This is a genomic window from Streptomyces sp. NPDC057486 (genome assembly GCF_042802415.1).
Taxonomy (GTDB): Bacteria; Actinomycetota; Actinomycetes; order Streptomycetales; family Streptomycetaceae; genus Streptomyces; species Streptomyces yanii.
The window spans coordinates 1-42,711 of record NZ_JBHVEE010000082.1 but is presented as its reverse complement, the minus strand read 5'-3'; the positions used below and the strand labels follow the sequence as shown (position 1 = coordinate 42,711).

At 69.9% G+C, this 42,711-nt stretch carries 37 protein-coding genes and 1 pseudogene; 8 read left to right on the top strand and 30 right to left on the bottom strand.

From position 1 onward, the window contains the following. Nucleotides 1–30: 30 nt before the first annotated feature. The 9 genes from aroQ to ACFU6I_RS31040 all read right to left on the bottom strand — a co-directional run bounded on the left by aroQ (nucleotide 31) and on the right by ACFU6I_RS31040 (nucleotide 10,111). Complete coding sequence (aroQ, locus tag ACFU6I_RS31080) at nucleotides 31–471, bottom strand: type II 3-dehydroquinate dehydratase (RefSeq protein WP_266987952.1); 441 nt, start codon at nucleotides 469–471, stop codon at nucleotides 31–33. Next, on the bottom strand, nucleotides 468–2,114 hold the full coding sequence (gene aroB, locus ACFU6I_RS31075) for a 3-dehydroquinate synthase (protein WP_345513197.1): 1,647 nt from the start codon (nucleotides 2,112–2,114) through the stop codon (nucleotides 468–470). The genes aroQ and aroB overlap by 4 nt, the downstream gene beginning before the upstream one ends. Then, the gene (aroC, locus tag ACFU6I_RS31070) at nucleotides 2,111–3,295 is read right to left on the bottom strand and encodes a chorismate synthase (RefSeq protein ID WP_384372649.1); all 1,185 of its coding nucleotides are present in this window, start codon (nucleotides 3,293–3,295) and stop codon (nucleotides 2,111–2,113) included. The genes aroB and aroC overlap by 4 nt, the downstream gene beginning before the upstream one ends. 147 nt (nucleotides 3,296–3,442) lie before the next feature. After that, nucleotides 3,443–4,270, bottom strand: a complete 828-nt coding sequence (locus ACFU6I_RS31065) for a shikimate dehydrogenase (protein WP_384372647.1) — start codon at nucleotides 4,268–4,270, stop codon at nucleotides 3,443–3,445. After that, nucleotides 4,267–6,054, bottom strand: coding sequence for an endolytic transglycosylase MltG (gene mltG, locus ACFU6I_RS31060; protein ID WP_384372645.1), 1,788 nt, complete (start codon nucleotides 6,052–6,054; stop codon nucleotides 4,267–4,269). Before mltG ends, ACFU6I_RS31065 begins: the two co-directional genes overlap by 4 nt. A 95-nt stretch (nucleotides 6,055–6,149) precedes the next feature. Then, nucleotides 6,150–6,635 (bottom strand): Holliday junction resolvase RuvX, encoded by a 486-nt coding sequence (gene ruvX / locus ACFU6I_RS31055; RefSeq protein ID WP_064744960.1) that lies wholly within the window; start codon nucleotides 6,633–6,635, stop codon nucleotides 6,150–6,152. Then, nucleotides 6,632–9,301, bottom strand: a complete 2,670-nt coding sequence (gene alaS, locus ACFU6I_RS31050) for an alanine--tRNA ligase (protein ID WP_384372643.1) — start codon at nucleotides 9,299–9,301, stop codon at nucleotides 6,632–6,634. Before alaS ends, ruvX begins: the two co-directional genes overlap by 4 nt. Then, nucleotides 9,301–9,654 (bottom strand): DUF6167 family protein, encoded by a 354-nt coding sequence (locus tag ACFU6I_RS31045; protein WP_384372641.1) that lies wholly within the window; start codon nucleotides 9,652–9,654, stop codon nucleotides 9,301–9,303. Before ACFU6I_RS31045 ends, alaS begins: the two co-directional genes overlap by 1 nt. A 7-nt stretch (nucleotides 9,655–9,661) precedes the next feature. Continuing rightward, nucleotides 9,662–10,111 (bottom strand): DUF948 domain-containing protein, encoded by a 450-nt coding sequence (locus ACFU6I_RS31040; protein ID WP_037695363.1) that lies wholly within the window; start codon nucleotides 10,109–10,111, stop codon nucleotides 9,662–9,664. Nucleotides 10,112–10,275: 164 nt separating this feature from the next. Here ACFU6I_RS31040 and ACFU6I_RS31035 point away from each other — a divergent pair, with 164 nt between their 5' ends. Then, nucleotides 10,276–12,483: an ATP-binding protein gene (locus ACFU6I_RS31035; RefSeq protein WP_384372639.1), complete on the top strand. Its 2,208-nt coding sequence runs from the start codon at nucleotides 10,276–10,278 to the stop codon at nucleotides 12,481–12,483. Nucleotides 12,484–12,500: 17 nt separating this feature from the next. Here the strand turns inward: ACFU6I_RS31035 and rpsD are convergent, their stop codons facing one another. After that, nucleotides 12,501–13,115, bottom strand: a complete 615-nt coding sequence (gene rpsD, locus ACFU6I_RS31030; protein ID WP_030918857.1) for a 30S ribosomal protein S4 — start codon at nucleotides 13,113–13,115, stop codon at nucleotides 12,501–12,503. Between the two features lie 188 nt (nucleotides 13,116–13,303). Here rpsD and ACFU6I_RS31025 point away from each other — a divergent pair, with 188 nt between their 5' ends. After that, nucleotides 13,304–14,005: a DUF2470 domain-containing protein gene (locus ACFU6I_RS31025; protein WP_384372637.1), complete on the top strand. Its 702-nt coding sequence runs from the start codon at nucleotides 13,304–13,306 to the stop codon at nucleotides 14,003–14,005. 7 nt (nucleotides 14,006–14,012) lie between these two features. Here ACFU6I_RS31025 and ACFU6I_RS31020 read toward each other — a convergent pair whose 3' ends face one another. Together ACFU6I_RS31020 and ACFU6I_RS31015 are read right to left on the bottom strand one after the other, a co-directional pair. Beyond that, nucleotides 14,013–15,386: a replication-associated recombination protein A gene (locus ACFU6I_RS31020; RefSeq protein ID WP_376340934.1), complete on the bottom strand. Its 1,374-nt coding sequence runs from the start codon at nucleotides 15,384–15,386 to the stop codon at nucleotides 14,013–14,015. A gap of 67 nt (nucleotides 15,387–15,453) precedes the next feature. Next, nucleotides 15,454–16,089, bottom strand: coding sequence for a vitamin K epoxide reductase family protein (locus ACFU6I_RS31015; protein WP_345513187.1), 636 nt, complete (start codon nucleotides 16,087–16,089; stop codon nucleotides 15,454–15,456). 134 nt (nucleotides 16,090–16,223) lie between these two features. Between ACFU6I_RS31015 and ACFU6I_RS31010 the strand changes: the two are divergent. After that, nucleotides 16,224–16,736, top strand: a pseudogene (locus ACFU6I_RS31010) (ATP-binding cassette domain-containing protein); the annotation flags it as partial. 55 nt (nucleotides 16,737–16,791) lie between these two features. On the opposite strand, the gene hisS reads toward ACFU6I_RS31010, so the two are convergent. Beyond that, nucleotides 16,792–18,054, bottom strand: a complete 1,263-nt coding sequence (gene hisS, locus ACFU6I_RS31005) for a histidine--tRNA ligase (RefSeq protein ID WP_384372635.1) — start codon at nucleotides 18,052–18,054, stop codon at nucleotides 16,792–16,794. A gap of 13 nt (nucleotides 18,055–18,067) precedes the next feature. Next, a complete protein-coding gene (locus ACFU6I_RS31000; RefSeq protein WP_266987922.1) occupies nucleotides 18,068–18,754 on the bottom strand; it encodes an MBL fold metallo-hydrolase in 687 nt (228 codons plus the stop codon). Nucleotides 18,755–18,912: 158 nt separating this feature from the next. Here ACFU6I_RS31000 and ACFU6I_RS30995 point away from each other — a divergent pair, with 158 nt between their 5' ends. After that, on the top strand, nucleotides 18,913–19,701 hold the full coding sequence (locus ACFU6I_RS30995) for a peptidylprolyl isomerase (RefSeq protein ID WP_384372633.1): 789 nt from the start codon (nucleotides 18,913–18,915) through the stop codon (nucleotides 19,699–19,701). Between the two features lie 202 nt (nucleotides 19,702–19,903). Next, a complete protein-coding gene (locus tag ACFU6I_RS30990) occupies nucleotides 19,904–21,133 on the top strand; it encodes a DUF349 domain-containing protein (RefSeq protein ID WP_384372631.1) in 1,230 nt (409 codons plus the stop codon). Nucleotides 21,134–21,360: 227 nt separating this feature from the next. On the opposite strand, the gene ACFU6I_RS30985 is transcribed toward ACFU6I_RS30990, so the two are convergent. The 15 genes from ACFU6I_RS30985 to pgsA form a co-directional block, all read right to left on the bottom strand. Continuing rightward, nucleotides 21,361–23,934 (bottom strand): RelA/SpoT family protein, encoded by a 2,574-nt coding sequence (locus ACFU6I_RS30985; RefSeq protein ID WP_384372629.1) that lies wholly within the window; start codon nucleotides 23,932–23,934, stop codon nucleotides 21,361–21,363. 294 nt (nucleotides 23,935–24,228) lie between these two features. Beyond that, entirely contained in the window at nucleotides 24,229–24,780 is a 552-nt protein-coding gene (locus ACFU6I_RS30980; RefSeq protein ID WP_266987914.1) for an adenine phosphoribosyltransferase, read from the bottom strand. After that, nucleotides 24,780–25,883, bottom strand: a complete 1,104-nt coding sequence (gene secF, locus ACFU6I_RS30975) for a protein translocase subunit SecF (protein WP_384372627.1) — start codon at nucleotides 25,881–25,883, stop codon at nucleotides 24,780–24,782. Before secF ends, ACFU6I_RS30980 begins: the two co-directional genes overlap by 1 nt. Before the next feature lies 1 nt (nucleotide 25,884). Continuing rightward, nucleotides 25,885–27,621: a protein translocase subunit SecD gene (gene secD, locus ACFU6I_RS30970; protein WP_384372625.1), complete on the bottom strand. Its 1,737-nt coding sequence runs from the start codon at nucleotides 27,619–27,621 to the stop codon at nucleotides 25,885–25,887. 146 nt (nucleotides 27,622–27,767) lie between these two features. After that, a complete protein-coding gene (yajC, locus tag ACFU6I_RS30965; protein ID WP_384372623.1) occupies nucleotides 27,768–28,265 on the bottom strand; it encodes a preprotein translocase subunit YajC in 498 nt (165 codons plus the stop codon). Nucleotides 28,266–28,429: 164 nt separating this feature from the next. Then, nucleotides 28,430–29,503 carry a Holliday junction branch migration DNA helicase RuvB gene (gene ruvB, locus ACFU6I_RS30960; RefSeq protein WP_384372621.1) on the bottom strand — a complete coding sequence of 358 codons (1,074 nt, stop codon included), beginning with the start codon at nucleotides 29,501–29,503 and terminating at the stop codon, nucleotides 28,430–28,432. 82 nt (nucleotides 29,504–29,585) lie between these two features. After that, complete coding sequence (gene ruvA / locus ACFU6I_RS30955; protein ID WP_345513177.1) at nucleotides 29,586–30,212, bottom strand: Holliday junction branch migration protein RuvA; 627 nt, start codon at nucleotides 30,210–30,212, stop codon at nucleotides 29,586–29,588. Next, a complete protein-coding gene (ruvC, locus tag ACFU6I_RS30950; protein WP_376340909.1) occupies nucleotides 30,209–30,778 on the bottom strand; it encodes a crossover junction endodeoxyribonuclease RuvC in 570 nt (189 codons plus the stop codon). The genes ruvA and ruvC overlap by 4 nt, the downstream gene beginning before the upstream one ends. 193 nt (nucleotides 30,779–30,971) lie before the next feature. After that, nucleotides 30,972–31,724 carry a YebC/PmpR family DNA-binding transcriptional regulator gene (locus ACFU6I_RS30945; protein WP_384372618.1) on the bottom strand — a complete coding sequence of 251 codons (753 nt, stop codon included), beginning with the start codon at nucleotides 31,722–31,724 and terminating at the stop codon, nucleotides 30,972–30,974. A 62-nt stretch (nucleotides 31,725–31,786) separates the two neighbouring features. Beyond that, nucleotides 31,787–32,380, bottom strand: a complete 594-nt coding sequence (gene pdxT / locus ACFU6I_RS30940) for a pyridoxal 5'-phosphate synthase glutaminase subunit PdxT (protein WP_384372616.1) — start codon at nucleotides 32,378–32,380, stop codon at nucleotides 31,787–31,789. A 6-nt stretch (nucleotides 32,381–32,386) separates the two neighbouring features. Then, on the bottom strand, nucleotides 32,387–33,307 hold the full coding sequence (pdxS, locus tag ACFU6I_RS30935; protein WP_266987900.1) for a pyridoxal 5'-phosphate synthase lyase subunit PdxS: 921 nt from the start codon (nucleotides 33,305–33,307) through the stop codon (nucleotides 32,387–32,389). 179 nt (nucleotides 33,308–33,486) lie between these two features. Beyond that, nucleotides 33,487–34,032 (bottom strand): hypothetical protein, encoded by a 546-nt coding sequence (locus tag ACFU6I_RS30930; protein ID WP_384372614.1) that lies wholly within the window; start codon nucleotides 34,030–34,032, stop codon nucleotides 33,487–33,489. A 242-nt stretch (nucleotides 34,033–34,274) separates the two neighbouring features. After that, nucleotides 34,275–35,435 carry a glycosyltransferase family 4 protein gene (locus ACFU6I_RS30925; RefSeq protein ID WP_384372612.1) on the bottom strand — a complete coding sequence of 387 codons (1,161 nt, stop codon included), beginning with the start codon at nucleotides 35,433–35,435 and terminating at the stop codon, nucleotides 34,275–34,277. Continuing rightward, nucleotides 35,432–36,367 carry a phosphatidylinositol mannoside acyltransferase gene (locus tag ACFU6I_RS30920; protein WP_384372610.1) on the bottom strand — a complete coding sequence of 312 codons (936 nt, stop codon included), beginning with the start codon at nucleotides 36,365–36,367 and terminating at the stop codon, nucleotides 35,432–35,434. Before ACFU6I_RS30920 ends, ACFU6I_RS30925 begins: the two co-directional genes overlap by 4 nt. Next, nucleotides 36,364–37,032, bottom strand: coding sequence for a phosphatidylinositol phosphate synthase (gene pgsA / locus ACFU6I_RS30915; RefSeq protein WP_266987891.1), 669 nt, complete (start codon nucleotides 37,030–37,032; stop codon nucleotides 36,364–36,366). Before pgsA ends, ACFU6I_RS30920 begins: the two co-directional genes overlap by 4 nt. A gap of 267 nt (nucleotides 37,033–37,299) precedes the next feature. Here pgsA and ACFU6I_RS30910 point away from each other — a divergent pair, with 267 nt between their 5' ends. After that, complete coding sequence (locus ACFU6I_RS30910) at nucleotides 37,300–39,525, top strand: elongation factor G-like protein EF-G2 (RefSeq protein WP_384372608.1); 2,226 nt, start codon at nucleotides 37,300–37,302, stop codon at nucleotides 39,523–39,525. A 147-nt stretch (nucleotides 39,526–39,672) separates the two neighbouring features. Further along, nucleotides 39,673–41,343 carry a hypothetical protein gene (locus tag ACFU6I_RS30905; protein WP_384372606.1) on the top strand — a complete coding sequence of 557 codons (1,671 nt, stop codon included), beginning with the start codon at nucleotides 39,673–39,675 and terminating at the stop codon, nucleotides 41,341–41,343. Between the two features lie 57 nt (nucleotides 41,344–41,400). Here the strand turns inward: ACFU6I_RS30905 and ACFU6I_RS30900 are convergent, their stop codons facing one another. Further along, nucleotides 41,401–41,961, bottom strand: a complete 561-nt coding sequence (locus ACFU6I_RS30900) for an HIT domain-containing protein (RefSeq protein WP_345513167.1) — start codon at nucleotides 41,959–41,961, stop codon at nucleotides 41,401–41,403. Nucleotides 41,962–42,028: 67 nt separating this feature from the next. Between ACFU6I_RS30900 and ACFU6I_RS30895 the strand changes: the two genes are divergently transcribed. Then, nucleotides 42,029–42,709: a potassium channel family protein gene (locus ACFU6I_RS30895; protein WP_384372604.1), complete on the top strand. Its 681-nt coding sequence runs from the start codon at nucleotides 42,029–42,031 to the stop codon at nucleotides 42,707–42,709. The last annotated feature ends 2 nt before the right edge of the window (nucleotides 42,710–42,711 follow it).

Sequence of the window (42,711 nt, the reverse complement as noted above, 5' to 3'; positions counted from 1 at the left end):
GGCCGGTGTTCCGGCCGACGGGGCCCCGTGTCAGTCCGTCAGTTCGTCGGCGAGGGCGCGCAGGGCGAGCCGGTAGGAGCCGATGCCGAATCCGGCCACGGTCCCCGTGGCGACCGGTGCGACGACGGAGGTGTGGCGGAATTCCTCCCGTGCGTAAGGGTTCGAGATGTGCACCTCGATGAGCGGGGCGGTGCGCTGAGCGGCCGCGTCCCGCATTCCGTACGAGTAATGGGTGAAAGCCCCCGGGTTGAGAACGACCGGAATTGACCCGTCCGCGGCCTCGTGCAGCCAGCGGATCAACTCGCCCTCGTCGTTGGTCTCCCGGACGTCGACGTCGAAGCCGAGCTCCTTGCCGAGCGTCCGGCAGGTTTCGACGAGTCCGGCGTACGACGTCGCGCCGTACACATCGGGCTCACGGGAGCCGAGCCGGCCGAGGTTCGGCCCGTTGAGCACGAAGACCCGGCGGGTCACGCCGACACCTCCCCGTACGCGGCGAGCAGCACCGCCGGGTCGGGTCCCTCCAGGACGGTGGGCTTGCCCAGGCCGTCGAGGACGATGAAGCGCAGCAGGTCGCCGCGGGACTTCTTGTCGATCTTCATGTTCTCCAGCAGCTTGGGCCACTGGTCGCCGCGGTAGGTGAGCGGCAGTCCGACGGACTCCAGGACGGTGCGGTGCCGGTCGGCGGTGGCGTCGTCGAGGCGCCCGGCCAGTCGGCCCAGCTCGGCGGCGAAGACCATCCCGATGGAGACGGCCGCGCCGTGGCGCCACTTGTAGCGCTCGTTCTTCTCGATGGCGTGGCCGAGGGTGTGACCGTAGTTGAGGATCTCGCGCAGCCCGGACTCCTTGAGGTCGCTGGAGACGACCTCGGCCTTGACCCGGATGGAACGCTCGATCAGCTCGGCGGTGTGCGGTCCGGCGGGCGTACGGGCGCCTTCCGGGTCCGACTCGATCAGGTCGAGGATCGCGGGGTCGGCGATGAAACCGGCCTTGATGACCTCGGCCATGCCGCTGACGTAGTCGTGCACGGGCAGCGAGTCGAGGGCGGCGAGGTCGCAGAGCACCCCGGCCGGCGGGTGGAAGGCGCCGACGAGGTTCTTGCCCTCGGCGGTGTTGATCCCGGTCTTGCCGCCGACGGCCGCGTCGACCATGGCGAGCACGGTCGTCGGTACGGCGATCCAGCGCACCCCGCGCAGCCACGTCGCCGCGACGAACCCGGCCACATCGGTGGTGGCTCCGCCGCCGACGCCGACGATGACATCGGTGCGGGTGAAGCCGGTCTGGCCGAGCGCCTTCCAGCAGTACGCCGCGACCTCGACGGTCTTGGCCTCCTCGGCGTTCGGCAGCTGGATCGCAATGGCCTCGTAGCCCTGCTCGGCGAGGTCCTGACGGACCGCCTCACCGGTCTCGGCGAGCGCCTCGGGGTGCAGGACCGCGACCCGCCGGGCGCGGTCGCCGATCAGCGAGGGCAGCTCACCGAGCAACTGCCGACCGACCAGCACCTCGTACGGGTCGGTGCCCGCGCTCCCGGCGATCTGGATGCGTGTGGGTCCCTGGTCCGTCATGCGTGTGTTCTCCCGGCCGGGCGCCGCGGGGTCGCCCGCGCTCTCCGGCAGTTCCAGTGCGTCGAGGACCGCCTGGGCGACCTCTTCGGGTGTGCGCTCGTCGGTGGCGACGGTCGCCCTGGCCACCTCGGTGTAGAGATGGCGGCGGGCGTCCATCAGCTCGCGCCACTGCCGGCGCGGGTTGACGGCGAGCAACGGGCGCGCGGTGTTCAGCCCGACCCGCTTGACGGCCTCTTCGACGTCCATCGACAGGTAGACGACCGCGTGGTCGGCGAGCAGGGTGCGGGTCGTCTCGTCGAGCACGGCTCCGCCGCCGAGCGAGAGGACGCCGGTGTGCTCGGCGACGGCGGTGCGTACCGCCTGCCGTTCCAACTCGCGGAAGTGCTCCTCGCCCTCGTCGTAGAAGATCTCCGAGATCGGCTTGCCCGCCGTGGCCACGACATCCGCGTCGGTGTCCCGGTAGGTGGTGCCGAGCCGGTCGGCGAGCAGCTCACCGACCGTGGACTTGCCGACGCCCATCGGGCCGACGAGGACGATCAGCGGGCCGCTCATCGGATCTGGAGGTGGTCGAGGTACGACTGCACGTTGCGGTGGGTCTCGGGGACGCTGTCCCCGCCGAACTTCTCCGCCACGGCGTCGGCCAGAACCAGCGCGACCATCGCCTCGGCGACGATGCCGGCGGCCGGCACAGCGCAGACATCGGAGCGCTGATGGTGCGCCTTGGCCGGCTCACCGGTGACGACGTCAACGGTGGCGAGCGCGCGGGGCACGGTCGCGATGGGCTTCATCGCCGCGCGGACCCGCAGCAGCTCGCCGGTGGTCAGACCGCCCTCGGTACCACCGGAGCGGCCGGAGGCGCGCTTGATGCCGTCCTCGGTGACCAGGATCTCGTCGTGCGCCTTCGAGCCGGGAACCCGGGCCAGGTCGAAGCCGTCTCCGACCTCGACACCCTTGATCGCCTGAATGCCCATCAGCGCTGCGGCGAGGCGCGCGTCGAGACGGCGGTCCCAGTGCACGTGCGAGCCGAGGCCGACCGGCACTCCGTACGCGAGCACCTCGACGACACCGCCCAAGGTGTCGCCGTCCTTGTGGGCCTGGTCGATCTCGGCGACCATTTCCTTGCTCGCGGCGGCGTCGAGGCAGCGCACCGGGTCGGCGTCGAGCTTCTCGACGTCGGCAGGCGTGGGGTAGACGCCGTACGGCGCCTTGGCCGCGGCCAGCTCGACGACGTGGCTGACGATCTCGATGCCCGCGGTCTCCTTGAGATACGACCGCGCGACGGCGCCGAGCGCCACCCGGGCCGCGGTCTCCCGGGCACTGGCGCGCTCCAGGATCGGCCGGGCCTCGTCGAAGCCGTACTTCTGCATGCCCGCGAGGTCGGCGTGGCCCGGCCGGGGACGGGTCAGCGGGGCGTTACGAGCCAGGCTGGCGAGCTCGTCGGGGTCGACCGGGTCGGCCGACATGACCTGCTCCCACTTGGGCCATTCGGTGTTGCCCACCATCACGGCGACCGGGGACCCCATGGTCAGACCGTGGCGTACTCCGCCCAGGAAGGTGACCTCGTCCTTCTCGAACTTCATCCGTGCGCCGCGGCCATAGCCGAGCCGCCGCCGGGCGAGTGCGTCCGCCACCATCTCCGTGGTGATCGGGACGCCGGCGGGAAGACCCTCCAGCGTCGCCACGAGTGCGGGGCCGTGCGACTCCCCCGCGGTCAGCCAGCGCAACCTGCTCAACGGTGCTCCTCATGCTCGCGCCTGGAACTGCAACGGCGCGACCGGGTGCGCGGCCCTGGCCCGCCACCCTCGATCCTCCCACGCCCGGGCCCCCGAACCGGCCGCCGGTCCAGCAGACGGACGGATCGGGGCGCGTGACCGGTGTGGTCAGCGTGCGGCGAGTGCCTCTTCGCCGGCCTTCCGCATGGTTGCGAGCGGGGCGGTCGAGCGGCCCGTCATCTGCTCGACCTGGAGAACGGCCTGATGCACCAGAAGGTCGAGACCTCCGATGACTACGCCGCTCCGGGACGACCAGGCGGCCGCGAGTCCGGTCGGCCAGGGCTCGTACAGCACGTCGAAGAGCGTGCCGGGAGCGTCCGGTACCGCACCGGCCAGCGCGTCCGTGGTTCCGGCGGGCGTGGTCGCGATCACCAGGGGTGCGCGCAGCGCCTTCCCCGCATCCGCCCAGTCGGCGATCCGGACGTCGACGCCGAGGCGTTCGCCCCATCCGCGCATCTCGTCGCCGCGTTCCCGGCTGCGTACGTAGGCCGTGACCGGCCCGGTGCACATCGCCGCGAGGGCGGCAACGGCCGAGGAAGCGGTGGCTCCGGCGCCGAGGACGGCGGCGGACTCCACCTTTTCCACGCCTCGCTCGCGTAGAGCGGCGATCATGCCGGGGATGTCGGTGTTGTCGCCGACGCGACGGCCGTCCTCGGTGAACACGACCGTGTTCACGGCCTCGACCGCGGAGGCCGTCTCGCTGATGGAGTCGAGCAGCGGGATGATCGCGCGCTTCAGCGGCATGGTCAGCGAGAGTCCGGCCCAGGAAGAGTCCAGTCCCTCGATGAAGCCGGGCAGCGCCTGCTCGTCGATCTCGAACCGGTCGTAGGACCAGTCGGTGAGACCGAGCTCGGCGTACGCGGCCCGATGCAGGACCGGGGAGAGCGAGTGGGCGATGGGCGAACCGAGGACGGCCGCCCGTCGGATGGTGCTCACTGGCCCGACTTCTCCTGTTCGTACTTCTTGCGATTGCGCTCATGCTCTTCGTTGGTCACCGCGAACACCGTCTTGTCCTCGGTCACGGATACGAAGTAGAACCAGGGCCCGGGAGTGGGCTTGATCGCCGAATGAAGCGCCGCTTCGCCGGGGTTGTTGATGGGACCAGGCGGCAGACCGTGGACGTAATAGGTGTTGTAAGGGTTCTTGAACTTCCGCAGGTCCGACACCGCGCCCGTGTCCAGTGTGCTCTGGGCCTTGGCGTAGTTCACGGTCGAGTCGAAGTCGAGCAGTCCGTAAGTCTCGGTGTTGTTGGGCTTGAGCCGGTTGTAGACGACCCGGGCGACCTTGTCGAAGTCGTGCTTGTACTTGCCCTCTGCCTGAACGAGGCTGGCGACCGTGATCAGCTGCCAGGGGCTCTTGAGACCCAGCTTCTTGGCGTTCGACTCGAGGTCGGCCTTGTCGTACTCCTCGTTGGCGCGCGAGACCATCTTCTTGAGGACTGCCTCGGGCTTCATCTCCTTGGTGACCGGGTAGGCCGCGGGATAGAGGAATCCCTCCAGCCGGTCCTCGACGACCGGGTCGTCATCGGCCCAGTCCGGCAACCCGAGACCGCCGACGTTCTTCTTGGCGACGTCCTTGGTGGTGCCGGCCTTGAGATCGAGCTTCGCGTCGATCAGCTTGTAGACATCCCTGTTGGTCTTGCCCTCAGGAATGATCAGCAGATTCTGGCTCTTCGGGTCGAGCATCATCTTCACGGCCTCGGCCGCGGACATCTCCTTGTGCAGGAGATAGACCCCCGCCTGGATCGACTTCCCCTTGGGGTTCTCGGCCTGCGCGGCGATGAACGCGTCGACGCTCTTGACGACGCCCTTCGCCTTCAGGATGCCGCCGATCTCGTTGCCGAGGGCGTTTTTGGGGATCTCCACCTCGACGCTGCCGGAGCCCTGGCCCGAGTAGTCGGGTGCCGCGCCGAATTTGCTCTGCCAGTACGTGTAGCCGACGTAGCCCGCTCCGCCGACACCTCCGGCGAGGACCACGGCGACGACGAGGCAGGCACAACCGCTGCGGCTCTTCTTCTTGCCCTTGCCGCGGCGTTCGCTTCCGCCGCGGCCACCGTCCCTGCGCGGATCGTCGTCGTACTCGTCATCGTCGTCCCGGGGATCCCGGCCGTCACGGTCGTCGTCGGCGCCCGTGAAGAAGGGGTGTGTCTCCTCCTGGGGTACGTCCGGGTCCCAGTCGGGGTTCTGCGGAGGCGCCTGTGCGGGCGGTGCCTGTTCCGGCGCGCCCTCGCGTCGGCCCGGGGGCTGCGGCGGCGGGTACGCCTCGGGAGTGCCGTAGTAGTCGTGCGATTCGCCGTAGCCGTTCGTCCCGTTCCCGTACGGATCGTTCGGAGGGGAGGCGCCGTACGGCATCGCGGCCTGCTGGCCGGTGTCCCAGCCACCGTTGTACTGCGGCTGGGGGGGCTGCTGGGCGTATGGGCCGTGCTGCTGCGGCTGCTGCGGCTGCGGCTGCTGGGCGTACGGGTCGTGCTGCTGCGGCTGCTGGGCATAGGGGCCCTGCGCATACGGGTCCTGCGGGGCGCCGTACTGCTGGTGCTGCTGGTGCTGGGGGTATGCCTGCTGCGGCTGCTGGGCATAGGGGTCCTGCGGGTAGGGCTGCTGCGGGCCGCCGTACTGGCTCTGGCCGTGGGCAGCCTGTTGGCCTCTCCATCCCTGGTCCCCGTACAGAGGATCCTCGGGATGCCACGGTTCGGAGCCGGGGCCCCGGCCATACTCAGTCATCGATCCCCTAGAGCCGCGAGACGAACGTCCGCCTCTTTGCTGTGCGGTGTTTGTTCGAACACCGCCGCATCGCGCGGAACGTTACCGTATCGCGATCAGACAACCACTTCGACGCCCTCCCCCGGAGCTTTACCCGACGCCCGTTCCGACTCCAGAGCGTTCTGGAGGATCACCACAGCGGCAGCCTGGTCGATGACAGACCGGCCCTTCTTGGACTTCACGCCCGAGGCACGCAGTCCCTGACTCGCCGTCACTGTGGTCATCCTCTCGTCCACCAACCGCACCGGAATGGGTGCGACCGAGCGGGCGACCTCCTGGGCGAAGAGCCGGACCTTGGCCGCTGCGGGCCCTTCACCGCCGCCCAGAGACCTCGGCAGGCCGATGATGATCTCGATCGGCTCGTACTCCTCGACGATCTGCCCCAGCCGCCGGTGGGCGGCCGGGACGTCACGTCCCGGCACGGTCTCCACCGGCGTGGCAAGGATCCCGTCGGGGTCGCACGAGGCGACCCCGATCCGGGCGTCCCCGACGTCGATCGCGAGACGACGTCCGCGGCGCATCTGCGTCACTCCCGCCGTCACGCCGTCTCGGCGACGAGGCGTTCGACCGCGGCGATGGCGTCGCCGATGGCGGCCGGGTTCTGGCCGCCGCCCTGGGCGACGTCCGGCTTGCCGCCGCCTCCGCCGCCGAGGGTCTTGGCGGCCGTGCGGACCAGGTCGCCGGCCTTGAGTCCGCGCTCGCGGGCGGCCTCGTTGGTGGCGATGACGGTCAGCGGGCGGCCATTGGCCGTGGTGAACAGGGCCACGACAGCAGCGCGGCCGCCCTGGATGCGCCCGCGGACGTCGAGGACCAGCTTGCGCAGGTCGTCGGCCGAGGTGCCGTCCGGCACCTGACCGGTGACGACGGCGACACCTCGGACGTCCTTGGCGGACTCGACGAGCCCGGCGGCGGCCTGCAGGACCTTCTCCGCGCGGAACTTCTCGATCTCCTTCTCGGCGTCCTTCAGCTTGCCGAGCATGGCGGAGACCTTCTCCGGGAGCTCCTCGGGGCGGCCCTTGACCAGCTCCTGGAGCTGGGCGACGACCGTGTGCTCCTTGGCGAGGAAGTTGTACGCGTCGACACCCACGAGGGCCTCGATACGGCGCACACCGGAACCGATGGACGATTCGCCCAGCAGCTTCACCAGACCCAGCTGGGCGGTGTTGTGGACGTGCGTACCGCCGCACAGCTCCTTCGAGAAGTCGCCGATGGTGACCACGCGGACCCGCTCGCCGTACTTCTCGCCGAACTCGGCGATGGCGCCCTGCTTCTTGGCCTCGTCGATGGACATCACCTCGGCCTGGACGTCGAGCTCCCGGGAGAGAACCTCGTTGATCTTCTGCTCGACGTCGGTGAGGACCGTGCCGGGGACGGCGGCGGGCGAACCGAAGTCGAAGCGGAAGCGGCCCGGGGAGTTCTCCGAACCGGCCTGGGCGGCCGTCGGGCCCAGCGCGTCGCGCAGCGCCTGGTGCGTGAGGTGCGTGGCGCTGTGGGCGCGGGCGATGGCGCGGCGACGGGTGTTGTCGATGGCGGCGTAGGCGGAGGCACCGACCGTGACCTCGCCGACCTGGACCGTCCCCTTGTGGACGGAGACGCCCGGGACGGGCTGCTGGACGTCGCGCACCTGGATGACGGCACCGGTGTCGAGCCGGATCCGGCCCTGGTCGGCGAGCTGGCCACCGCCCTCGGCATAGAACGGCGTGCGGTCGAGGACGACCTCGACGTCGTCGCCCTCCGTGGCGGCGGGTGAGGGGACACCGTCGACGAGGAGGCCGACGACGGTCGACTCGCCCTCGGTGGAGGTGTAGCCGGTGAACTCGGTGGTGCCGGAGTTGTCGGCCACCTCGCGGTAGGCGGACAGGTCGGCGTGGCCGGTCTTCTTGGCCTTGGCGTCGGCCTTGGCCCGGTCCCGCTGTTCCTTCATCAGGCGGCGGAAGCCGTCCTCGTCCACGGCGAGGCCCTGCTCGGCGGCCATCTCCAGGGTGAGGTCGATCGGGAAGCCCCAGGTGTCGTGGAGCAGGAAGGCCTTGTCGCCGGCGAGGACCTTGCCGCCGGCGGCCTTGGTCTCGGTGACGGCGGTGTCGAGGATGTTGGTGCCGCCCTTGAGGGCCTTCAGGAAGGCGGCCTCTTCGGCGAGGGCGACGGTCTCGATGCGCTTGCGGTCGGTGATCAGCTCCGGGTACTGCTGGCCCATCGACGCGATGACCGTGTCGACGAGCTCGGCGACGACCGGGCCGGTGGCGCCGAGGAGGCGCATGTTGCGGACGGCGCGGCGCATGATGCGGCGCAGCACGTAGCCGCGGCCCTCGTTGCCGGGGGTGACGCCGTCGCCGATGAGCATGACGGACGTACGCATGTGGTCGGTGACGACCCGGAGGGAGACGTCCGAGGTGTGGTTGTCGCCGTAGCGCACCCCGGTCAGCTCGGTGGCCTTCTCGATGACGGCCATCGAGGTGTCGATCTCGTACAGGTTCTGCACGTCCTGCAGGATCATCGCGAGGCGTTCGAGGCCGAGGCCGGTGTCGATGTTCTTGGACGGCAGGTCGCCGAGGATCGGGAAGTCCTCCTTGCCGTCGCCCGCGCCCCGCTCGTACTGCATGAAGACCAGGTTCCAGATCTCCACGTACCGCTCGTCGTTGACCGCCGGGCCGCCCTCGACGCCGAACTCGGGGCCGCGGTCGTAGTTGATCTCGGAGCAGGGGCCGCACGGGCCGGGGACGCCCATGGACCAGAAGTTGTCCTTCTTGCCCAGACGCTGGATGCGCTCGGCCGGGACGCCGATCTTGTCGCGCCAGATGGCCTCGGCCTCGTCGTCGTCGAGGTAGACCGTGATCCACAGCCGCTCGGGGTCGAGGCCGAAGCCACCGTCCGCCACGGAGGTGGTGAGAGCCTCCCAGGCGTAGCTGATGGCGCCTTCCTTGAAGTAGTCGCCGAAGGAGAAGTTGCCGCACATCTGGAAGAAGGTGCCGTGCCGGGTGGTCTTGCCGACCTCTTCGATGTCCGGCGTACGCACACACTTCTGCACGCTGGTGACGCGCGGGGCAGGCGGCTTGACCTCGCCGAGGAAGTACGGCTTGAAGGGGACCATGCCCGCGGGGACCAGCAGCAGAGTCGGGTCGTCCGCGATGAGCGACGCCGAAGGCACGACGGTGTGCCCGCGCTCCTCGAAGAAGCTCAGCCAGCGGCGACGAATTTCAGCCGACTCCATCAGTGGTCCTCATTCCGGTTGTACGAGTTGTAGGGGAGTTTGCGGTGGGCGGTGGCGTCGACGGCCCGGGCGGGCTCGGCCGCCTCGACCGCGAAGTGACGCTGCAGGGGGAGTTCGGGGTCGACCGGCGCCTCGAGGCCCAGCGCCTCGCCCAGTTCGGCCTCGCGCCGGACCATGCCGTCGCGGACGTCGAGAGCGAAGTCCTTCAGCTTGTGACCGCTCTCGATCGCCTTGTCGGCGGCGCGCGCCGCGAGGCTCTCCGGGGTCAGCTGCTTGAGCTTCCGGTTGACCTTGGTGGTGGCCCAGACACCGGCGGCTGCGCCGGCGGTGAACCAGAACGTACGGCGGAACATCGCTGCGTCAGTCCTTCGATCCGCGGGAGCTTCTGCCGCCCTGCTTCTTGGCCCGCGCGGACGGCACCGTGCGGCCGACGATCACCGTGCGCCGGGATGCCCGGCGGGCCGGCTCGGCCTCCGGAGCGGTCCGGCGGCCGATGGCCTGCCGCACTCCGTAACCGAAGGCGGCGACCTTGACCAGCGGTCCGCCGAAGGTCGATGCGACAGTCGTGGAGAGCGCAGAGGCGTTGGAGGTGACCTCCTGGACATCCGTCGCGATCGCGTCGACCTTGTCGAGCTGCGTCTGCGCGGAGCGCACGGTCGCGGACGCGTCGGCGAGCAGCGGAACGGCCTGCTCGGTCACGTCCGCCACGAGCTTGGTGGTCGCCCTGAGCGTCTGGGCCAGCCTCACCAGGACGACGGCGAGGAACGAGACCAGGATCGCCCAGAAGACGGCCACCAGGATCCCGGCCACCTCTCCACCGGTCACAGTGCACCGCTCTCTGGCTTGTCGAATCGTCGTCTCCCGACCCTATCGCGCCGGGAGCCACGCCCCCTACCGCATTACTGGTGGGCGGCGCGGTAGTTGCACAAAGGAGATTGTACGGAGAGCGCTCGTGCAAGTACTCTGCGTGTTTCATGCGACGCTCTCAGCGCCCCTCTCCCTCCCCCGACGATCCGGGCCCGGGCACCGCGGCGCGCGGCAATCTTCCGGCGGAACTGAACAGTTTCGTGGGACGCGAGGCGGAGCTGGACGATCTCGGCAGGCTGCTGCGGACGTCGCGGCTGGTCACCGTGGTAGGGGTCGGCGGTGTGGGAAAGACGCGTTGTGCCACCAGGGTTGCCGCCCTACTGGAGAAACGGTACTGCGACGGGGTCTGGCTCGTGGAGCTGTCCACCGTCCACGATCCGGAGCTGCTGGAACATGCGGTGATCGACGCGCTGGGACTCACCGATCACACCGGTCGGTCGCCCCGCACGACGCTCCTCCAGCATCTCGTCGAACGCCAACTCCTCCTGGTTCTCGACGGTTTCGAGCATCTCGTCGACACCTGCGCCGGGCTCGTCCAGGACTTGCTGCGCCGGGCGCCGCGGTTGCGGGTGCTGGCCACCGGGCGGCTGCCTCTGGAGCTGGACGGGGAGATCGGCTATCCGCTCGCGCCGATGGGCGACAAGGACGCGATGGAGCTGTTCGCCGACCGGGCGGCCGCAGTGCAGCCGAACTTCCGGCTGACCGAGGACACCCGCGGATCGGCGCGCGAGCTGTGCCGTCGCCTGGACGGGATCCCGCTCGCGCTGGAACTGGCCGCCGGACGGCTGCGCGCCCTGTCCGCGGAGCAGGTGCTGCAACGGCTGGACGACCGCTTCCGGCTGCTGACCGGCGGCAGCCGCAGCGCGCCGACGCGCCACCACACGCTCCGTACGGCCATCGGCTGGAGCCACGAACTGTGCGCGCCGGAGCAACGGCTGCTGTGGGCGCGACTGTCCGTATTCGCCGGGCAGTTCGATCTGGAAGCCGTCGAATACATCTGCAGCGGCCCCGACCTTCCGGCCGAGTCGGTGCTGGACGTGCTCACGGCGCTGCTGGCGCAGTCCGTCGTCCTGCGTGAGGACTCTGCGGCGGGCACCCGCTACCGGATGCTGGACACGGTGCGCGAGTACGGCGCCGAGTGGCTGGCGGCGACCGGCGACTCGGACCGGTTACGGCGTCGCCACCGGGACTGGTTCCTGGGGCTGGCCACCTGGTGCGAGCTCGACTGGTTCAGCCCGCGCCAGGGCGAGGTGGCAACCCGGACCGAGAGCGAACTGCCCAATCTGCGCCGGGCGATGGAGTACTCGCTGGAGAGTCCGGACGAGATCCACCTCGCGCAGTACCTGGCAGGCACGCTCTGGTTCCTCTGGGTCGGCTGCGGGCGCCTCTCGGAGGGGCGGCACTGGCTGGCCCACGTGCTGGAGGAGGAGACGCCGTACGACGCCTCGCGACTCAAGGCGCTGTGGGTGCTCGGGTACGTGGCGGTGCTGCAGGGCGACCCGGCCGGTGCGATCTCCGCACTGCAGGAGTGCAGGGAGGAGGCGGACCGGACCGGTGACGCGACGGCTCTGGCGTACGCGGTGCACCGCACGGGCTGTCTGGCCCTCGTCACGGACGACATGGTCCGCGCGGAGGAGCTGCTGCAGGACGCGCTGAATCGCTACCGGGAACTCGGCGAGCTGAACAGCAATGTGCTGATGGCACAGATCGAGCTGGCGATGGCGGTCGGGTTCCGCGGGGATCTGGAGGCCGCCGCGGCGATCTGCGAGGAGGTCAGGGAGGTCTGCGAGGACCGCGGTGAGCGGTGGGCCCTCTCGTACGCGCTCCATGTGCTGGCCTATGCGGCGCTGCAACGGGGCCGGCCGGACCGCGCCCGGGAGCTGCTCAGGGAGTCCCTGGCGATCGGTCACGCCTTCCATGATCTGCTGGGCTCCGCGCTCGCCATGGAGCTGCTGGCCCTGGTCACTGCGGTCGAGGGGGACGCGGCGGAGGCGGCGGTGCTGCAGGGGGCCGCCGAGCGGATCTGGCTGTCGGTGGGGCTGCCGCTGTTCGGTTCGGCGCACTACGGGAGGCCCCGGGCCCGGTGCGAGGAGCTGGCGCGGCAGGAGCTCGGCGACGGGCCGTACGAGTCCGGGCGGCGGGCGGGCGGCCGACTGGATCCGGAAACGGCTGTGGCGAGGGCGCTGGCGGGCCGGGCCCTGGACCGGCCCGGGCCGGAGGGGCAGCGGCCGGGACCCGTGCCCGCACCGGCCGGCAGAACGCGGAAGCCCGCCGCCTCCCCGACATCGGGAAGGGGCGGGCCTGAGCGCTGGTGAGAGCGGCTACGCCTGGATCAGCGGGCGTAGTACTCGACGACGAGCTGCTCGTCGCAGATCACCGGGATCTCCTTGCGGTTCGGGTCCCGGTCCAGGCGGAAGGCCAGAGCCTTCAGGTTCACCTGCAGGTAGCGCGGGGTCTCGCCGTCGGGGGCGTAACCACCCTCGCGGGCCACCTGGAAGGGGTGCTTGTCACGGCTGCGCTCGCGGACCATCACGATGTTGTCGGGACGGACGCGGAACGACGGCTTGTCGACCTTGCGGCCGTCGACCTCGATGTGGCCGTGCACGACCATCTGACGGGCCTGGTAGATCGTCCGGGCGATGCCCGAACGCAGGACCAGCGCGTCGAGACGGCGCTCGAGCTCGACGACGAGCGCCTCGCCCGTCTTGCCCTCGGCCTTCTTGGCGCGGTCGTACGCGCGCGCCATCTGGCGCTCGCTGATGTCGTACTGGGCGCGCAGACGCTGCTTCTCGAGCAGACGGACCTTGTAGTCCGAGTTCTGCTTGCGGCCACGGCCGTGCTCGCCCGGCGGGTAGGGGCGGGCCTCGAAGTACTTGACGGCCTTCGGCGTCAGGGCGATGCCGAGCGCACGGGACTTCTTGACCTTGGGACGCGACTGGTTAGGCACGTTCTCCAGACCTCCGTTGTGGGTTAGGTTAGGCTCACCTTACTCAAGGAGATCGCATGTCTCGCCCTGGGAACACCACACACGTCACGGACAGCACTGGCAGCGTCGACGCCATCGAGGGCGTCGATACGACGGAGGACCGATCAGATCGTGGTCAGCCGCGTCCCAGCGGGCTTGAAAACACTCGGATGCCGTCAGCAGCCGAGCGCACACGAACTCTCGTACAGAGTACCTGTTCGGCGGTACTGCTCATCCCCGGGTTGACCACTGCGGGCTTCGACCAGCTGATTCCGCTGGACCGGAGCGTGGGCCCCGAAGGGGACCTGTTCCTCGAATTCCCTGCCGATTCCCCGGCCGTACGGGCTGCGGCACATGCCCAGGACGACGAGTTGACCGCTGTGCTCGAGATCACGGACGTCGCGCCGGTATCGGTGCCGCACCGCATCCGCGGCCGTGGCCGGATCAAGGGCTGGCTCACGCCCGTACCCGGGATGGCCGGGCCGGGCCGGATGATGCTGCGGCTGGAGACGGGTGAGGCGTTCGTCGACGATCTGTGGGGCGCGCAGGGCGTCGAGCCGGAGGAGTTCCGTGATGCCACCGCCGACCCGCTCGTCGCCCAGGAGGCGGAGCTGCTGCAGCATCTGCATACGGCGCACGGCGAACAGCTGAACATGCTGTGCGGGCTGCTGGGCGAGCGGACGGAAGGACGCTGCGCGACGCACACGCCCGCCGTCGTCCCGGTCGCACTCGACCGCTTCGGGCTGCGGGTGCGGTTCCTCGAGGCGGACGGGCAGTGCTTCGACGCCCGCTTCGACTTCCCCGAACCGGTGCGCGACATGGTCGGGCTGCACCGGGCCATGCACACGCTGTTCGAGGCGGCGACCCCCTGAGCGTGCCTCAGGCGTCCGCCGCGCCGTCGGAGCCGCCGCGGCCGAGCCGCTCGCGGACCCGGTCCACCACGTCCGCGTACCGCGCCTCCGCGCCGTACCGCGTGGGCCGGTAGTAGTGCCTGTCGCGGACCGCATCGGGGGCGTACTGCTGGGCGGCGATCCCGCCGGGGACGTCATGCGGATAGACGTAGCCCTGTGCGTGCCCCAGTGCCGCGGCGCCCTTGTAGTGGCCGTCGCGCAGATGGGCCGGAACCGGACCGGCCAGCCCCTTCCGTACGTCCTCCTGGGCCGCGAAGATCGCGAGCGTCGCCGCGTTGGACTTGGGGGCGAGCGCCAGCGCGATCGTGGCGTGGCTGAGGGTGAGGGCCGCCTCCGGAAAACCGATCATGGCCACGGCCTGGGCGGCAGCGACCGCCGTGGGCAGGGCCGTCGGGTCGGCGAGGCCGATGTCCTCGCTGGCGGAGATCATCAGGCGCCGGGCGATGAACCGGGGGTCCTCCCCCGCCTCGATCATCCGGGCCAGGTAGTGCAGCGCGGCATCCACGTCGGAGCCACGGATCGACTTGATGAGGGCGCTCGCCACGTCGTAGTGCTGGTCGCCGTCCCGGTCGTACTTCACCGCTGCCCGGTCGACGGTCGCCTCGACGGTCTGGAGAGTGATCTCCTTCTCCTGCATGGCGAGCGCCGCGCCGGCCGCCGCCTCCAGCGCCGTCAGCGCGCGCCGCGCGTCTCCCCCGGCGATCCGCAGCAGATGCGCCTCCGCGTCCTCGGGCAGGGTGACCGCGCCGCCGAGTCCGCGCTCGTCGGTCAGGGCGCGGTGCATGAGAGCGCGCAGGTCCTCGTCGGTGAGCGATTCGAGGGTGAGGAGCAGCGAGCGTGACAGCAGCGGCGAAATGATCGAGAAGTACGGGTTCTCGGTCGTCGCGGCGATGAGCGTCACCCAGCGGTTCTCCACGGCCGGCAGCAGGGAGTCCTGCTGGGCCTTGGAGAAGCGGTGGATCTCGTCGAGGAAGAGGACGGTCTCCTTGCCATAGCCGCCGGTGGCCCGGCGGGCACCCTCGATGACGGCTCGCACTTCCTTGACGCCCGCGGTGATCGCGGAGAGCTCGACGAAACGCTTGTTGGTGGCCTTGCTGACCACGTACGCCAAGGTCGTCTTGCCGATGCCGGGCGGCCCCCAGAGGATCACCGACGACGGGCCTGCGGGCCCGCCGCTCCCCTCGCCGACAAGGCGGCGCAGTGGCGAGCCCGGCTTCAGCAGATGCTGCTGGCCGACGACCTCATCGAGCGTGCGGGGGCGCATCCGGACAGCGAGAGGGCTGCTGGACGGGTCCTTCTCCTGGCGGTCTTCGGCTGCTGCGGTAAAGAGGTCGGGCTCCACGACGTAAGAGCCTATGTCACGGCACTGACAACGCCGCCGGGCCGGTTCACGCCCGGGACCCGTCGGTTCAGCTGGTCCAGAAGTCCCACCAGCGGGTCAGGATCAGCATGCCGATGATGCCGACCCAGAGGACCGGCGGGACCCAGTGGAACTCCGTCAGTCCGTTGCGCAGCCAGTTCGGCGCGGGAAGGATCCGGTTCTTGATGTTGTGCGTGGTGACGTAGCAGAACATGAAGATCGTGGCGACCCACGCCAGGCAGCACCACAGGCAGAGCGAGTTGATGTTGTAGAGCGACTGGTACTGCAGCCAGGTGCAGAAGCCGACTCCGAACAGGGTGCCCGCGTTGAGTCCGAGCCAGTACCAGCTGCGGAACCGGGCTCCGGCGAGCAGCGCCATGCCGATCCCGATGACCACCGAGTACGCGGCGAGTCCGAGCATCGGATTCGGGAACCCGAAGACGGACGCCTGCTCGCTCTTCATGATGTTGCCGCACGAGACCACGGGGTTGAGGCTGCAGCCCGGGGTGAAGGAGGGGTCCTCGAGCAGCTTGAACTTGTCGATCGTGATGACCCAGGCGGCGAGGAGCCCGGCAGCGCCTGTGATCACCAGCAGCAGTGCGAACGCGCGACTGCCGCCGATGGTCCTCTTCCCGCCGTCCTCGTCCTGGTCGGAGGAGGGATGGTCAACCGCTGCAGTCGTCATATCGCCGTTCCGTCAGTGAGTGGCCTGCTGGCATGGTCATTGTGCCGCACCACCACTCGGGTCAGCCGTTCGATGGACATAAACATGTCCACGTGGCGGCATGGGACCAGAGGCTCCGCGAGCCGCTCCGCGCCGTGACCGAATTCACTGAGGACGTGCACGGACTGCGCAAGCGCTCCGGCGAAGCGACCGCGCCGGACGGGCTCGACCTGGGGATCCGTCCCGGCGAGGAGCCGGCCCCCTCGGTCGAACGGGGCCGGGAGGAGCACCGCGGTGGAGATCCTCCAGGGACATCGCGGCCGCGACGCGGGAACGGTCTCGGCGTTCGGCGCGGCCCCGTGTCCGCCGACCGTCGTCGGCGTTCCCGGGTCGAAGTCGTCCGGCAGGATGAATCGGCGCCCGTCGAATTGACGGGTACGGGAGACGGTCGTGCACTTCGCCCGCTCCTGCCCGCGACGCCACGGACGTCGTCGCGACGGCGGGGCCGGAGCAGTACGCCGACACCTGGATCACAGCGTTCTCCCGCGGTCGTGGCGCCGCCCGGACCCGGCACTCGGTGTGACCGGTTCCCCGAACTCGTGGTGCTCGCCGAGCCCACCACCGGTTTCGATCCACCGGCCCGCCGTCGGTTCCGGGAGCTGATCCGGCACCGACGACCTGTGCCCGCCCGGCGGACCGGGCGGGCACAGGGAAAACGGTGGATCAGGCCAGCTTCTGCTGGATCTCGGCGACCAGCGCGTCCAGCGCGACCGGCTGCTGCTCACCCGACTCCATATCCTTGAGCTGAACCACGCCGTCGGCGAGATCGCGCTCACCGGCGACGACGGTCAGGCGCGCACCGGACCGGTTGGCGCTCTTCATCGCCCCCTTGAGACCGCGGCCGCCGAACGCGAAGTCGGCGGCCACGCCCAGCTTGCGAAGCTCCGTCACCTTGGCGAACAGCACCCTGCGGGCCTCCTCGCCGAGCGGCACCGCGAAGACGCTGGTGGACGCGGGCAGTTCGAGCTCGATGCCCTCCGCCTCCAGTGCGAGCACCGTGCGGTCCACCCCGAGCGCCCAGCCGACCGACGGGAGCGCCGGGCCGCCGATCATCTCGGACAGACCGTCGTAGCGGCCGCCGCCGCCCACCGCGGACTGCGAGCCCAGTCCGTCGTGGACGAACTCGAAAGTGGTGCGGGTGTAGTAGTCGAGGCCACGGACGAGCTTCTCGTCGTCCTCGTACGCGACACCGGCGGCGGCCAGCAGGTCGCGGACCTCCTCGTGGTACGCCTTGCACGCGTCGCACAGGTAGTCGCGCAGCACCGGGGCGCCGACCAGCTGCTTCTGCACCTCGGGGCGCTTGTCGTCGAGAACCCGCAGCGGATTGAGCTCGATGCGGCGGCGGGTGTCCTCGTCCAGCTCGAGCTCGCGCAGGAAGCCCTGAAGGGCGTCCCGGTAGACGGGGCGACATTCCTTGTCGCCCAGCGAGTTCAGCAGGATCCGGAAGTTCTGCAGGCCCAGGGAGCGGTAGGCCTGGTCGGCCAGGATGATCAGTTCGGCGTCCAGTGCCGGGTCCTCCGCACCGATCGCCTCGGCGCCGACCTGCGAAAAGTGCCTGTAGCGGCCCTTCTGCGGGCGCTCGTAGCGGTAGTACGAGCCGGAGTACCAGAGCTTGACCGGCAGGTTGCCGAGCTTGTGGAGGTTGGCCTCCAGTGCGGCGCGCAGCACGGACGCGGTGCCCTCGGGGCGCAGCGCGAGCTCGGAGCCGCCCTTGGTGGTGAGGGTGTACATCTCCTTGGACACGATGTCGGTGGACTCACCGACACCGCGCGAGAAGAGCGCGACGTCCTCGAAGCCGGGCGTCTCGATGTAGCCGTAGCCGGAGTTCTTCAGGGGCGCGGAGATCGCCTCGCGCACCGCGAGGTACTTCGCGGAGTCGGGCGGGGTCAGGTCGTACGTGCCCTTGGGGGCTTTGAACGTGCTCACAGTCTGTCTCTCGTCACATTCCTCGTCGGGGCGCGTCCATACCGTGCAGATACGGGTTCGTTGCGCGCTCGCGGCCGATGGTCGTCTGGGGGCCGTGGCCGGACAGCACCACGGTCGAGTCGTCGAGCGGCAGGCACACACGGGCCAGCGACTCGAGCAGCTCGGCGTGGTCGCCGCCGGGCAGGTCGGTGCGTCCGACGGAGCCGGCGAAGAGCAGGTCGCCCGAGAAGAGCACCTGCGGAACATCCGCGGCCTCGGGCATCCTGAACGTCACCGACCCCTTGGTATGGCCGGGCGCATGCGCGACACCGAACTCCAGACCGGCCAGCTTCAGGAGGGCGCCGTCGCTCAGCTCCTTGACGTCGTCCGGCTCCCCCACCGTCAGCTCGCCCATGAGCGGCATCCCGATGGATCGGCCGAGGGCCTTCTCCGGGTCGCTCATCATGTACCGGTCCTGGGGGTGGATCCAGGCGGGGACGTCATGCGCGCCGCACACCGGGACGACGGAGGCGACATGGTCGATGTGGCCATGGGTGAGCACGACGGCGACGGGCTTCAGCCGATGCTTCTTCAGCGTCTCCTCGACTCCTTGCGTGGCCTGGTGGCCCGGGTCGATGATCACGCACTCCTCGCCTGCGGCGGGGGCGACCAGGTAGCAATTGGTCCCCCAGGCCCCGGCGGGGAACCCGGCAATGAGCACGATCGTCCTTAATGGTCGTCCGACGGAGGGCTGCGGTGACCGCGACCGAGGAGGTCGCGGCAGTTCAGAGCCTACCGGCGCTCCTCATTCCACAGCTAACCCATATACGGTACGGGGCAACCCAGGCCCGATCAGACGACGTACAAGGAGATCACCCGGTGGTCAGCAGCGATCAGCGGCGGCGGCAGCTCGCCAGGGAGAAGTTCGAGCGGCAGCAGCAGCGCCGGGAGGAGGCCCGCCGGAGGACGAGGCGACTCACCGTCGTCATCTCATCGGCGCTGGCCGTGGTGGCGGTCGTCGGGGTCGCCGCGTACGTCTCCATCGGCGGCGACGACAAGGACAAGAAGAGCGACGCGGCGGCGAGCGCGAGCCCGTCCGCGTCGCCCTCGGCGAGCGAGAGCAGTGTGCCCGAGCCTGCGATGAAGATCGACAAGAAGGCGAAGTACACGTTCTCGCTGAAGACGAGCCAGGGCGACATCGCGTTCACGATGGACGCGGCGAAGACCCCGCACACGACGAACTCGTTCAAGTCCCTCGCCGACAAGGGCTTCTTCGACGGTACGAAGTGTCACCGGCTGACCACGCAGGGCATCTTCGTCCTGCAGTGCGGTGACCCGAAGGGCGACGGCACGGGCGGCCCCGGCTACACGATCCCGGACGAGAACCTGACCGCGCTGGGCAAGGCGGGCAAGGACGGCACGGTGACGTTCCCGGCGGGCACGGTGGCGATGGCCAACACCGGACAGGCGCACACCGGCGGCAGCCAGTTCTTCCTGGTCTACAAGGACACCAAGCTGCCGCCGACCTACACACCGTTCGGGACGATGGACGCCGCCTCGCTGAAGGCCGTGCAGAAGGTCGGTACCGCGGGTGTCGCCGGCGGTGCCGCCGACGGTGCCCCGAAGAAGGCCGTCACCATCTCCAAGGCGGCCGTCGACAAGGTCTGACCGGACACCGAGGGCCTGACCGGCGGTGCCGGCCCGGCCCTCGGTGTGGGGGCCGAAGAATTTCGGCCGCGCGGAGTGCGGACAGCCGGGCGGCCGGTCGCCTAGATTGGCGTTGTGCAGGGCGGGCGCGGCCCGCCCCAGGAAACTGTGGACGATGCCAGGGGGGTGAACCCTCTCACAGGCATCAGGTGGAGGAGGCGCTGTGAGCAGCGACCCGTGGGGCCGTGTCGACGAGACGGGCACCGTGTACGTGCGTACAGCCGATGGCGAGCAGGTTGTCGGATCGTGGCAGGCCGGCTCTCCCGAGGAGGCTCTGGCCTACTTCGAGCGCAAGTACGAGGGCATCGTGGTCGAGATCGGCCTCCTCGAACGGCGGGTGAAGACCACCGACCTGTCGGCGAAGGACGCGACGACCGCCATCGAGCATCTGCGTCAGCAGGTCGACGAGCATCACGCCGTCGGCGACCTCGACGCGCTCCGGAGGCGGCTCGACGCGCTGGTCGCGACGGTCGACTCCCGTCGCGAGGAGCGCAAGGCACAGAAGGCGAAGCAGACCGACGAGGCGAAGCACGCCAAGGAGGCGCTGGTCGCCGAGGCCGAGGAGCTGGCGCAGAGCGAACAGTGGCGCTCCGCGGGCGAGCGGCTGCGGGCACTCGTCGACACGTGGAAGGGCCTGCCGCGGCTCGACCGCAAGTCGGACGACGAACTGTGGCACCGCTTCTCGCACGCGCGCTCGGCGTTCTCCAAGCGCCGCAAGGCGCACTTCGCGTCGCTGGACGCCCAGCGCGAGGAGGCCCGCAAGGCCAAGGAGAAGCTGGTCGCCGAGGCCGAGGCGCTCTCCGGTTCCACGGACTGGGGAACGACGGCCGCGCGTTACCGCGATCTGATGACGGAGTGGAAGGCGGCGGGCCGCGCCCAGCGCGAGGCCGAAGACGATCTGTGGAACCGTTTCCGCGGTGCGCAGGACGTCTTCTTCGCCGCCCGTAGCGAGGTCTTCGCGGAGCGGGACGCGGAGCAGGGCGAGAACCTCAAGCTGAAGGAGGAGCTCGCGGTCGAGGCCGAGAAGCTGGTGCCGGTGAAGGACCTGAAGGCGGCCAGGGCCGCGTTCCGTGCCCTCAACGAGCGCTGGGAGGCCATCGGCCACGTGCCGCGCGACGCGCGCCCGAAGGTCGAGGGGCGGATGCAGGCGGTGGAGCGGGCGCTCCAGGAGGCCGAGGAGTCGGAGTGGCGCCGGACGAACCCGGAGGCGCGTGCGCGCGCCGCGGGTCTGACCGGTCAGCTTCAGGCGGCCGTCGACAAGCTGCGTTCGCAGATCGACACGGCGCGTGCCGCGGGCAACAACGCCCGCGCCGACAAGCTGGCCCGTGAGCTGGAGGGCCGTCAGGCCCTGCTGGACCAGGCGCTGAAGGGCCTGGAGGAGTTCGGCGGCTGACAGCTGTTCAGACAGCCCGAAGGGCCCTCCGTCGGTGACGGAGGGCCCTTCGGCGTTTCGGTGGAGGGCCTGCCGGCATCGGGGACGTACGAGGATGTCCGCAGCGCCGCCGAGGTCATCGGGGAGCCGGCCGCCGATGCGACGACGAGCCCCGCTCAGGCGCGTCGGGCGCGACGCACCGCGGCCCCCCCCGCGCGGTCGGGCGGGGGGCCGGGGTGCGGTCGGGGTCAGGGCCTGCGGGCCGAGGTCACACGGTAGACGTCGTAGACGCCCTCCACGCCCCGTACGGCCTTCAGCACGTGTCCGAGGTGCTTCGGGTCGCCCATCTCGAAAGTGAACCGCGAGGTGGCCACCCGGTCCCGTGAGGTCTGTACGGCCGCCGACAGGATGTTCACGTGCTGATCGGACAGGACGCGGGTGACATCCGAGAGCAGCCGCGACCGGTCGAGGGCCTCGACCTGGATGGCGACGAGGAAGACCGAGGACTGGGTCGGCGCCCATTCGACATCCAGGATCCGCTCGGGCTGCTGCGACAGCGAGTCCACGTTGACGCAGTCGGCCCGGTGCACGGAGACGCCGCTGCCACGGGTGACGAAGCCGATGATCGGGTCGCCGGGGACGGGCGTGCAGCAGCGGGCCAGTTTGACCCAGACGTCCTCGACGCCCTTGACGACCACACCCGGGTCGGCGTTGGAGCGGCGCTTGCCGCGGCTGCGCGAGGGCGGCGCGCTCTCCGCCAGGTCCTCATTGGCCGCGTCCTCGCCGCCGAGCGCCTGGACCAGCTTCTGCACGACACCCGCTGCCGCGACATGGCCCTCGCCGATCGCCGCGTACAGGGACGAGATGTCCGGGTAGCGCATCTCGTGGGCCAGGGTGACGAGCGAGTCGCCGGTCAGGATCCGCTGGATCGGCAGGTTCTGCTTGCGCATGGCGCGCGCGATGGCGTCCTTGCCCTGCTCGATCGCCTCGTCGCGGCGCTCCTTGGAGAACCAGGCGCGGATCTTGTTCCGGGCACGCGGCGACTTGACGAAGCCCAGCCAGTCCCGGGACGGTCCGGCGCCGGCCGCCTTGGAGGTGAAGACCTCCACGAGATCGCCGTTGTCGAGGGTGGATTCGAGCGGTACGAGCCGCCCGTTGACCCGTGCCCCTATGGTCCGGTGGCCGACCTCCGTGTGCACGGCGTACGCGAAGTCGACCGGGGTCGCGCCCGCGGGCAGCGCTATGACGTCGCCCTTGGGCGTGAAGACGAAGACCTCGTTGCGGGAGAGGTCGAAGCGCAGGGACTCCAGGAACTCGCTGGGGTCCTCGGTCTCCTTCTGCCAGTCGAGGAGTTGTCGCAGCCACGCCATGTCATTGACGGTGTCCTGGCCACGGCCGGTGTTCTTGGGTACGTCGGTGCGGACCTTGGAGGCGCCGGCGACGGCCTCCTGCTTGTACTTCCAGTGCGCCGCGATGCCGTACTCGGCGCGGCGGTGCATGTCGAACGTGCGGATCTGCAGCTCGACGGGCTTGCCGCTGGGACCGATCACCGTCGTGTGCAGCGACTGGTACATGTTGAACTTGGGCATCGCGATGTAGTCCTTGAACCGGCCGGGGACCGGATTCCATCGCGCGTGCACGGTGCCGAGCGCCGCATAGCAGTCACGGACGGTGTCGACGAGGACGCGGATGCCCACCAGGTCGTAGATCTCGGCGAAGTCCCGGCCCCGCACGATCATCTTCTGGTAGACGCTGTAGTAGTGCTTCGGCCGTCCGGTGACGGTGGCCTTGATCCGGGCGGCGCGCAGGTCGGCCTGGACCTCGTCGGTCACTATGGCGAGGTATTCGTCGCGCTTGGGGGCCCGCTCGGCGACGAGACGGACGATCTCGTCGTACATCTTGGGGTAGAGGATCGCGAAAGCGAGGTCCTCGAGCTCCCACTTGATGGTGTTCATGCCCAGGCGGTGGGCCAGGGGCGCGTAGATCTCAAGCGTCTCGCGGGCCTTCTTCTCCTGCTTCTCCCGCTTGAGGTAGCGCATGGTGCGCATGTTGTGCAGCCGGTCGGCGAGCTTGATGACGAGGACCCTGGGGTCCTTGGCCATGGCGACGACCATCTTGCGCACGGTCTCGGCCTGCGCCGCCTCGCCGAACTTCACCTTGTCCAGCTTGGTCACGCCGTCGACCAGCAGCGCGACCTGGTCGCCGAAGTCCCGGCGCAGGGTGTCCAGGCCGTACTCGGTGTCCTCGACCGTGTCGTGGAGCAGACCGGCCATCAGCGTTGCCGGATCCATGCCGAGCTCGGCGAGGATGGTCGTGACGGCGAGCGGATGCGTGATGTACGGGTCGCCGCTCTTGCGCTTCTGACCGCGGTGCCAGCGCTCGGCGACCTGGTAGGCGCGCTCGATCTGGCGCAGCGTGGACGTCTCGATCTTGGGGTCGTTGCTGCGGACCGCGCGCAGGAGCGGTTCGAGGACCGGGTTGTACGGGCTGGAGCGCTGCACGCCGAGCCGGGCGAGCCTGGCCCGTACCCGGTTGGAGGAGCCGCTGGAGCGGGCCGGACCGACCGGGGCCACGGGCTTGGCGGCGGGCTTGGCCGGGGGCTTCGGGGCGGCCGGAGGCGGGGGGACGGGGGCCGGCTGGGCAGGGGAAACCGGCGCGGTCCCGTTCGCCCTGGGGGGAGTCTGCGAGGCGCTGCTCGCCGGTTCGGGAGCCGGGGGCTTCGGCTTCTCCTTCGCCGCGGGCTGGTTCTTCCCGGGCGTGGCTGGGACCGCCGCGGGCTTGTCGGGCTGCGGGGCGGCGACTGGCTGGGCCTCGTCTGGCAAGAGCGCTCCTCATGCGGATCCGGACTCCCGGAAAGGCCATCGTATCGACCCTGCGGCCGGACCTCCCCCGGGGACCGTGGGACCCTCACAACACGGAACGGGCCCCGGGGTGTTCCCGGTGCCCGTCCTGTGCGTGCCGGTGTGCCGCTGTCCCAGGTGCGACAGGGGCTGAGCGGCGGCGCGATGCATGAGGCGGGACCCGGCCCGGCTCCCGCGAACATGGGTGCGAATACCGCAGACGCATCATCGGGTGCCCGGAAATTGTTCCGGGCACCCGATGCATGCGTGACAGTCTCAGACGCGGATGAGCGCCTCCAGCGGAGCACCGGCCAGACCGGACTCCAGACGCGCCCGGCCGTCGAGGAAGCCGAGCTCCATGAGGACCGCGACGCCCGCGACCCGGGCGCCGGCCCGGCGGATCAGCTGCAGTGATGCCTCAGCGGTGCCGCCGGTGGCAAGGACGTCGTCGATGACCATGATCTGGTCCTCGGCCGTGAGGTCCTCCGCGTGTATCTCGATCTCCGCGGTGCCGTACTCCAGCTCGTACGCCTGGCTGAGCGTGGCACCGGGCAGCTTCCCGGCCTTGCGGACGGGGACGAAGCCGAGCCCGGCCCGGACCGCAACCGGCGCCGCCAGGATGAAGCCGCGCGCCTCCAGACCGACGACCTTCGTGGCGCCGTGCCGTACGCACAGCTCCGCGAGGGCGTCGGTGAGGGCCGTGAACGCGACCGGGTCCGCGAGCAGCGGGGTGATGTCCTTGAACATCACGCCCGGCTTCGGATAGTCCGCCACGTCACGGATACGGCTGAGCAGCAGTTCCCTGGTGCTCTCGGTGGTGCTGGTCATCAACGCTTCCCCGGGGTCCGACCGTGGCCCCTGGGGGGCTGCTGGCGCTGACCGACGACCGCGGCGGCGGGCGCGGGTTCCCCGATGACGTCGTCCTCGTACGACTGCTCGTCCTCGGCGGACTCGCCCTTGGCGGCCGCTGACGCGCGCTTGGCGAGGATCCGCTTCTTCAGGGCCTTCATCTGCGGCTCGCGTTCCTTGAGGTCGGCGACCAGCGGGGTGGCGATGAAGATCGAGGAGTACGCGCCGGCGGCGAGGCCGACGAACAGCGACAGCGAGATGTCGTTCAGCATGCCGGCGCCGAGGACACCGCCGCCGATGAACAGCAGGCCGGCGACCGGCAGCAGCGCAACGATGGTGGTGTTGATGGAGCGGACCAGCGTGCCGTTGATCGAGCGGTTGGCGATCTCGCTGTACGTCCAGCGGGTCTGCTTGGTGATCCCCTTCGTGCTCTCCTTGAGGCTGTCGAAGACGACGACCGTGTCGTACAGGGAGTAACCGAGGATGGTCAGCAGACCGATCACGGTGCCCGGGGTGACCTCGAAGCCGACCAGGGCATAGATCCCGACCGTGATGGTGATGTCGTGGATCAGTGCGACCAGGGCCGCGATGGCCATGCGCCACTCGAACGCGATGGCCAGGTAGATCACGACGAGGATCATGAAGACGCCGAGGCCGGTCCAGGCCTTGTTGGCGATCTGCTCACCCCAGCTGGGACCGACCAGGTCGGCGTTGATCTTCTCCTCGGGGACCTTGAGGTCCTTGGAGAGCTCCGACTTGATCGCGTCGGACTTCGCCAGGTCGACTTCGGTGATCTGAATACGCAGACCGCCGTTGCCGAGCTTCTGGACGATCGCCTGGTGGCCGGAGGCGGAGGTCGCGGCTTCTTCCGCCTGGGCGACCGTGGCACTGGTCGACGGCGTGGTGAAGACCGCGCCGCCCTTGAACTCGATCCCCATGTTGAGTCCGCCGACCGCCACGGCGACGACAGCCGTGATGGTGATCAGGACCGAGATGCCGTACCAGATCTTGCGCTTGCCGATGAAGTCGTAACCGACCTCGCCGCGGTAGAGCCGGGCGCCGAGACTGCCGAGTCGCGACATCTCACGCCTCCTTCGGGTCGATGGGGGCGTTGACACGGCGCGAGCGGCGCAGCGGCGGCTTGGCGCCGAGCCGCTTCGGGTCCAGGCCGGACCACGAGTGACCGCTGGAGAAGAACTTCGTACGGGCCATCAGTGTCATGACGGGCTTGGTGAAGAGGAACACCACGACCACGTCGAGCAGGGTGGTGAGACCCAGCGTGAAGGCGAAGCCCTGGACCTTGCCGACGGTGACGATGAAGAGCACCGCGGCGGCGAGGAACGACACGAAGTCGGAGACGAGGATGGTGCGACGGGCGCGCGGCCAGGCTCGCTCGACGGCCGGACGCAGGGTACGGCCCTCGCGGATCTCGTCCCGGATGCGTTCGAAGTACACGATGAACGAGTCCGCGGTGATACCGATCGCCACGATGGCGCCACAGACCGCGGGGAGGTTCAGCGCGAAGCCGATGGCCGGGCCGAGCAGCGACATGAGTGTGTAGGTGAGGATGCCGGAGACCATGAGGCTGAGGAGCGCGATGAGCGCCAGTCCGCGGTAGTAGGCCACCAGGTAGATGACGACCAGGGCCAGACCGATCGCACCGGCGATCAGACCCGCCTGGAGCTGCTCACCGCCGAGGGCCGCGGTGACCGTGGTGACCGTGTCCTCGTTGAAGGACAGCGGGAGCGCACCGTAGGACAGCACGTTCGCCAGGTCCTGGGCGGACTGCTGGGTGAAGCTGCCGGAGATCTCGGCGCTGCCGCTGAGCGTCTCGTTCACCTGGGGCGCGGAGACGACCTCGCCGTCGAGCGCGATGGCGAACTGGTTCATCGGCGACTGCTGCGTGGACAGCTTCGAGGTGATCTGCTGGAACTTCTTCGAGCCCTTGTCGGTGAAGTCCATCTGCACGATCCACATGCCGCGCTGCTGGTCGATCGCGGCCTTGGCGCTGCCCACGTCCGTACCGGAGACCTCGGCCGGGCCGAGGACGTACTTGGCGTCGCCCTCGGAGCTGCACGCGACCGTGGTGTCGGTGGGCTTCACGTCGGCACCGGCCTTCGCGCGGCCGGCCTTGGTGGAGCAGTCCAGCTCCGCGAACTTCTTCTGCAACTCGGCGGTGGCCGGGTCGACCGAGGCCGACGGGCTCGCGGACGCCTTCGGCGTACCGGAGGCGCTGGGGCTGGGCGACGTGTCCTTCGTCAGCGCGCCGGTGACCGCACGGCCCTGGGTGGTGGCGCTCGCCGAGGGAGTGGCCTTGGATCCGGAGGCCGTCTCCTTGCTGCTGGGCGACGCGCTCGGCTTCGGCGAGCCGGAGGCCGAGGGGCTGGCGGTGCCGGCGGGCGTCGCCTTGCCCTCGGTGACGGCGAGCACGGGCCGGAAGTAGAGCTGGGCGGTCGTACCGACCTGCTCCCGGGCCTGCTTCGAGTTCGTTCCCTTGGGGATGTTGACGATGATGTTGTCCCGGCCCTGGGTCTGGACCTCGGCCTCGGAGACACCCAGACCATTGACACGGCGTTCGATGATGCTGACCGCGGTGTCCATGTTGGTCTGGTTGATCGCGTCCGGCTTACCGGGCTGGCTCTTCGCCTTGAGCGTGATCGACGTGCCGCCCGCCAGGTCGATACCCAGCCGTGGCGTGGTGTGACCGGACAAGAACATCCCGCCGGTGAGCGCGACCATGGCGATCAGGATCAGAGCCAGGGCACGCCCCGGCCTGCCTTGACCGCCGGACGGCCCTCGGCCCTTCTTCGGTGCTGCCACCTTCTCGTTTCTCCCTGTCCAACCGCCCCGCGCCGGGTGTGCGCCCGAGCGGCCACGAAGTGTTGTGGGGACCTGCCCCCGCAGAAGATCGCACGGTCCCGGGGATGCCGGACGCCGGTGGGCTCACGGCATCCCCGGGTCGTGAATTACTTCGCGTCGGCCTCGCCGTCGGCCTTGCCCTCGGACTTCTCGTCGGCCTTGGCGTCCTTCGGCTCGACGTCGCCGGCCTCGGCCTTCTTGCCCAGGTCGATTTTGGCATCGTCCGCGTCGTCCGCGTCGGTGTCGACGTCCGTGTCGGCCTCGACGTGCTCGGTCAGCGAGGACGCGTCGTCCGGCACGACCGCGCCGTCGAGCTCGTCGTCGTCACCGTGGACGATGCGGTTGTACTCCGCGTCGTCGAGGACGGCACCGATGGCGTTCTTGGCGTAGATGGCGTGGACGCCGGGCGCGACCTCGAGGAGAACCGTGTCGTCGTGAAGCTCCTTGACGGTGGCGTACATGCCCCCGATCGTCCGAACGCCGGTGCCGGGCTGCATCTCGTTGCGCATCTGCGCGGCGGCGGCCTGCTTCTTCTTGGCGGACCGGGTCATCAGGAACATGGCCCCGATGAGCACGATGAAGGGGAGGAGAGTCACGGGATTCACGGGACGATTTTCCTTCGCACGACCGCGCTGGAATGCGGCCTGATCTACGGGGGTGGGTATGCCGCCCTCTGCGGGCGGCATCGGCGGAGTCTAAGCGAGTCCGCATCGATGGAACAACGCCCAGCATCGCACCCTGGTTCCTGTCCGGGCGAACCTGTGACGCATCACGCCCCGAACAGACCCTGTTGTCCCTTTCCGCCTTGCTGAGGTGGGACGAGACCGAGATGAGCCCAGGCCGCAGGGGTGGCGACCCGCCCCCGCGGCGTCCTGGCCAGCAGTCCTTCCCGTACCAGGAAGGGCTCCGCGACCTCCTCGACCGTCTCGCGTTCCTCCCCCACGGCGACCGCGAGTGTGGACAGACCGACCGGTCCACCGCCGAAGAGTTTCAGGAGCGCGTCGAGCACCGCCCGGTCCAGCCGGTCGAGACCCCGGCCGTCGACCTCGTACACCCCGAGGGCGGCGGAGGCGACGTCGCGGTCGATCCGGCCGTCCGCCTTGACCTGGGCGTAGTCGCGGACGCGGCGCAGCAGCCGGTTGGCGATACGGGGTGTGCCGCGGGAGCGCCCGGCGATCTCGGCTGCCCCTTCGGCGTCTATCGCGACGTCGAGGAGGCGGGCGGAGCGTTGGATGACGCGTTCCAGTTCGGCGGGGGCGTAGAACTCCATGTGGCCGGTGAATCCGAAGCGGTCGCGCAGCGGGGGCGGCAGGAGTCCGGCCCGGGTGGTGGCGCCGACGAGGGTGAAGGGCGGAAGCTCCAATGGAATGGCGGTGGCACCGGGGCCCTTGCCGACGATGACGTCGACGCGGAAGTCCTCCATCGCCATGTAGAGCATCTCTTCGGCGGGCCGTGACATGCGGTGGATCTCGTCGAGGAAGAGGACCTCGCCCTCCTGGAGGGAGGAGAGGATCGCGGCGAGGTCGCCCGCGTGCTGGATGGCGGGACCCGAGGTGATCCGGATCGGGGCGCCCATCTCGGCGGCGATGATCATGGAGAGGGTGGTCTTGCCGAGGCCGGGGGCGCCGGAGAGCAGGACGTGGTCGGCAGTGGCGCCACGGGCGAGGGCGGCCTTCAGGACCAGGTCGAGCTGTTCGCGCACCTTCTCCTGGCCGACGAATTCGTCGAGGTCCTTCGGCCGCAGGGCAGCTTCGACCGCCGTGTCCTCGCCGTCCGCGCCGGCGTCGACGAGGCGCTCGTCGAGCCGCTCGTCGGTGTCGGGTCCGGTGTCGTCCCAGTTCATTCGGTCAGTCCCGCCTCGGGTGTTTCGGTGCCGGGCCGTGGGGTGCCCGGGCGTCGGGGTGTCGCGTCCGGCCGGCGTGCGGTCAGCGTGCGCGGTTGAGGGTCTGCAGAGCGGCCCGCAGCAGCTGCGGTACGGGCGGCTGGGCGCCCTCCGCGAGCGCGGCCTCGGCCTGCGGGGCGACAGCGGTGACCGCCTCGTCGGCCTCACGTGTCGCGTATCCGAGGCCGATCAGGGCGGCCTGAAGCTGGTCGCGCCACGAGGAGGTGACGGCGGTGCCGATGCCCTGGTGGCCGATGTGGGCGCCGACGGGCTCGCCCAGTCTGTCCTTCAGTTCGAGGAGGAGTTTCTGCGCGCCCTTCTTGCCGATGCCGGGGACGGCGGTGAGGGCCTTCTCGTCGCCGGTGGAGACGGCAAGGCGCAGGGCGTCCGGGCTGTGCACGGCGAGCATTGCCTGGGCGAGCCGGGGGCCGACGCCGCTGGCGGTCTGGAGCAGCTCGAAGACCTGCCGCTGGTCGTCGTCGGCGAAGCCGTAGAGGGTGAGCGAGTCCTCCCGCACGACGAGGGAGGTGGCCAGCCGGGCCTCCTGGCCGATCCGCAGGTCGGCGAGGGTGTGGGGGCTGCACTGGACGGCCATGCCGATGCCGCCGACCTCGATCACGGCCGTGGTCGGGGCGAGTGCGGCGACGGGGCCGCTGACGAAGGCGATCATCGGGGGACCTTCCGGACGGGAACTGCGGGTGTACGGGAAACGCGGTGGCCACGGGCGGCGGCGGCCGCGTGCGCCTGCTGGAGGCGGTTGACGGCCGGGGCCCGCCAGATGTGGCAGATGGCAAGGGCCAGGGCGTCGGCGGCGTCGGCGGGTTTCGGTGGTGCGTCGAGCCGAAGCAGCCGGGTGACCATCGCTCCGACCTGCGCCTTGTCGGCGCGGCCGCTGCCGGTGACGGCGGCCTTGACCTCGCTGGGGGTGTGCAGGGCGACGGGGATGCCGCGGCGGGACGCACAGAGCATGGCGACCGCACTGGCCTGGGCGGTGCCCATCACCGTACGGACATTGTGCTGGCTGAACACCCGCTCCACGGCGACGAATTCGGGGCGGTGCTCGTCGAGCCACTCCTCGATGCCGCGCTCGATCGCGACCAGTCGATGACCGAGCTCGGCATCGGCGGGGGTGCGGACGACACCGACCCCGAGCATCGTCAGGGGGCGGCCCGCCACTCCTTCGACGACGCCGACGCCGCACCGGGTCAGTCCCGGGTCCACGCCCAGTACCCGCATGAAGCGCCCCCTCCGCCGATCGGTCAACTGTTCTCGCAGGCTATCGGCTCGCACTGACAATGCGACGGGCCGACAGGGTGTGTCCCCGTCGGCCCGTCGGCTCCGCCTGCGCGGAGAGTGCCCCTGTACAGCGGCCGGACGCCGCCCGTCTCCGGGTCATCCCCGCTCACGCGGGGAGGCGTCGTCCGCCGTCTCAGGCGTCGACCTTCTCCATGACCTCGTCCGAGACGTCGAAGTTGGCGAAGACGTTCTGCACGTCGTCGCTGTCCTCCAGCGCGTCGATCAGCTTGAAGATCTTGCGCGCGCCTTCCTCGTCCAGCTCGACCTGCATGGTGGGCAGGAAGTTGGCCTCGGCCGAGTCGTAGTCGATGCCCGCCTGCTGGAGCGCGGTACGGACCGCGACCATGTCGGTGGCCTCGCTGACGACCTCGTAGGACTCACCGAGGTCATTGACCTCCTCGGCACCCGCGTCGAGCACCGCACCGAGGACGTCGTCCTCGGTGAGCTCGCCCTTGGGGACGATGATGACACCCTTGCGGTTGAAGAGGTACGAGACCGAACCCGGGTCGGCCATCGAACCGCCGTTGCGGGTCATCGCGACACGCACGTCGGAGGCGGCACGGTTGCGGTTGTCGGTGAGGCACTCGATGAGCACCGCGACACCGTTCGGGCCGTAACCCTCGTACATGATGGTCTGGTAGTCGACGCCGCCCGCTTCGAGACCGCCACCGCGCTTGACCGCGGAGTCGATGTTCTTGTTCGGGACGGAGCTCTTCTTCGCCTTCTGGATCGCATCGACGAGGGTCGGGTTTCCCTCGGGGTCCACGCCGCCGGTGCGGGCCGCGACCTCGATGTTCTTGATCAGCTTGGCGAAGAGCTTGCCGCGCTTGGCATCAATCACGGCCTTCTTGTGCTTGGTGGTAGCCCACTTAGAGTGGCCGGACATCGCCAGCTCCTTACAACGCGTCGCCAGTAGAAATGAACAACGGAGATCCTACCGGGATCCGTTCACCCCTTGGCGCGCACCATGTCGACGAAGAGTGCGTGAACCCGGTGGTCACCGGTCAGTTCCGGGTGGAATGACGTCGCCAGGGCGTTTCCCTGACGTACGGCGACAATATGGCCGCCGTGCTCGGCGATCACCTCGGCCCCGGCGCCGACCGATTCCACCCAGGGGGCGCGGATGAAGACGCCTTCGACCGGGCCGCCCCCGATCCCGGCGACCTCGACGGCGGCCTCGAAGGACTCGTTCTGCCGCCCGAAGGCGTTACGACGCACGATCATGTCGATGCCGCCGACGGTCTCCTGGCCCGAGCGCGGGTCGAGGATCTTGTCGGCCAACAGGATCATTCCGGCGCAGGTGCCGTAGACCGGCATACCGGCGCGGACCCGCTCGCGCAGTGGTTCCAGCATGCCGAACAGGGTGGCGAGCTTGGACATCGTGGTGGATTCGCCGCCGGGTATGACGAGACCGTCGACCTCGGCGAGTTCTTCGGGGCGCCGGACCGGCCTGGCCAGGGCGTCTGCCGAGGCCAGGGCGATCAGGTGCTCCCGTACGTCGCCCTGGAGAGCCAGGACTCCGATCACAGGGGTGTCGCTCATCTGTGACTACCAGCCGCGGTTGGCGTAGCGCTCGGCCTCGGGCAGGGTGTCGCAGTTGATGCCGACCATGGCCTCGCCCAGGTTGCGGGAGGCGTCCGCGATGATCTTCGGGTCGTCGTAGAAGGTGGTGGCCTTCACGATGGCGGCGGCGCGCTTGGCCGGGTCGCCGGACTTGAAGATGCCGGAGCCGACGAAGACGCCCTCGGCGCCGAGCTGGCGCATCAGCGCGGCGTCGGCCGGGGTGGCGACGCCACCGGCGGAGAACAGCACGACGGGCAGCTTGCCGAGCTCGGCGACCTCCTTGACCAGCTCGTACGGGGCGCGGAGCTCCTTGGCGGCGGCGTACAGCTCGTTGTTGTCGTAGCCCCGCAGCCGGGCGATCTCGTTCTTGATCTGGCGCAGGTGGCGGACCGCCTCGACGACGTTGCCGGTGCCGGCCTCGCCCTTGGAGCGGATCATGGCCGCGCCTTCGGCGATGCGGCGCAGCGCCTCGCCCAGGTTGGTGGCGCCACAGACGAACGGCGTGGTGAAGGCGAACTTGTCGCTGTGGTTGACCTCGTCGGCCGGGGTGAGGACCTCGGACTCGTCGATGTAGTCGACACCGAGGGACTGCAGGACCTGCGCCTCGACGAAGTGGCCGATGCGGGACTTCGCCATCACCGGGATGGAGACGGCCTCGATGATCTCTTCGATCATGTTCGGGTCGGACATCCGGGCCACGCCGCCGTCCTTGCGGATGTCGGCGGGCACCCGCTCCAGGGCCATGACGGCCACGGCGCCCGCGTCCTCGGCGATCTTCGCCTGCTCGGCGTTGACGACGTCCATGATCACGCCGCCCTTGAGCTGCTCGGCCATGCCGCGCTTCACGCGGGCGGTGCCGGTGGCCGGGGAGTCGGCGGACTGCGGGGTGCTGGGAAGCGTGGACACGGATCGACCTCACTCGGAGAAAAAGATGCTGGAAGTGCTGGGTGATGCACTGCAGAGCAAACTCTCCGGGACCAGTCCACGACAAGGGCCAATAAGAGGCCGGTGGATCGTTTTGGCTGTGTACGGCCGCGTACCGCCTCGTACGACCCCGTACGCGGCCCGGGCGGTACGCGTCCGGGTCAGCTGACCGGGCGGTCCGCCAGGGCCACCGGCGGCTCGTCGTCCATCTCGAAGGCCAGCGGGAACGGTGCGTGCCCGGCCAGCCGGAACCAGCGGACCGTGCGGTGGCGGCGCAGCGCCCGCGCCGCGCGCACCGCGTCGTTGTGGAACCGTCGTGCCATCGGTACCCGGCGCACGGCCGCGGCCAGTTCGGACGCCGCCTCCTCACCGCCGGGAATCTCCTTCACGGCCTCCACCTGCGCCGCCTCACCGAACACCGCCCGCAGCGCGGTGCTGAGCTCGCTCTCCGCCACCTCACGGTGTTCCTCCTCGGACTGCCGGGCGGCGTGCGCGGCCTCGTACAGCACGATAGAAGCGGCCGGGTCGAGGACACCGGATGTGGCCAGTTCCTGGGTGACCGAGGCGCGGCGCAGCAGTTGGGCGTCGAGGGCGGCGCGGGCGGCGTCGATCCGCGTGTGCAGCCGGTCCAGCCGCCCGGCGGTCCAGCTGAGGTACAGGCCGATCGCGACGAGCGCGACGGCGATCCAGATGAGGGTTTCGGTCACGGGCCGCAAGGCTACCGTCGAGGGCACCCCGCCCCGCCCTCCGGCCCACGGCAGCGCGGGACACCGGGCCGGGAGCCGGGGCCCGGCGTTGCCGATGGTGCCGCCCGCCGCGGGCAGCGGGGGGCCGACGGCCGGGCGCGCCGGCGCCGCGCAACAGCGTTCTCCGCTCGGTCCGGGACCGGGGACGGCGGGCTGCCGACCGGGCATCGTGTCCCCCGGTGGGAGGACCGCGGAGGCCCGCCTCAGTCCCGGGCCAGCCCGAACCGGGCCCGCAGCCCCGTACGTTCGTCCGCCGCCACCGACGCGGCCCCGTCCGTCACCGTCTCGTACACCGCGAGGATGTCCGCCCCCACCGTCGACCAGTCGAACCGTCGCACATGGGCGCGGCCACGGTCGCTGAGCTCCGCGCGCCGCTCCGGGTCGCCGAGCAACCGGATCGCCGCCGACGCCAGCGCCTCCGCGTCCTCGTTGGCGAACAGCTCGCCCGCCGCACCCAGGTCCAGTACCTGGGCGAACGCGTCCAGATCGCTGGCGAGGACCGGCGCGCCCGCCGACATCGCCTCGACCAGGATGATCCCGAAGCTCTCGCCGCCCGTATTCGGCGCGACGTACACATCGACACTGCGCAGCAACCGCGCCTTGTCCTCGTCGCTCACCATGCCGAGGAATTCGACGCGCTCGCGCATCGCCTCGGGCAGTGAGGCGACCGCCTCCTCCTCGTCGCCGCGCCCTGCCACCAGCAGCCTGGTCTCCGGGCGGGCGGCGAGGATGGCGGGCAGCGCCCGCATCAGGACGGGCAGGCCCTTGCGGGGCTCGTCGATACGCCCGATGAAGCCGATCGTCCCGCCCTGCCACTCGACCTTGGGCTCGGCCTTGTCGAAGAAGCCGACATCGACCCCGTTCGGGATGACGACCGCGTCGCCGCCGAGGTGCTCGACCAGGGTCCGGCGCGCGTACTCGCTCACCGCGATGCGCGCACTGATCTTCTCCAGCGCGGGCTGCAGGATCGGGTACGCGGCGATCATCGCGCGGGAACGCGGATTCGAGGTGTGGAACGTGGCGACGATCGGTCCCTGCGCGGCCCAGCAGGTGAGCAGGCCGAGAGACGGCGAGGTCGGCTCATGGATGTGGATCACGTCGAAGGTGCCGTCGTGCAGCCAGCGGCGCACCCGCGCCGCGGACAGGAAACCGAAATTCAGCCGGGCGACGGAGCCGTTGTACGGGACGGGCACGGCACGGCCCGCCGACACCACGTACGGCGGCAGCGGCGTCTCGTCGTCGGCGGGGGCCAGCACGGATACCTGGTGGCCCAGGCGGATCAGGTGTTCGGCCAGGTCGCGGATGTGGAACTGGACGCCGCCCGGTACGTCCCAGGAGTACGGGCAGACGATGCCGATCTTCACGACTGCTCTCCACGGGGTTCGAGGTCGGCGAGCCAGAGCCGCTGCAGCATGTGCCAGTCCTCCGGGTGCTCGGCGATTCCGGTGGCGAAGGCATCGGCCAGCGCCTGCGTCATCACAGACGTCTTCTCGGTGCGCGTACCTGACTCGGGCACCTCGACGGCCGGGTGGATCCGGGCCTTCATCACGGGCGTCTCGTCGTACCGGAGCGTCACGGGCAGCAGCAGCGCGCCGGTCTGCTGGGCCAGCAGCGCGGGTCCGGCGGGCATCCGTGCCGTGTCGCCGAAGAACTGCACCTCGACGCCGGAGGCGGAGAGGTCGCGGTCGGCGACCAGGCAGACCAGTCCGCCGTCGCGCAGCCGCCGCGCCAGGGTGCCGAAGGCCGACCCGCCGGTGTGCGGCAGGACCTCCATGCCGAGTCCCTCACGGTAGGCGACGAACCGGTCGTACAAGGACTCGGGCTTCAGCCGCTCGGCGACCGTGGTGAACGGCACCTTCAGATCGGTGGTGACCCAGGCTCCCGCCAGGTCCCAGTTCCCCAGGTGCGGCAGCGCGAGGATCACACCGCGTCCGGCGCCCAGGCCCCCGGTCAGCCGGTGGACGTCCGTCACGTCTATGCCGGCCCTGATCCGCTCCGGGCTCCAGGTGGGCAGCCGGAACGACTCCATCCAGTAGCGCATGTACGAGCGCATCCCGGCCTTGGAGAGTGCGGCGAGCCGGGCCGGGCTCGCGTCCGGTACCACCCTGGCCAGGTTCGACTCCAGCCGCAGCACGCTCTTGCCGCGCCGCTTCCAGACCTGGTCGGCGAGGGTGCGGAAGAGCGCCTGGGCGGCCGGCTCCGGCAGCTTCTTGACCGCGCTCCAGCCGAGCCCGTACAGCCCGTCGGTCAGCCGGTCCTTCAGCCCGGCCCTCGGTCCACCCTCGGCGCCGCTCACTTCGCCGCCTCGCTCCCCCGGTCCGCCGCAGCTGCCGCGTCGGCCTCCGCGGACTCGCGGCGCACGGTCACGACACGCTGTACGAGCGTCACCAGACTGCCCACGGCGACGATCCACAGCGCGATCGGCAGCAGGATGTCGATCCCCGGCACACCGAACGTGTGGAGCCCGGCGAGCCCGGCCGCCACGAGGGAGATGACCAGGCGCTCGGCCCGCTCCACCAGGCCGTTGACCGCGACCGGCAGCCCGATCGACTCGCCCCGCGCCTTCGTGTAGGAGACCACCTGGCCGCTGGCCAGGCAGAAGATCGCCACCGCACACATCACGTTGTCGTCGCCGTTGCCCGCGTACCAGAGTGCGAACCCGCCGAAGATCGCACCGTCGGCGACCCGGTCCAGGGTCGAGTCCAGGAAGGCGCCCCAACGGCTGGAGATGCCGGCCTGTCGGGCCATGTTGCCGTCGACGAGGTCGGAGAAGACGAAGATCGTGATGACGATCGTGCCCCAGAAGAACTCCCCCATGGGGAAGAAGACCAGCGCACCTGCCATCACTCCGGCCGTACCGATGAGCGTGACCGCGTCAGGGCTCACGCCGAGACGGAGCAGCAGCGCGGCGAACGGTGTGAGGACACGCGTAAAAAATGCACGCGCGTACTTGTTCAGCATGGCCTTCCCGAGGGGTCGGTGGGCCGTGCGGCCCCTTCGGCCACCGGCTGGCCCATCGTAGTCACCAGTCGGACGCGTCCACTGTCCGGGCATCCGTCCTCGTGCGTCGGCATCCGACGTATGGACGCAACCCGACCGGAGTGGAAAGCTCGAATTACCGCGGGCGTCGTCGTAGCCGCCGCGGCGGCTCCTCGTGCCCGCGCCCTCCTTCTCCCCCACCGCGCCAGACAATCTCCCCGCACAGCGCACCCCACCGGGAGGCACATCATGGGCGACAAGGCACATGCACACACCGGGGCCGCCGGCAGAGCAGCAACGGCCGACCGGCCCTCCTCCATACGGAACGTGGTGCTGGTCGGCCACAGCGGATCGGGCAAGACCACCCTCGTCGAAGCCCTCGCGCAGACCGCCGGAGCGGTCAACCGGGCCGGCCGGGTCGAGGACGGCGGCACGGTCTCCGACTACGACGAGATCGAACACCGCCAGCAACGCTCCGTACAACTGTCCCTGGTCCCCGTGGAATGGGGCGGGTACAAGATCAATCTGCTGGACACCCCCGGATACGCCGACTTCGTCGGGGAACTCAGGGCCGGTCTGCGGGCAGCGGACGCGGCCCTTTTCGTTGTCTCGGCGGCCCAGGAGGCCGACGCGGTGGCGGGCACCACCCGCGCCGTGTGGGAGGAGTGCGCCGCCGTCGGCATGCCGCGCGCCATCGTCGTCACCCACCTCGACACGGCCCGCACGTCCTTCGACGAGATGACCCGCGTCTGCGGCGAGATCTTCGGGGGCGACGACCCCGACGCCGTACTGCCTCTCTATCTGCCCGTGCTCGGCCCCGAGAGCCCGGACGGGCACGCCCCGCTGACCGGACTCACCGGACTGCTCACGCAGCGTGTCTTCGACTACTCCTCCGGCGAACGGAAAGAGACCCCGCCCGCCGACGACCAGCACGCACCGCTCCAGGACGCCCGCAACCGGCTGATCGAAGGGATCATCGCCGAGAGCGAGGACGAGAGCCTGATGGACCGGTACCTCGGCGGCGAGGACATCGACACCAAGACTCTGATCGACGATCTGGAGCACGCCGTCGCCCGCGACGCCTTCCACCCCGTCCTCACGGCGGCGCCCGCCGGCGAGGACGGCCGTCAGGGCATCGGTACGGTCGAACTCCTGGATCTGATCACCGGAGGCTTCCCCACCCCGCTGGAGCACCCGCTGCCCGCTGTCACCACGCCGAGGGGCGCCCTCCGCCCCGCCCCGTCCTGCGACCCCGACGGACCGCTGGTCGCCGAAGTCGTCAAGACGGCCTCCGACCCGTACGTCGGCCGCGTCTCCCTGGTCCGCGTCTTCTCCGGAACGCTGCGCCCCGACGAGACGATCCACGTCCTGGGCCACGGACTCACCGACCCCGGCCACGAACCCCGTCCCGTCCACGAGGCAGAGGTCCGCGTCGGAGCGCTGTCCGCCCCGTTCGGCAAGCAGCAGCGCGCCCTGACCAGCTGCATCGCCGGAGACCTGGCCTGCGTCGCCAAGCTGGGCGGCGCCGAGACCGGGGACACCCTCTCCGCTCCCGAGGATCCGCTGCTGATGGAGCCCTGGTCCATGCCCGACCCGCTGCTGCCACTGGCCATCGAGGCCCACAGCAAGGCGGACGAGGACAAGCTCTCCCAGGGGCTCGCACGGCTCGTCGCCGAGGACCCGACCATGCGCCTCGAACAGAACCAGGACACCCATCAGGTGGTTCTGTGGTGCCTCGGCGAGGCCCATCAGGACGTGGCACTGGACCGGCTGCGTACCCGGTACGGGGTACAGGTCGACGCCGTCTCCCACAAGGTGTCCCTGCGCGAGACGTTCGCCGGCCCGTCGAGCGGCCGCGGACGGCACGTCAAACAGTCCGGCGGCCATGGCCAGTACGCCATCTGCGAGATCGAGGTGGAGCCGCTGCCACCCGGTTCGGGTATCGAATTCGTCGACAAGGTGGTCGGCGGAGCCGTACCCCGCCAGTTCATCCCGTCCGTGGAGAAGGGGATACGCGCCCAGGCCGCCCGCGGGGTGGCGGCCGGCCACCCCCTCGTCGACGTGAGGATCACCCTGCGGGACGGAAAGGCCCACTCCGTGGACTCGTCCGACGCGGCGTTCCAGGCGGCGGGCGCACTGGCCCTTCGTGAAGCGGCTGCGGAGACCCGGATCCAGCTCCTCGAACCCGTCTCCGAGGTCCAGGTTCTCGTCCCCGACGACTACGTGGGGCCGGTCATGAGCGATCTGTCGGGGCGCCGCGGCCGGGTGATCGGCACCGAGCAGTCAGGGGCGGGGCGCACGCTCGTGCGGGCCGAGGTGCCCGAGCTGGAGATCGGCCGGTACGCGATCGACCTTCGCTCCCTGTCGCACGGCACCGGCCGGTTCGACCGGTCGTACGCCCGGCACGAACCGATGCCACCGCAGCTCGCCGATCGCCTCCGCGAACAGCAGGAAAACACCACGAACGGCGCCTAGTCGGCGGCCACGCCCGCCCTTGTCCACAGGGGCGGGCGTGGCTCCGATCCGGACGATACGCTGTGGTCCCAGCTCAGAAGGTGTGCCGGACACGGCAGTTGGGAAACAGCCGCAGGAGCGGTTCCTTGGCGGCAAGTGGGGGCGACAGTGGCCAACGACGGATTCGATTTCTCTCCCGGAGCGCAGATCCCGCTCCAGGGGGCGGCCGGACAGGCGGTGGCGACGAATGCCCTCGCCTCCGCCGCGTACCGCGACAGCCCGGTGGCGGACATCCTCAAGGCAGACAGCGAGTGGCACAAGTCCAAGATCGAGGATGGCCGGTCCAAGCTCTTCAAGAGCAAATACTTCACCCCCAACCTCGGCGAGGCCTTCTCCCGCGCCGTCCAGGAACGGATGCTGGGCGGCGCCCGCAAGGCCCTCATCCAGTCCTTCGGCACCGACCCGCAGACCGTCGTCGAGCACTGCCTGTCCGCGACCCGCCTCCGCAAGGCCCGGGACACCAAACTGACCCTGGTCACCGTGCTCTTCGGTTTCCTCTTCCTGCCCGGACTGCTCCTGTGGGTCCTCGCGTTCCGCCTCCGCGACGGCCTGGGCTCCACCAAGGACAAGGCACTCAGCGCCCTCGGCATGGCCCTGCTCCCCGTCATCGGCATCGTGGCCCTGATCTTCCTGATCAAACTGCCGGTCGACGGTCTGCTCGCGCTGTACCTGCGCGCGATGATCGTCGCCCCCGTCATCGGCTGGCTGATCGCCAGGCGGATCGCCGAGACCTCCGCCAAGGACATGCGCGCCCGCTGGGAGGGGCTGCTCTCCGGCGGCGGGGTCATCGCCAAGATCCCCGAGGCCGTGCCGAAGAATCCCAGCGAGACCGCCCGCGAGGCGCTGCGCCAGGGCCTGGAGAAGCTGTCGGCCGAACAGCAGTCCAACTGCGTCTTCTATGCCGGCCCCAAGGGCATCCTCGGCATGGGCACCCGCTGGGGCAGCTGGCAGCTCGCCGAGGAGCTCGTCTCCAAGGAACCCGGCAAGGAGTTCCACCAGTTCCGCAGCTGGGACCTGATTCGCGTCATCCACGACCAGCTCAAGCAGTTGGAACGCGGACCGCTTCACACCGGCGGATTCACCACGCCCTCGGTCACCCACTGGATCGTCTCGCCCGTCGGTGAGAACGCCGACTCGGTCTCCCGTCCGGAGGGCGAGGACGTCGCCACCTTCCAGGTCAAGCCGCACGAGATACAGCGCATCTGCAACCACCAGCAGTTCGGCAGCGGCGACCGCCACTATCTGGGAGTCCAGTTCACCCTCTGGGACGGACAGCTGGTCATCACCATGATGATCACCGTCACGGTGCTCCACGAGACGCTCCGGATCGAGGTCACCGGGCACGCCCTCGGCCCCGTCCACTCGCTCTTCACGAGCAAGCCCGAGGCCAAGACGAAGACGGTCAACAAGACCGTCAGATTCTGGGAGACCCGCAAGATCACTCTCCCACTGGTGGAGTCCAAGGAGGTCGTCCGTCTCGCCCTGCGCGCCCCCTTCACCTGGTACCCGCCGCTCCTCGACTACCTGGGCGGCAAGATCACCCTCCCGGAGCCGTTCGGCCTGCGCCACGCCTGGGCCGAGAAGCCGTGGCGCCACCGCTTCATGGCGGACGACGCCATGCGCGCCGCCACCCCCGTCCTGCGTGCCGTGCACAACGCGGCCATGCGCGTCCTGGACGAGAACGGCGTCGACACGGAGCGCTTCGACAGCCGGTCCATGATCCTCAGCGGACTGGTGCAGGACCCGACCCCCAAGAAGGCCGACCTGTACGACGCGTAGGGCGGACGGAAGAGGCGCCCGGGACCTCCCGGGCGCCTCGTGCTCGTACCGCTCGGCTCAGGCCGCGGGCCAGGCGTCGGCCAGCATCTTCCGGGTATCGGCGAGCAGCTGCGGCAGCACCTTCGTGTGACCGACGACCGGCATGAAGTTGGTGTCACCGCCCCAGCGCGGCACCAGGTGCTGATGGAGATGCGCGGCAATGCCGGCGCCCGCCACCGTTCCCTGATTCATCCCGATATTGAAACCGTGCGCCCCCGAGGCCGCCCGCAGCGCCGTCATCGCCCGCTTGGTGAAGTCGGCCAGCTCCAGCGTCTCCGGACCGTCCAGCTCCGTGTAGTCGGCGACATGCCGGTACGGCACCACCATCAGATGTCCGCCGTTGTAGGGATACAGGTTCAGCACGGCATAGACCTTCTCGCCGCGCGCCACGATGAGTCCGTCCTCGTCCGACTTCGCCGGGATCGCGCAGAACGGACAGCCGTCGCCGGCCTCCGGGCCGGTCGGCTTGTTCTCACCCTGGATGTACGCCATCCGGTGAGGTGTCCACAGGCGCTGGAACGCGTCGGGCGTTCCCACTCCGATCTGCTGCTCCGGCTCAGTCGTCATGCAGATCAGCATATTGCTTCACTCCTGCGGAGCGTGTCGCCGGGGGCCGCCCCCGGCGCCGGAGGACGATCCTGAGGCCATGAGCGACCAGCCCGCGGACTCCTCCGCCCCTCTCCGGCTCAGGCGCTGGGAGCAGCGCACGGAGGTCCCGCTCTTCGTCGCGTCGCTGTTCTTCCTCCTCGGGTACGCGCTCCGCGTCCTCGCTCCCGATCACACCCAGCCGTGGCGTGACCTCGCCCTGACCCTGGTCGTCGCCACCTGGGTCCTCTTCGCGGCGGACTATGCCGTACGGATCCGGCTCAGCGGCCAGGGTCTCCGATTCCTCCGCACCCACTGGCTGGACACGGTGGTGCTGGTGCTGCCGCTGCTGAGGCCGTTGCGTCTGATCCGGGTCTACACAGCGGTCCAGCGGCACAGGGAGCAGCCGCGGTTGAGCCTGTACGCCCGCGTGATCAGCTACGCGGGTATGACCGCCCTGCTGCTCGGACTCTCGGCCGCGCTCGCCGTGTACCACGAGGAACACCTGGCTCCCGGCGCCACGATCCGGACGTTCGGCGACGCGGTGTGGTGGGCGTGCGCGACGCTCACGACGGTCGGATACGGGGACGTCGTGCCGGTCACGCCGCGCGGCAGGACCGTCGCGGCGGGGCTGATGGTCTGTGGTCTGGCGCTGCTGGGGGCCGTGACGGGTTCGTTCTCGTCGTGGCTGGTGCAGGTGTTCACCCGGGAGGACGAGAAGAGGCCCCCGGAGCGCGGTTAGCG

Excerpts from the sequence above, each read along its gene's own strand:
- ACFU6I_RS31025 (WP_384372637.1), top strand. The coding sequence starts at position 13,304 with ATGCCGTCAGCAGCCGAGCGCACACGAACTCTCGTACAGAGTACCTGT.
- ACFU6I_RS31015 (WP_345513187.1), bottom strand. The coding sequence starts at position 16,089 with ATGACGACTGCAGCGGTTGACCATCCCTCCTCCGACCAGGACGAGGAC.
- ACFU6I_RS31035 (WP_384372639.1), top strand. The coding sequence starts at position 10,276 with ATGCGACGCTCTCAGCGCCCCTCTCCCTCCCCCGACGATCCGGGCCCG.
- ACFU6I_RS30895 (WP_384372604.1), top strand. The coding sequence starts at position 42,029 with ATGAGCGACCAGCCCGCGGACTCCTCCGCCCCTCTCCGGCTCAGGCGC.
- alaS (WP_384372643.1), bottom strand. The coding sequence starts at position 9,301 with ATGGAGTCGGCTGAAATTCGTCGCCGCTGGCTGAGCTTCTTCGAGGAG.
- pgsA (WP_266987891.1), bottom strand. The coding sequence starts at position 37,032 with ATGCTGAACAAGTACGCGCGTGCATTTTTTACGCGTGTCCTCACACCG.
- aroB (WP_345513197.1), bottom strand. The coding sequence starts at position 2,114 with ATGAGCGGCCCGCTGATCGTCCTCGTCGGCCCGATGGGCGTCGGCAAG.
- ruvA (WP_345513177.1), bottom strand. The coding sequence starts at position 30,212 with ATGATCGCCTTCGTCAGCGGCCCCGTCGCCGCACTCGCCCCGACCACG.
- mltG (WP_384372645.1), bottom strand. The coding sequence starts at position 6,054 with ATGACTGAGTATGGCCGGGGCCCCGGCTCCGAACCGTGGCATCCCGAG.
- ACFU6I_RS30980 (WP_266987914.1), bottom strand. The coding sequence starts at position 24,780 with ATGACCAGCACCACCGAGAGCACCAGGGAACTGCTGCTCAGCCGTATC.
- ACFU6I_RS30945 (WP_384372618.1), bottom strand. The coding sequence starts at position 31,724 with ATGTCCGGCCACTCTAAGTGGGCTACCACCAAGCACAAGAAGGCCGTG.
- pdxT (WP_384372616.1), bottom strand. The coding sequence starts at position 32,380 with ATGAGCGACACCCCTGTGATCGGAGTCCTGGCTCTCCAGGGCGACGTA.
- ruvC (WP_376340909.1), bottom strand. The coding sequence starts at position 30,778 with ATGCGGGTACTGGGCGTGGACCCGGGACTGACCCGGTGCGGCGTCGGC.
- ACFU6I_RS30900 (WP_345513167.1), bottom strand. The coding sequence starts at position 41,961 with ATGCTGATCTGCATGACGACTGAGCCGGAGCAGCAGATCGGAGTGGGA.
- secF (WP_384372627.1), bottom strand. The coding sequence starts at position 25,883 with ATGTCGCGACTCGGCAGTCTCGGCGCCCGGCTCTACCGCGGCGAGGTC.
- ACFU6I_RS31045 (WP_384372641.1), bottom strand. The coding sequence starts at position 9,654 with ATGTTCCGCCGTACGTTCTGGTTCACCGCCGGCGCAGCCGCCGGTGTC.
- ruvB (WP_384372621.1), bottom strand. The coding sequence starts at position 29,503 with ATGAACTGGGACGACACCGGACCCGACACCGACGAGCGGCTCGACGAG.
- ACFU6I_RS30910 (WP_384372608.1), top strand. The coding sequence starts at position 37,300 with ATGGGCGACAAGGCACATGCACACACCGGGGCCGCCGGCAGAGCAGCA.